This window comes from Micromonospora sp. NPDC005215 (genome assembly GCF_040607915.1).
Lineage (GTDB): Bacteria > Actinomycetota > Actinomycetes > Mycobacteriales > Micromonosporaceae > Micromonospora.
In genome coordinates, this window is sequence record NZ_JBEXHQ010000039.1 from 1 (window position 1) to 57671 (window position 57671).

The following is a 57671-nucleotide window of genomic DNA, read 5'->3' on the forward strand; positions in this document are numbered from 1 at the left end:
CGCCAGGCTGATTCCCACCTGTGTCCGGTTGCCGAGGCACGATTGGCTGATCGTCGATTTCTGGGGCACCCGGAGTCGGTTGGTCGCTGTCGTCGTCATGACGGTGGATGCCTCCTGCCGGGCGGCTCGTCCGCGCCCGGCTTGGAGGGCTGGCTACCGCGCGACCAAGGTCGTCAATAGTCACGGTGGTCGAAGTGTTGACGCTCTCGTATCACGTCAGTAACCTTTGGTCAAAGTGATGCAAGATTTGGACAAAGACGTGCCTGTTTTCTTGCACACGCTCGGAAAACAACGCTAGTCGCTTCCGTGGTGCCCCCGCACCCGGCACCTCCGCGCGCCCTCACCCCGCACTCCCTCACCCCGCACTCCCTCACCCGTACCCCCGCACGCCCTCACCGCGTGGTCACGCCACCTGTGGTGCCGTCCCCCAACGACAGGACAGTGATGAGACGAACGAATCTGTTCAGGATGGTGGCGGCGACAGCCGCAGCCGCCATGATCGCCACGGCAGGCTCGACGGCCCTGGCGAACCCGGCCAGCGCGATCCGCCCCGTCGAGACGACGGCCACCGCGCCGAGCGCCGGCTTCGCCGCGGCGGCCACCAACCTCGCCCAGGGCCGTCCCACCCAGGAGAGCGGCCACGCCGACGTCTACGACTCGTCGAGGGTCGTCGACGGCAACGCGGGCAGCTACTGGGAGAGCGTCAACAACGCCTTCCCGCAGTGGGTACAGGTCGATCTCGGCTCGTCGCAGAGCGTCAACCAGGTCGTGCTGAAGCTCCCGGCCTCCGGTTGGGGGACCCGGACGCAGACGCTGAGCGTGCAGGGCAGCACCAACGGTTCGTCGATCACCACCCTGGTCGGGTCGCAGACGTACACGTTCAACCCGGCGAGCGGCAACACCGTCACGATCAACTTCAGCTCGGCCTCCACCCGCTACGTCCGGATCACCGTCACCGCCAACAGCGGCTGGCCGGCCGGGCAGCTCTCCGAGCTGGAGGTGTACGGCAGCGGCGGCACCACCGGTGACACCACCGCGCCGAGCACCCCGGGGACGCTGTCGCAGAGCACGTCGGGCAGCACGATCACGCTCACCTGGGGCGCGTCGACCGACTCCGGTGGCAGCGGCCTGGCCGGTTACAACGTCTACCGGGGCGGCAACCTGATCGCGACGCTCGGCACCGTCCTCAACTACCAGGACAGCCAACCGGCGACGGCGACAGTGTCCTACTACGTCCGCGCCCGTGACGGCGCGGGCAACCTGTCCGGCAACAGCAACACCGTCACCCGGACCGGCAGCAACCCGCCCGCCTGCACCAACGTGGCATCGGGCAAGGCCATGACGGCGAGCGGCTCCACCTTCAGCTTCACGCCGGACAAGGCGAACGACGGTCAGCTCGGCACCTACTGGGAGGGCGCGGCGAGCTACCCGCAGAACCTGACGGTGGCGCTCGGCGCGAACCACTCGATCTCCGGCGTCACAGTGAAGCTCAACCCGGATTCGGCCTGGGGCACCCGTACCCAGACCATCCAGGTCCTCGGCCGCGACCAGGCGTCGTCGGCGTACACCAGTCTGGTCTCGGCGGCGAGTTACCAGTTCGTCCAGGGCGCCAACGTGGTGACCATCCCGGTCAGCGCGACCACGGCGGACGTGCAGTTGCGGTTCACCGGCAACACCGGTGCCCCGTCCGGCCAGGTGGCCGAGCTTGAGGTGTGCGGCACGCCGGCGCCCAACCCGGACCTGGTGGTCAGCTCGGTGACCTGGTCGCCCACCTCGCCCAGCGAGGTCAGCGCTGTCATCCTCTCGGCCGTGGTGCAGAACATCGGCTCGGCGTCCGCCGGCGCGACCACTGTCAACTTCAGCCTGGCCGGCGCGGTCGTCGGCAGCGCCACGGTGGGCGCGCTCGCCGCCGGTGCCTCGACCACCGTGTCGTTCAACGCGGGCAGCCGCCCGATGGGCAGCTACGCGGTCACGGCGGTGGTGGACCCGACGAACACGATCGTCGAGCAGAACAACGGCAACAACAGCTTCACGGCGGCGTCGCCGCTGGTGGTGGCGCAGGCCCCGGGGCCGGATCTCCAGGTGCTCAGCATCGCCTCGAACCCGCCGAACCCGGCGGTCGGGGCGTCCGTCACCTTCACCGTGGCGGTGCGCAACCGGGGTACCACCGCGACCGGCGCGACCACCGTGACCCGGTTGGTGGTGGGCGGCACCACGCTCAACACCAACACCGCCTCGATCGCCGCCGGCGCGACGGCCACCGTGGCCGTCACCGGCAGCTGGACCGCCACCAGCGGTGGCGCCTCCATCACCGCCACCGCCGACGCCACAAATGTGGTCACCGAGACCAACGAGACAAACAACGCGTTCAGCCAGTCGATAGTGGTCGGGCGCGGCGCTGCCGTTCCGTACGTCTCCTACGAGGCCGAGGCCGGCCGTTACCAGGGCACGCTGCTGGAGGCCGACCCGTTGCGCACCTTCGGGCACACCAACTTCGCCAGCGAGTCCTCCGGTCGCAAGTCGGTACGGCTCACCAGCACCGGCCAGTTCGTCGAGTTCACCTCGGCCAACCAGGCCAACTCCATAGTGGTGCGCAACTCCATCCCGGACGCGCCGGGTGGCGGTGGCATCGAGGCGACCATCAGCCTCTACGTCAACGACGTCTTCTCCCGCAAGCTGACACTGTCGTCGAAGCACAGCTGGCTCTACGGCAACACCGACGGGCCGGAGGCGCTCACCAACACCCCGCAGGCCGACGCCCGACGGCTCTTCGACGAGTCGAACGCGCTGCTGGCGCAGTCGTACCCGGCCGGCACCCGGTTCAAATTGCAGCGCGACTCGGGTGACAGCGCCTCGTTCTACGTCATCGACATGATCGACCTGGAGCAGGTGGCGCCGGCGGCGAGCCAGCCGGCCGGCTGCACCTCGATCACGTCGTACGGCGCGGTCCCCAACGACGGGCTCGACGACACCGCCGCCATCCAGCGGGCGGTGACCGACGACCAGAACGGTGTCATCGGCTGCGTCTGGATCCCCGCCGGGCAGTGGCGGCAGGAGCAGAAGATCCTGACCGACGACCCGCAAAATCGGGGTACGCACAACCAGGTAGGCATCAGCAACGTCACCATCCGGGGTGCCGGCATGTGGCACTCGCAGCTCTACACGCTGACCGAGCCGCAGAACGTGGTGGGCGGCATCAACCACCCGCACGAGGGCAACTTCGGCTTCGACATCGACAAGAACACCCAGATCTCCGACATCGCCATCTTCGGCTCGGGCCGGATCCGGGGCGGTGACGGCAACGGCGAGGGCGGCGTGGGTCTGAACGGTCGCTTCGGCACCGGCACGAAGATCAGCAACGTGTGGATCGAGCACGCCAACGTGGGTGTCTGGGTGGGTCGCGACTACGACAACATCCCCGACCTGTGGGGACCGGCGGACGGGCTGGAGTTCAGCGGCATGCGGATCCGCGACACGTACGCCGACGGCATCAACTTCAGCAACGGCACGCGTAACTCGCGGGTGTTCAACTCGTCGTTCCGTACCACCGGTGACGACGCGCTGGCCGTCTGGGCCAACCCGTACGTGAAGGACCGCACCGTCGACATCGCCCACGACAACCACTTCGTCAACAACACCATCCAACTGCCGTGGCGGGCGAACGGCATCGCCATCTACGGCGGCTACGACAACTCGATCGAGAACAACCTGATCTACGACACGGCGAACTACCCGGGCATCATGCTGGCGACCGACCACGACCCGTTGCCGTTCTCCGGCACGACGTTGATCGCCAACAACGGGCTCTACCGCACCGGCGGCGCGTTCTGGAACGAGGACCAGGAATTCGGTGCCATCACCCTCTTCCCGGCCACCCGGGACATCGTCGGGGTCACCATCCGGGACACCGACATCATCGACTCCACGTTCGACGGCATCCAGTTCAAGAACGGCGGCGGCAACATCCCGAACGTCGCCATCACCAATGTGCGGATCGACAAGTCCAACAACGGCGCGGGCATCCTCGCGATGAGCGGCGCGCGCGGTAACGCCAACCTGACGAACGTGACAATCACCAACTCGGCCGACGGCAACATCGTCATCCAGCCTGGCTCACAGTTCGTCATCACTCCCTGATCCACACGGTTTCCAGGAAATCGGGGTGTCCGCGTGCTGCGGACACCCCGATTTCCGTGCTGGGCACTGCCGCGCAGGGTCCGTCGTGGGCATCGCGCCGCCGGCAACGGCCCGCGCCGCCCAACGCGGCGTCACAGAACACTCGGGTACGCAGGAACTGCGCGTCCTCCTCGCTGAGCGTGGTCTCGCCGAAGTCGACGACGGCGAGGTGGCCGAGCGAGTCGCGTAGCGCCACGGCCAGGGCGGTCACCTCGTCGAGGCTGGTCAGCGTGGTCGGCAGGTGAATGATCCACCGTGGCGCGGCCCGGGCCTCTGGCCCTGGGCGGTCTCCGGTCTCGGGGGTCATCGCAGCGCCACCGTTCCGCCGGTGATCAGCGTCTGCACCTGCTCGTCGGTCAGGCCGCGCTGCTCCAGGACACGACGGCCCCAGCGGTGCAGCCGGCACGGGTGTGCTGCCCCGTCCTTGCGACAACGCTCACCGTTGGGCCGCTCGGGGGCGTGCACGGTGACCGCTCTCAGCGCGAACACGACGTCCTCAGTAGTCACGTAGGGCGGCAGCGGTAGATCATCGATAGGGTTCATGGTCCTCCCGTCCGGGCGGCGACCTCTCGATGAGCGATATACCTCACAGGTATAAATATGACTCTGAGGTATAGCGCTCACGAAGGTGACCGCCCCAAGCTGTTGTCTGGATGTCCACGATGGTCGTTTTACTGCTGGCCCAACGCAATGTTTCGCGGCAGAATGCGGACCAAGGGACGAGGTGTCTTACGCGACGACAACCAAGGAGATGACGTGGACGACTCCGGCAGCACGGTCCCACGGAGGCAACTCGGCAGATACCTGAGGGAGCTTCGCGAAAATGCGTATGTGACAGTCACCGCGGCGGCCAAGGAATTGGAATGGTCGGCACCCCGGATCTGGCGCTACGAAACCGGTCAGGTTCCCATGCACCCGAACGACGTGGCGGCCATGTGCCGGGTCTACGGCGCGTCTCCGGAGACGATCGAAACCATGAGGGCGCTGGCCCGCGAGACCAAGGCGCACGGCTGGTGGCACAGCTACGGCGAAGCGATCAAGGACTGGTTCAAGCTCTACGTCGGGCTGGAAGCCGCCGCCACCCGCATCCGCCACTACGAGGCGAACCTCGTTCCCGGGCTGTTGCAGACGGTCGAGTACATGACCGAGGTGATCGCCACCGACCATCCGCAGATGGGCGAGCAGCAACGTCAGGCGAAGGTCGACGTGCGGCTGCGCCGCCAACGCCTGCTGGCCAGGGCAGTGCCACGCGCTCCGCGCCTCGAGGTCATCCTGAGCGAGGCGGTGCTGCGTCGCCCGCTGCGCGATCGGTCGGCGATGGCCCGGCAGATGGAGTCGCTTGTGGTGTCGTCACGGCAGCACAACATCGGCATCCGGGTGTTGCCGTTCGACGCGGGGCTGGTGCGCTGGGCGCAGGCCGGCACCTTCACCATGCTCGACTTCCCGTCCGAGGTGCGCGAGCCCGAGCCGACGACCATCTACATGGACGGTCCGTGCGGTGCGGTCTACCTTGACAAGACCCACGAGATCGAGATTTACGAGGACGCGTGGCGCTCCCTCGGGGAGCGGGCGCTGAGCCTCGACGAGTCCCGCGAGCTGATGGCGACCATAGCGAAGGAGATGACTGATGGTGCGTGACGGAGTCTGGCGCACGTCGTCCCGGTCCGGTGGCGAGGGCAACTGCGTCGAGGTGGCGGGGTTCACCGACGCGATCGGTGTACGAGACAGCAAGGACCGCCCGGGGCCCGTACTGACCTTCACCCCCTCGGCCTGGGCCGCCTTCATCGCCTCAACCCGCGCACAGCAGTCGAACAACCGCCGCTGAGCCGCTCGGCGAACTCGTTCACCGAGATCTTGGAAGAATCCGGCCCCGGGAGGGGCGATTTCCCTCCAAGATCTGTCGCAGGTCCGGGGTAGCCGCCCCCCGCGATTTCTGGGGAGGGTGCCGGGTGGACGCCCCGGATCGCACCGGCCGCCGCTATCTGCACAAACACTCGTGCACTTTGGTGCCGGGGGCAGGCAGTGTCACCCGGGCCCATTGATCAGGAGCAGTGCGGCTGACCGTCAGCCACTTGGGTGTCGGACTGGGTCTGCGATGACGCACAACTGGGGCGGCGGTGGCTAGGCTGAGCCGAGCAGGATGGTCCGCTGAGGGGGTGAGCCCGGATGGCCCAGGCAGCGTTCGCGCCGGAGCCGGCGCCGCAGCACACCGAGCCGTCGTTCGACGTGCTGCGGTGGCACGACGAGCCGTGGACCGCGCAGCTCGCCCTCGACCTGTTGCCGGAGACCAACGGCCCCAAGGTTGAGGTCCTGAGCGGAAGCGTGATCGTGACACCACATGCGGGAATCGATCATCAGTCGGTCGAGCGAGAGTTGCCCTACGTGCTGCACCGTGCTGCGCGAAAGGCTGGGTTTTGGGTTTACCCGGAGATCAACGTCCTGTCCGGCGATGATCTCTTCATCCCGGACATCGCGGTGCTGGCCAAGTCGGGTGGCGGCCGCACAACGGTCCCCATTGCGGAGGCGGTGCTGCTGGGGGAGATCGTCTCGCCGGGTAACCGGCGTAAGGACGTGATCGACCGTCCCCGGGAGTACGCAGCCGCCGGTGTGCCGTTCTTCCTCCGGGTGGACCTGCGCAACCGGGTGCCGACCATGGCCCTGTTCGAGCTGGTCGACGGGGAGTACCGGCCGCTGGCCGCCGCTGCCGCGGGGAGCACCTTCGCAATGCGGGAGCCGTTCGAGTTCTCCATCGACCCGGCCGAGTTGCTGGACGAGGAGGAGCAGGCGGAGGGGGCGGGCTGAGGCTCCCAGCGGGCGTTCAGTGACGGTGGGGAACAATGGCCGCGTGACTTCCCCCCGCGACCTCGTCCTGCTCGGGTCCACCGGTTCGATCGGCACCCAGGCCATCGACATCGTCCGGCGCAACCCGGACCGGTTCCGGGTGGTCGCCGTGGGTGCGGGCGGCGGCAACGTCGAGCTGCTCGCCGCACAGGCCCTCGAATTGGGCGTCGAGGCGGTCGGGGTGGCCAGGGCGTCCGCCGCGCAGGACCTGCAACTCGCGTTCTACACCGAGGCGAGCAGGCGCGGCTGGGCCACCGGCGACTTCAAGCTTCCCAAGATCGTGGCCGGCCCGGACGCGATGACGGAGCTGGCCCAGTGGCCGTGCGACATCGTGCTCAACGGGGTGGTCGGCTCGCTGGGCCTCGCTCCTACGCTGGCCGCGCTGCGTGGTGGTCGTACCCTCGCGTTGGCCAACAAGGAGTCCCTCGTCGCCGGCGGCCCGCTGGTCAAGGCCGCGGTGACGCGGCCGGGGCAGATCGTGCCGGTCGACTCGGAGCACTCGGCGTTGGCCCAGTGCCTGCGGTCCGGGGCGCGCGGCGAGGTGCGGCGGCTGATCGTCACCGCCAGCGGCGGGCCGTTCCGCGGTCGACGCCGCGACGAGTTGACGCAGGTCACACCGGAGCAGGCCCTCGCGCACCCGACGTGGAACATGGGGCCGGTCGTCACGATCAACTCGGCGACCATGGTCAACAAGGCGCTTGAGGTGATCGAGGCGCACGAGCTGTTCGACGTGCCGTATGCCGACATCACAGTGATGGTGCACCCACAGTCGGTGATCCACTCGATGGTCGAGTTCGTCGACGGGTCGACGATCGCCCAGGCCAGCCCACCGGACATGCGGCTGCCGATCGCGCTGGGCATCGGCTGGCCGGACCGGGTGCCGGAGGCGGCCACGGCGGTGGACTGGACGGCGGCGCACACCTGGGAGTTCGCCCCGCTGGACGACGTGGCGTTCCCGGCCGTCGCCCTCGCGAAGGCCGCCGGGGAGGCCGGGCGCAGCCGCCCGGCGATCTACAACGCGGCGAACGAGGAGTGCGTGGCGGCGTTCGTGGCGGGCCGGCTGCCGTTCCTCGGCATCGTCGACACCCTCGAACGCGTGTTGGAGGACGCTCCGGACTTCGCCGAACCAGGTACCGTCGAGGACGTGCTCGCGGCCGAGTCGTGGGCACGCGCGCACGCGCAGGAGATCATCGCGGGTTCGGTGGAAGGAGCTTGATGTCGTACCTGCTCGGGGTGGTCCTCTTCGCCCTGGCCATCCTCATCTCGGTGAGCTTGCACGAGGCGGGTCACCTGCTGACCGCCAAGGCGTTCGGGATGAAGGTCACCAAGTTCTTCGTCGGTTTCGGCCCCACCATCTGGTCGTTCCGGCGGGGCGAGACCGAGTACGGCGTCAAGGGCATCCCCCTCGGCGGCTTCTGCAAGATCGTCGGGATGACCCCGCAGGACGACGACGTCGAGCCGGGCGACGAGTCGCGGGTGATGTGGCGCTACCCGGTGTGGAAGCGCACGATCGTGATGGCCGCCGGCTCGATCACCCACTTCGCGCTCGCCCTGGTCACGATCTGGATCCTCGCCGTCTCCGCCGGCCTGCCCAACCCGGACTTCCCCACCACCGACACGGAGGCCCGCAAGGAGCCCGCCGTGATCCAGCTCAGCCAGTGCGTGGTGCCGGAGAACGCGGTGCGGGCGTGCACGTCCACCGACGCGGCCAGCCCGGCGGCCCAGGCGCAGCTGCGCAACGGCGACCGGATCACCTCGATCAACGGCACCCCGATCGGCAACTACGGCGACCTGCTCACCACCCTGCGCACGCTCAAGCCGGGGGAGACCACGCAGATCCAGTACGTCCGTGACGGGCAGCCGGGCAGCACCAGCACCGTGCTCGCGCAGACCCAGCGCCCGCCGCTGGACGACCCGAGCGGTGCCGCCGCGCCGGTGGCCGCGCTCGGCGTCGGGCTCGTCCCCAGCACCCCCACCCGGGTGACGTACGGGCCAGTCGGAGCCTTCGGCGCGACCGCCGACTTCACCGGCGACCTGGCCGTCGGCACCGCGCAGGCGCTGCAACGCCTCCCGCAGAAGGTCCCCGCCCTGTGGACCGCCCTCACCGGCGGCGAACGGGACGTCGACACCCCGATCAGCGTGGTCGGCGCCAGCCGGCTCGGCGGCGAAGCGGTGGAGAACAACGCCTGGCTGGTCTTCTTCATGCTCTTCGTGTCGCTGAACTTCTTCATCGGCGTGTTCAACCTGCTGCCGCTGCTCCCGGTGGACGGCGGCCACATCGCCATCGCCTGGTTCGAACGGGCCCGCTCCTGGCTCTACGCCCGGATCGGCCGGGCCGACCCCGGCCGGGTGGACTACCTCAAGCTGATGCCCTTCACGTACGTGGTGATCCTGATCGGTGGCGCGTTCACGCTGCTGACCATCGCCGCGGACGTGGTCAACCCCATCACGCTCTTCTCAAGGTGAGTGCCTGAAGTGACAGCTATCAGTCTCGGTATGCCCGCCGTGCCGCCCCCGCCGCTCGCACCCCGTCGGGCCAGCCGCCAGATCATGGTTGGCTCGGTGCCGGTCGGTGGCGGTGCTCCCGTTTCCGTGCAGTCGATGACCACGACCCTCACCTCCGACGTCAACGCCACGCTCCAGCAGATCGCCGAGCTGACCGCGTCCGGCTGCCAGATCGTCCGGGTGGCAGTGCCCTCGCAGGACGACGTCGAGGCGCTTCCCGCGATCGCCAAGAAGTCCCAGATCCCGGTGATCGCCGACATCCACTTCCAGCCCAGGTACGTCTTCGCCGCGATCGACGCCGGCTGTGCGGCCGTCCGGGTCAACCCGGGCAACATCCGCCAGTTCGACGACAAGGTCAAGGAGATCGCGGCAGCGGCCTCCGCCGCCGGTACGCCGATCCGGATCGGCGTCAACGCGGGGTCGCTCGACAAGCGGCTGCTGACCAAGTACGGCAAGGCCACCGCCGAGGCGCTCGTCGAGTCGGCGCTGTGGGAGTGCTCGCTGTTCGAGGAGCACGGCTTCCGCGACATCAAGATCTCGGTCAAGCACAACGACCCGGTCGTGATGATCCGCGCGTACCGGCAGCTCGCCGAGCAGTGCGACTACCCGCTGCACCTGGGCGTCACCGAGGCCGGCCCGGCCTTCCAGGGCACCATCAAGTCGGCTGTCGCCTTCGGCGCCCTGCTCGCCGAGGGGATCGGCGACACCATCCGGGTGTCGCTCTCCGCTCCACCGGTCGAGGAGATCAAGGTCGGCAACCAGATCCTGGAGTCGCTGGGCCTGCGTGAGCGGGGCCTGGAGATCGTCTCCTGCCCGTCCTGCGGACGCGCCCAGGTGGACGTCTACAAGCTCGCCGAGGAGGTCACCGCCGGCCTGGAAGGGCTGCCGGTGCCGCTGCGGGTCGCCGTGATGGGCTGCGTCGTCAACGGTCCGGGTGAGGCCCGCGAAGCTGACCTCGGCGTCGCCTCGGGCAACGGCAAGGGTCAGATCTTCGTCAAGGGCAAGGTCGTCAAGACGGTGCCCGAGGCGCAGATCGTGGAGACGCTGATCGAGGAGGCGCTGCGGATCGCCGACGAGATGGGCGCCGAGCTTCCCGAGGAACTGCGGGGGCTGGTGACCGGCCCGACCGTCACCGTGCACTGATCTTCCGTTTGTCAAAGCGGCCGTTCCCCGTGGGGAACGGCCGCTTTGTGCTGGGTGCGGCCTCGTGTCACTCGGATTCGGCGAGGATCGCGTACAGCTTGCGCCGGGTCTCGTCGAGCACCTGGGCGGCCCGCTCACGCTGGTCGTCGGTGCCGTTCATCATCACCTGACGCAGGGCGTTCATCGCCTGCGCGCCGGAGTCGCGGATGTCGTGCCAACTGCTCACTGTGCCCTGGGCGACGTCCGCCCACGCCGGGGTCTGCGCGGCCTCGGTGGCCTCGGCCTGGCCGGCCTCGGTGACAGTGAACCGCTTCCGCCCGCCGCCGGACTCCTCCGTGCTGGCGACGATCACACCCTCGTCCTCCAGCAGCTGGAGGGTGGGGTAGATCGAGCCCGGACTCGGCCGCCACGCACCGCCGGTGCGGGAGTCGATCTCCTGGATCATCTCGTAACCGTGCATCGGCCGCTCGGTGAGCAGGGCCAGCACGGCTGCCCGGACGTTGGGGCGTCGGCCCCGACCCCGGCCACGGCCTCGACCGCCCCAGGGGCCGCCGTGTCCGTGCTCGTGCGGACCGGGCGGGATCGGCGGGAAGCCGAATCCCCGCATCCGGGCCTCGTGCATCGGGTGGTGCTGTCGGTGGAACCGCATCGGGTTCGTCCTCTCCTCGTACTGTCGCTGATGCATCAACGATATATCGGCAATGCATCGCCGACAAGTCTTTGATTGCAAACCGTACGTCCGTCTTGCTAGCGTCGCGGTCATGCGCCTGCTTCCCCCGCCGGGCCCGGCCCGCGTCCTCACCATCGGAACCCTGGTCAAGACCGTCGGCCGGGGCCTCTGGCTCGTCGCGAGCGCGCTCTTCCTCACCCGCTCGGTCGGCCTGTCGGCGACCCAGGTGGGCGTGGGGCTGACCATCTCGGCGCTCGTCGGCGTGCTGGCCAGCACACCGAGCGGCTACCTGGCCGACCGCGTCGGCCCACGCGGCGTGCAGGTCGGCGCGCTGTTCGCCGCCGGCACCCTGACCACCGGTCTGATCGCCGTGCGGTCGTTCCCCACCTTCGTGCTGGTCGGAGCCGCCACGGCGCTCGCCGACGCGATCGAGCGCGGCGCCCGGGGCGCGCTGATCGCCGGAGCCATCCCCGCCGACCAACGGGTACGCACCCGCGCCTACCTGCGGGCCACCACCAACGTCGGGATCTCCGTCGGCGCGGTCCTCGGCGGCCTCGCCATCGCCGCCGACACCCGAACCGGCTACGTCGCGCTGATCCTGACCGCCGCAGGGGCATCCCTGGCCGCGGCGACGATCTTCCTCGGCCTGCCCAGCGTCGCCCCGGTCGCCGCCCCGACGCACGGCCCCCGACTGGTCGCCCTGCGGGACCGCCCGTTCCTCGCCTTCACCCTGGTCGACGGGCTGATGTCCATGCACTTCAGCCTGCTCACCATCGCCCTGCCGCTGTGGATCGCCGGGCACACCCGGGCACCGATCTGGATGATCTCCGCGTTGACGCTTGTCAACACCGTGCTCGTGGTGCTCCTCCAGGTCCGCGCCGCACAGAGCGCCACCACCCTGCCCGGAGCCGCCCGCGCCGCCCGTCGCGCGGGCGTGGCCATCGCCCTGGCCTGCGTCCTCTTCGCCGCCAGCGGCGCACTGCCCACCGTCGGCGCGGTGGGCCTGCTCGGCGTCGGGGCACTCGCCCACGTGACCGGGGAGCTGTGGCACTCCGCCGCCGGCTGGGGCATCTCCTTCGGGCTGGCGCCGGCGGACGCCCAGGGGCAGTACCAGGGGACGTACGGCATAGGCTACGAACTGGGCAAGATGCTCGCGCCGGCGGTGGTGACCACCCTCGCGCTCGGCTGGGGCGTACCGGGCTGGTTGGTGCTCGGTGCCCTGTTTCTCCTGCTCGGGGCACTTGTGCCCCCGGTCGTTCGGTGGGCCGGGCGGACCCGGCCGATCAGCGGACCGCCGGAGGCGGTGCCGGCCTTGCCACTCGACCGGCGGAGCGGGGGGTCGATCTGGCAGGCTGGTAGTCGTGCTGACGGTGCCGGTACGCCAACTGGGGGAATCGGAGCGCCGCGCGGTCGAGCGTCTACTCGACCATGACCCGTTCGCGGGCGCGCAGGTCGCCGAGCGGATCGCCGCGCGCGGGCTCTCCTGGTGGCGGGCCGAGGGCAGAATCCTGGGGTACGGCGCGCGCCGCAACCTGGAATCGCTGTGCTGGCTCGGCGGCAACCTCACGCCGGTGCTGGCGACCGACGCCGCGGTGGCCGCCTTCGCCGACCTGCTCGCCGGCGAGGAGCGGCTCTGCTCCTCCATCGTCGGCCGAGCCGACGCCGTGCTCGGGCTGTGGGACCGGCTCTCCGACACCTGGGGGCCAGCGCGAGACGTCCGCCCCAACCAGCCACTGCTGGCCACTGACACCCTGCCACCCGTATCGGCCGACCCGGAGGTACGCCAGGTCCGCTCCGGCGAGGTCGATCGGCTCTTCCCGGCCGCGGTCGCCATGTACACCGAGGAGGTCGGCGTCTCCCCGCTGGCCGAAGACGCCGGGCGCAGCTACCGCCGACGGGTCAACGACCTGGTCCGGTCCGGTCGGGCGTACGCCCGCTTCGTCGACGGCAAAGTCGTGTTCAAAGCCGAGTTGGCCGTGGTCACCAAGCGGACGGCGCAGGTCCAGGGCGTCTGGGTGGCACCGGAGTGGCGGGGCCGGGGGATAGCGACAGCCGCCATGGCGGCCGTGGTCCGCGACGCGCTGCTGCGGGTCGCCCCCACTGTCAGCCTGTACGTCAACGACTTCAACCTCCCGGCCCGCCGGGTCTACGAGCGTTGCGGCTTCCAGCCGATCGGCACCCTAGCCACCATCCTCTTCTAATCCTGGCCGTGGGGCTGTGGGGCTGTGGGGCTGTGGGGCTGTGGGGCTGTGGGGCCGTGGGGCCGTGGGGCCGTGGGGCCGTCGGGCCGTCGGGCCGTGGGGCCGTGGGGCCGTGGGGCCGTGGGGCCGAGTGCCATGGCCCGCGTACCGTGGGCCGATCCCTGCCGCTTGCCGCGAGATCTTGGACACTTTTCGTCTTTCGCGAACGGAAATTGTCCAAGATCTCCGAACAACAGCGGACCAAGCCGCGGTAATTGCCGCCCCCGCACAACGGGCGACGACGCGTCGCGCACCCACAACCCATCCGCATACGCGAACGCCGCTGGCCGGCACCCCGGGTGGGGGTGCCGGCCGGCGGTCGGTGTCGTGCGGTGGTGCTGGTGTCAGCTGTTCCAGTGCTGGGCGACGAGGTCGGTGGCCTGCTGCTCCCACTGCGCGTAGGCGTCCGGGTAGGCGGAGACCTGCACGGTCTGCGCGGCCTGGGTCAGCGGCATGTCCTGCCAACCGTCAACCTGGCGCAGGCCCTTGAGGAACGCCGTCGTCGAGTAGGCCGGGTCGGTGATCTGCTCCGGCGAACCCCAACCCGAGCTCGGGCGCTGCTGGAACAGGCCCAGCGAGTCATGATCGTTCATATCACCCAGGTGACCCAGGTTCTCCAACTTCGACTCCTGCAGACTCGTCGCGATCGAGATGACCGCGGCGCGCTCAGGCAGGCCAGCCTTCTTCGTCGCGGCGATGATCGCCTTGGCGTTGGCGGTCTGCTCGTCGTTCAGGGTGATGTGGGGCTGGTCGCCCTGCGGCTTCGGCGCGGTGGTCTGCACCGCGACGGTGGCGGGCTTGCCCTCGACCGGGGTGGCGGCGTGGGCGGCGATCGGACCGGCGAACACACCACCGGCGAACGCGAGACCAGCAACAGACAGCACACTCTTACGCATGATCGTGTTCATGGGGGTAGCTCCTTCGGGGGTAGGAACACCCAACCACTGACCGGGGAGTCGGCGGCACGGGTGAGAGCACCTCGTCCGGCGCTGCACAAACAAACGGGGGAAGTCTTGGGGGTGGGCGCCCGGCGAGCCGGAGGCTCGCGACGCCCGGGATCCGGCGACCTCTCAAGCGGAGGGCTCGCGTCAGGGTCGGCGACCAACGAGCGGGGGCTCGTGCCAGGGTCGGCGACCGACGAGCGGGGGCTCGCGTCAGGGTCGGCGACCGACGAGCGGGGGCTCGTGCCAGGGTCGGCGACCGACGAGCGGGGGCTCGTGCCAGGGTCGGCGACCGACGAGCGGGGGCTTGTGGTGCCAGGTCCAGGTGTAACGACCTGCGGGCCGGGGTCATTTCCGGGGGGCATCCCGTGGCACCCGATGGGGGTGGGGCGCTCAGCGGTCGTCTGCGGAGACTTCAACGATCGGGCGGGGGTCGGCATTCCGACCCGGGTACCAGCGGTCCAGCCCGGCGAGCGGGGTGGCGGGCCGGTGGTGCTGCGATCGTCCAGGGTGTGTAACGACCCCGGCCACGCCACGATTCCGGCCCACCGGTGCACCCGGTCACAGGTCAGACGCCCCCGAAACGGACAACCGCGCACCGGCTCGTCCCTCCTACGCCGGAACCCGACAGTGCGCACCAGACCACCCACACCAGGGATGATCCACTCGACTTCATGGAGATCGCGGTATCCGGGACGGGCTGATACCCCGACTTCACGGAAGTCGAGTCGATCATGGGGTGGGTGAGGCCTGACGCCCTGCTCAGGGCCGGAAATTCGGTTGAATCTGGGCGTCGGCGCCGCCAGGCTGAAGTCTCCGCCACCCCCACGCCCGGAGGACTTCCATGCGTTTGCTCCGTGATCTGTGGGGCACCTCGGCACGTCGGATGACGGTCGTGGCCGTCCTGATCCTGCTCGGCGCCGCCGGTCAGGCGGGCGCTTCGGCGCTGGCCGGTGCGGTGCTGGTGCACCGGTCGGCCGGCTTCTTCGCCGTGCTGGCCGCGGCGCTGGTCGCGGTGGTGCTCAGCGACCTCGCGGTGAGCCTGCTGATGGCCGGCGTGACCGCCGACTGGTCCGCCGACGTACGCCGCAGGCTGTGCCGGGTCGCTCTCGGGCAGGACCTGCCCACCCTGGAGACCACCCCGGTGGGCGAGCTGCTCGACCGGATCGACGGGGACGTCTACCAGGTGGCGTCGGCGATCCGTAACCAGGGCACCCGGCTCGCCCAGGGCCTCTGCGTCGGCCTGTTGTCGATGATCGTGGCGTTGGCCGTGTGGTGGCCGGCCGGGGTCGCGATGCTGCTGCTCACGGTGCTGCTCGCAGCCGGCCTGCGGGGGCCCACCGCGCGGATCGCGCCGGCCCGGATGCGCGAGGAGGAGGCGTGGTCCGACCTGGCCGCCGTGATGGAGGAGGCGGTGCACGGCCAGGACGACGTACGCACCAGCCTGGCCCGGCCGTACGTGCTGCGGCTCTACGCCCGGCGGGCCGCCGCCGTGCTGTCCCGGGGCGGCCTGGTCTGGGTGTTGTCCGCCCGGGTGGCCGCGGCCGCCACCGCGACGATCCGGGCCGGCATCGGCGCGGTGGTGCTCGGCGGGGCCTGGGCGTTGACCACCGACCGGATCGACGCCGCCCGGCTCACCGCCATCTGGCTGCTCGCCCTGGCCTTCGGGGCCACCGCGGAACACGTCAGCCGGATGGTGCCGGAGATCCAGGAGGCTCTGGGCGCGTGGGCCCGGGTGCAGTTGCTGCACAAGGCTCGGCAGGAGCCCGTCGGCGGCGCCAACCCGACCGAGGGTGACCTGCGCATCCGCGACCTGACCTTCGAATACGAGGTGAGCGGCCCCGAGGGTGGCCGGGGGGCCGCGCTGCGCGGGCTCAGCCTCACCTTCGCGCGCGGACGCTCGTACGCGCTCATCGGGCGGACCGGCTCGGGCAAATCGACGTTGGCGAAGGTGCTCACCAGGGCGGTCGACGTGCCGTCGGGCACGGTCTTCCTCGGCGGCACCGACCTGTGCGACCTCGACGTCGAGCAGTTGCGCCGCTGGGTGGCACTGGTGCCGCAGCGCACCGAGATCCTGGCCGGCACTCTCGCGGAGAACGTCGCGCTCTACGACCCGGAGCTGCTCGACGCCGCGGCAAAGGCACTTGACGAGTTGGGCCTGGCCGGCTGGATCGCCGAGTTGCCGGACGGGTTGGCGACCCGTCTGGGGGAGGGCGGGCACGTGCTCTCCGCCGGCCAGGAGCAGCTGGTGGCGTTCGCCCGGATCCTGGTCCGTGACCCGCACGTGGTGATCCTCGACGAGGCCACCGCGCGGCTGGATCCGGTCACCGAGGCGCGGGTGCAGCGGGCCACCGAACGACTGTTGCGCGACCGGATCGGCATCGTCATCGCGCACCGGCTCTCCTCCGTGCGCCGCTGTGACGAGGTGGTGGTGCTGGCCGACGGCGCGGTGGTCGAGGCCGGTCCCCTGGAGACGTCGACGCGTTTCGCCGAGTTGCTGGCGACCAGTCACGCCGCCGCGTACGCCGCGGTGGCACCGGCCGGCCGCGCCGGCGTCGGCACCGACCTGCTGGTCGGGCCCGGCCCGGCCGACGCCTGGCCGAGTGAGCCGACCACCGCGCCGGTCGAGCAGGTCGGGCCGACGCGGGCCGACCCACCACCGCTGCCGCCGGTGCCGCCGGCCCGGACGCTGCGGGAGATCGTCCGACTCTGCCTGAACGATCCCCGGTACGGGCTGGCCGCGATCGGGTTGTTCCTCGGGCTCAGCCTGCTGGGGATGGACGGCCCGTTGCTGCCCTGGCTCTGGGCCGACCTGGTCGACGGGACCGGCAACCCGTACCTGCCGGCGGTCGGGATCGTGGCCGGGCTGCTGGTCACCCTGCCGCTGCCGTATTACACCCACGTCTGGTTCCCGCAGTGGTGGGTGCGGCAGATGCTGCGGATCGGCCTGCGTCTGGTGCACGGCCAGACCGGGCCGCGCCGGGTCAGCTCGCACACCCCGGCGGAGGTCGTGGCGCAGGGCGGCGACACCGAGCGGGTGGTCCAGCTCGCCGACAACGTGCTGGACCAGTGCGTCGCGCTGGTCCTGGTGGTCGCCATGACGGCGGTCACCGGCAGTGTCGTACCGGGGCTGTTCTTCCTCGGCACGATGGTCGTCTCCGGGCTGGCCGCGACGCTGTTCGGGCCGAAACTCGAACGTGCGGCCCGGGCGACGGTGGCGGCGCGGGCCGCCTTCGCCACGGCGCTGGTCTCCGCGCTCTCCGCGGCGCGGACGGTGAAGCTCGCCGGCGCGACCAGTGCGGTGCTGCGCCACCTGGCGAGCCTGGACGTGCTGCGCAGCGACCGGCAGCGGCGGGAGATCTCGGTGCAGGTGTGGGCGCGTTCCACGCCGTCGATGGCCAGCGGACTGTTGCCGATCGGCGCGTGGGCGCTCTACCTGAGCGGCTCGCTCTCCGCCGGGACGGTGCTGGTGGCCGTCTCCACGTTGGGCGCGGCGCGCTGGTTCGCCTGGACCACCGCTTCGTTGATCTCCCAGCTACCGTCGGCGCGGGTCTGGACGCGGCGCACGGTGGCGATGACCGGAGTGAGCGCGTACTCCGCGGGGGTTGCCGCGGTCGACCTGGCCGCCGGGACGGCGCCCGCGCCGACGCCCGCGCCGCGGCATCCGCTGCGACGGCTGGAGCTGCGCGGTTTCGGGGTGGTGCACTCCGACGGCACGGTGGCCGTCCGCAACGTGGATCTGACAGTGCAGCGGGGGCAGTTGGTGCTTGTCGTCGGGCCGGTGGGGTCGGGCAAGTCCTCGCTGCTGCGGGCGCTGGCCGGGATCGTGCACCACACCGGTGAGCTGGCCTGGAACGGCGACCCAGTCACCGAGCCGGAGCTGTTCCTGCGCCCCAACCAGGTCGGCTACGTCGGCCAGTTGCCCCGGGTGCTGTCCGGCACGGTCGCGGACAACATCGCGCTCGGACACCAGGTGGACGCGGCCGACGCGGTCAGCACCGCCCAGCTCGACCACGACCTGGCTGCCGCCGGCGGTGGGCTGGGTCTGCTCATCGGGCACAAGGGCACCCGGCTCTCCGGCGGGCAGTTGCAGCGGTTGGCGTTGGCTCGGGCGCTGGCACCGCGTACCGAACTGCTTGTCGCCGACGACGTGTCGTCGGCGCTGGACGTCACCACCGAGCTGGCGTTGTGGCAGGCGTTGCGCGGACACGGGGTGACAGTGGTCGGCTCGACCGCGAAGCGCGCCGCGCTGGTCCGCGCCGACCACGTGGTGGTGCTGCTCAATGGCACGGTGGCGGCCCAGGGCAGCTGGCAGGACCTGGAGGGCGACTGGTCGCATCTCGCCGGCTGAACGGTGGGGCGGCTGCCGGCGTGGCAGCCGCCCCACCGGCGGGATCAGGCCGCGCGGGCGTACTGCGCCGGCCCGGAGTAGACGACGCCGAGCTTGGCGGCGGCCCGGCGCGGCCAGTACGGGTCGCGCAGCAGCTCCCGGCCGAGCAGCACCAGGTCGGCCTCGCCGCCCGCGATGATCTGCTCGGCGTGCTCGGGCTCGACGATCAGGCCCACCGCGCCGGTGGGTACGCCAGCCTCGCGGCGGATCCGGGCGGCCAGCGGCACCTGGTAGCCGGGGCCGAGCGGGATGCGCTGGTCCGTGCTGACGCCGCCGGAGGAAGAGTCGACCAGGTCGACGCCGACGCCGGCCAGCTCACCGGCGAGCACCACGCTGTCCTCGATCGTCCAACCGCCCTCGACCCAGTCGGTGGCCGAGATCCGGGTCAACACCGGCACGTCCTCGCCGACCGCGGCGCGCACCGCGCGGGCCACCTCCAGGGTGAGCCGCATCCGGGCGGCCCGGTCGCCGCCGTAGGAGTCGGTGCGGTGATTGGTCAGCGGCGAGAGGAACTCGTTGAGCAGGTAACCGTGCGCGGCGTGGATCTCCACGGCGGCGAAGCCGGCGGCCAGCGCGCGCGCGGCGGCGACCGCGAACGCCTCGACCACACCGGCGATGCCGGCCTCGTCGAGGGCGGTCGGCTCCCGGTAGCCGGCGGTGAACGGCTCCGAACCGGGCGCGACGGGCGTCCAGCCGCCCTCGGCGTCCGGCACGCCACCGCGCGCCGGCGCCCACGGCCGGTAGGTGGAGGCCTTGAACCCGGCGTGCGCGAGCTGCACGGCCGGCACCGCGCCGTGGGCGGCGACGAACGCGGTCACCGGTCGCCACGCGTCGACGTGCGCGCCGGACCACAGCCCGGTGTCCTGCGGGCTGATCCGTCCCTCGGGGAGCACGGCGGTCGCCTCGGTCAGCACCAGACCGGCGCCGCCGACCGCGCGACTGCCCAGGTGGATCAGGTGCCAGTCGGTGGGCAGACCGTCCGGGCCGGCGGAGTACTGACACATGGGCGCCATGGCGACCCGGTTGGGCAGTGTGACGGCGCGCAGGGCCAGGGGGGTGAACAGGGAACTCATGGGGTTCATCCTCTCGAAGACGGCGACAGGCCCCCCGGGGGAGGGGCCCGTCGTCGTCGGTGTGCTCTGGTCAGGCGGGAACAGGAGTCAGCTCGGGTCGGGTCTCGGCGACCGGCTCCGGCTCGGTCAGGTCGCGCCGGCCGGCGGACTCGTACGCGACCCGGTCGAGGGTGCCCTCGCGGGCGGCGACCACTGTCGGCACCAGAGCCTGCCCGGCCACGTTGGTGGCGGTGCGGATCATGTCCAGGATCGGGTCGATGGCCAGCAGCAGGCCGGCGCCCGCCAGCGGCAGGCCCAACGTGCTGAGGGTCAGGGTGAGCATCACGATCGCGCCGGTCAGGCCGGCGGTGGCCGCCGAGCCGACCACCGAGACGAACGCGATAAGCAGGTAGTCGGTGACGCCGAGGTGTACGCCGAAGACCTGGGCCACGAAGATCGCGGCGAGTGCCGGGTAGATGGCGGCGCAACCGTCCATCTTCGTGGTGGCGCCGAAGGGCACCGCGAACGAGGCGTACTCGCGGGGAACGCCGAGCCGCTCGACGGAGCGCTGCGTCACCGGCATGGTGCCGACCGAGGAGCGGGACACGAAGGCCAGCTCGATCGCCGGCCAGGCGCCGGCGAAGAAGCGCAGCGGGTTGAGGCGGCCGGCGAGGATCAGCACCAGCGGGTAGACCACGAACAGCACGATGGCGCAGCCGACGTAGACGGCGGTGGTGAACTTCGCGAGGGGGGCCAGCAGGTCCCAGCCGTACGAGGCGACGGCGTTGCCGATCAGGCCGAGGGTGCCGATCGGGGCGAGGCGGATGACCCACCAGAGCGCCTTCTGGACGATCTCCAGCAGGGAGCGGTTCAGCGCGACGAACGGTTCGGCGGCGTCGCCGACCAGCAGGGCTGCCGCACCCACGACGAGGGCGAGGAAGACGATCTGCAGGACGTTGCCCTCGACGAACGCGCCGACCGGGTTGGTGGGCACGATGCCGGTGAGGAAGTCGGTCCACGAGCCGGTGTTCTTCGGCGGCGCGGCGCCACCCAGGTCGAGGGTCACGCCCTTACCGGGGTTGACGAGCAGGCCGAGGCCGATGCCGATGCTCACCGCGATCAGCGCGGTGATGCCGAACCACATCAGGGTCTTGAGCGCGAGCCGGGCGGCGTTGGCCACGCCGCGCAGGCTGACCACGCTGACCACGATGGCGGTGAAGACGAGCGGCGGTACGGCCAGCTTGAGCAGCTGGATGAAGAGGCCACCGACGGTGTGCAGAGTGCTGGTCAGCCAGCTCAGGTCGTTGGCGCGGGCCAGGAAGCCCAGCGCGACGCCGAGCACGAGACCGAGCAGGATCTGCACGGAGAAGGGAATCTTGCGCAGGCTGAAGGGCATGAGGAATCTATCCAATTGTCCGGTCTGATCGGGGCAGGCGTGAAAAACGCAGCTAGCCCGGACAGACGCCGCTGGCCTGTAGTCGGAGATCGACATACAGGCGGACGGTGAGGCCCCAGACATTGGTCATCGCTAGCCGAGAATACGCCGCTGGTCGGGTATCGCAAGGAGCGGTCGAGGTGAGGATCCTTACAAGGAGGGTGCCTGCCGGCGATCCAGGGCCAGGGCGGTGGCGGTGGTGATGCCCCAGGCGACAAGCAGCGCGAGGACCAGCCGCTCCAGCACACCCACCACCGCGCCCCGGCCGACGACGAGCATGACCAGCCCGACCGTCGCGCAGAGCGGCAGGGCCAGCGCGGCGGTCACGGCGGCCAGCCGGCGCACCGCCGGGCCGGCCGGCCCGGACACGGCGAGCGTGAGCATGGCGAAGACCACCGACGCGGTGCCCGCGATGCTCGCGCCGCCGTGCACCAGATCCGCGGCCGTGGCCCGCTCGAACGGCGGCAGCGGACAACCGGCGGAGCAGGTCACCGCCCCGGACACCGCCGCGAACACGGCACCGGCGGCGAGCAGCGCCGGCGCCGCCCACACCCCGGGAGGCAGCGCGACGCCGATCAACAGCAACGCGGCGGCCAGAGCGAGGATTCCGATCCGGTACGTCGCGGCGTGTCCACTGCCGGCGATGCCGGCCTCGCTGACGTACCCGGTGAGCCCGGGACCGGGACCGGCGACCACGGCGACCGCCACCGCCACCGCCCCGGCCAGCGCGCAACCCGCCGCGGCGGAAGCGGCGACCCGGCGGGCGACGTCCGCGCCGGACCTCGGCGCGGTCGTGGTGCCGGAGCGACTCGGCTCAGCCACGCCCGTGTGGTGTGTGCCAGCCGGACTCGTCCGGCCCGAGTGGCACGATGCCGCTGGGGTTGATCTCCCGGTGGGTGCCGTAGTAGTGCCGCTTGATGTGGTCGAAGTCCACAGTCTCGCCGAAGCCCGGGGTCTGGAACAGGTCCCGCGCGTACGCCCACAGGACCGGCATCTCGGTCAGCTTGTCGCGGTTGCACTTGAAGTGGCCGTGGTAGGCGGCGTCGAAGCGGATCAGCGTGGTGAACAGCCGCACGTCGGCCTCGGTGATCGCGTCACCCATCAGGTAACGCTGCCCGGCCAGCCGCTCGGAGAGCACGTCCAGCCGGGCGAAGAGTGCCCGGAACGCCTCCTCGTACGCCTCCTGCGAGGTGGCGAACCCGCACCGGTAGACGCCGTTGTTGACGTCCGCGTGGATCTCGGCCATCAGCGTGTCCAGCTCGGGGCGCAGCGCGACCGGATACAGATCCGGTGCGTCGGGCGCGTGCAGCGACCGCCACTCGGTGGAGAAGTCGAGGGTGAGCTGCGGGTAGTCGTTGGTGACCACCCGACCGGTCACTGTGTCGACAAGCGCCGGCACCGTCACCCGGCCGGTGTAGTCCGGGTCGGTCGCCAGGTACGCCTCGGAGAGGAAGCTCACGCCGAGGACCGGGTCGAAGCCGTCCGGGTCGAGGGCGAACGCCCAGCCCCGCTCGTCACGGATCGGGTCGACGGTGCCCAGCGAGATCGCGTCGTCCAACCCGAGCAGGCCGCGCACGATCCTTGCCCGGTGCGCCCACGGGCAGGCCCGGCACCAGATCAGCCGGTACCGGCCGGCCTCCAGGGGCCACCGGTCCTGCTCGTCCGGGCCGCCGCCGGGCGGGGAGGTCGAGTCGGCGGTGACCCGACCGGTGAACCGGTTGGGCTGGCGGACGAACGAGCCGCCGCCACTGGTCTCTGCGCTGAACTGGGCCCGAGCCATGCCGTCAACCTATCCGTTGCCGGCGCGGATATCCTGGCGGCCGGCAGCCCCCGCGACCCGGTGGGCGTGCCCACCCCCGCCGTCTGCACCCCGAAGGACTCGCGATGACCGTGGCATACCTGGTGGCCGGTGTCCGTACCCCGATCGGCCGGTACGCTGGCGCGCTGGCCGGCGTCCGCCCCGACGACCTGGCCGCGCACGTGATCCGTGAGCTGGTCGCCCGCCACCCGTCGGTGGACTGGGCGCGGGTGGACGACGTCGTGCTCGGCTGCGCCAACCAGGCCGGCGAGGACAACCGCAATGTGGCCCGGATGGCGGCGCTGCTGGCCGGCCTGCCCGAGGAGGTGCCGGGCAGCACCGTCAACCGGCTCTGCGGCTCGGGCCTGGACGCCCTGGCCACCGCCGCCCGAGCCATCGTGGCCGGGGACGCGGAGTTGATGGTCGCCGGCGGGGTGGAGAGCATGAGCCGGGCGCCCTTCGTGATGCCGAAGGCCACGTCGGCGTACTCCCGCTCCGCCGAGGTGTACGACACCACCCTGGGCTGGCGGCTGGTCAACCCGTTGATGCGCGACGGGTGGGGCGTCGACTCGATGCCGGAGACGGCGGAGAACGTGGCCGCCGAGTACGGCGTCAGCCGGGCCGAGCAGGACGCCTTCGCGTACCGCTCCCAGCAGCGTGCGGCCAGGGCGCAGGCCGACGGCCGGTTCGCCGAGGAGATCGTGGCGGTGTCCGTGCCGGCTGGTCGGCGCGAGACCCGGCTGGTCGAGGTCGACGAGCACCCCCGGGAGACCACGCTTGCGAAGTTGGCCGCGCTGCCCACCCCGTTCCGCGACGGCGGCACTGTCACCGCGGGCAACTCCTCGGGCGTCAACGACGGCGCTGTCGCGCTGCTGGTGGCCAGCGAGGCGGCGGTGCACCGCTACGGACTCACCCCGCTGGCCCGGATCGGCGGTGCGGCGGTGGCCGGCGTGCCGCCCCGGATCATGGGGATCGGCCCGGTGCCGGCCACCCGCAAGTTGCTCGACCGGGTGGGCGTCGAGGTCGGCGCGGTGGACGTGGTGGAGCTGAACGAGGCGTTCGCCGCGCAGTCCGTGGCGGTGTTGCGGGAGCTGGGTCTGCCGGTGGACGCCGACCACGTCAACCCGAACGGTGGGGCCATCGCGTTGGGGCACCCGCTCGGTGCCAGTGGCGCGCGGCTGGCGCTGACGGCCGCCCTGGAGTTGCGCCGTCGCGGTGGTCGCAGGGCGCTGGCCACCATGTGCATCGGCGTCGGTCAAGGCATCTCGCTGTTGCTGGAGTCAGCCGCCTAGAGTGGTCCACACCACACGACCCGCGGGTCGGCCGGTGGTCGTGCACGCCCGTCGACGCCGGAGCTGTCCCGCGCCGCGGCGATGAACTGGGGAGCACGCTGATGCCGGACGGACTGCCGACCGAGATCGATCTGACCAGGCCGAGCGCGGCCCGGGTGTACGACTATTTCCTGGGCGGGGCGCACAACTTCGAGATCGATCGGCAGCTGGCCGAGCAGATCGCCAGCATGACCCCGAATCTCGCCGCCACCATGCGCTCCGGCCGGGAGTTCCTGCGTCGGGCCGTCCGGGTGCTCCTCGACGCCGGCATCGACCAGTTCCTCGACATCGGCTCCGGAATTCCCACAGTGGGTAACGTTCACGAGGTGGCCCAGACGGTCAACCCGAAGGCCCGAGTGGTGTATGTCGACATCGACCCGGTGGCGGTCGCGCACAGCCGGGAGTTGCTCGCCGGCAACGAGCTGACCGGTGTCATCCACGCCGACCTGCGCGAGCCGGAGCGGATCCTCGCGGAGACCCGGCGGCTCGGGCTGATCGACTTCAGCCGGCCGATGGGCATCCTGCTGGCCGGGGTGGTGCACTTCATTCCGGACCGCGACCGGCCTGAGGAGATCCTGGCCACGCTGCGGGCCGTCGCCGCGCCGGGCAGCTTCCTTGTCGTCTCGCACTCCACCTTCGAGGACCAGCCGCAGGAGATGCTGGACGCCCAGCGGCTCTCCGCACGGACGGACACCGAGATCACCCTGCGCTCCCGGGCGCAGGTCACCGGCTTCTTCGGCAACTGGACGCTCCTGGAGCCGGGCGTGGTGCACATGCCGCTCTGGCGTCCCGACTCGCCGTCCGACGTGGACGAACACCCGGAGCGGTTCGGCGCCTTCGGTGGTGTCGCCCGGTACGACCAGCCCGCCGGCTGATCGACGTGACCGCCGTCCCGGACCCCGTCCGCCGGGCCGACGCCCAGGGGTACGCCGCCGACTGGGCCCGCGCGATCCGCCGCCTCGGTTTCGTGCCGCTCAGCGTGGCCGAGACCGAGCGGCTGCTGCTGGCGCACACGATCCGGCTGGCGCAGGCGGTGCGTGCGGAACCGTTCAGTGCCGACCCGGCCGAGGCGGTCGGTCGGGCGCTGGTCGAGGCGCACCTCACCGCACCGCAGGCCCTGGACTGGACGCTGCGCGCCCTCGGTACGGACTTCCCGGACCGGGTGCTCTCCGCCGTCGACCGACCGGCGGACCTGCCCGAGCGGATCGCGGCAGTGCAGGGCGGGCTGGCGGCCGGGTTCGCGCGCGCGCTGCGCGACCGCACCTTCAGCCAGCAGGAGCAGATCGCCCGGTCTGCCTGGCAGGCACGGGACCGGGTCGAGCAGGCACTGCGCGACAGCGAGGCCCGCTTCCGGGCGGTCTTCAGCGGCGCAGCGATCGGCATCGGCATCGCCGGTGTGGACGGCCAGATCATCGATGTCAACCAGGCGTTCGCCGACATGCTCGGCTACTCGATCGAGGAGTTGCGCGGCAGCGACGTGGCGGCGCTGTTCCACGCCGACGACGCCGCCGGGATGTGGGAGCTGTACCAGGAGCTGATCGACGGTAAGCACGACGCCGCCCGGGTGGAGAAGCGCTACCACCGCAAGGACGGCAGCGTGGTCTGGACGGATCTGGCCGTCTCGCTGATCCGGCACGGCGACGGGCGACCCCGGTTCACCGTCGCGATGATCGAGGACATCACCCAGCGGTACGAACTCCAGCAGCGGCTGCGCTTCCAGGCGCTGCACGACCCGCTGACCGGGCTGCCCAACCGGACGTTGTTCTTCGAGACGCTGGGCCGGGTCCTCGACGCCGCGGGCGCCGGGCAGCGGGTCGGGGTGTGCTTCCTCGACCTGGACGGCTTCAAGGCGATAAACGACAGCCTCGGCCACGACCTCGGCGACCAGCTGCTGGTGGTGATCGGCCGCAGGCTGGCCGCGTGCGTGGCCGACCACGGCCACCTGGTCGCCCGGATGGGTGGCGACGAGTTCGTGATCCTGGTGGACGGCGGCGACGACATCGACGACGCGGTGGCCGTCGCGGAGTCCGCGTTGGCCGCCGTCGCGGCCCCGGTGCACGTCGGTGACCACCAGTTGGCCGTGTCGGCAAGCGTGGGCATCGTGCAGTGCCCGGCGGCGGAGACCACCCCGTCCGAGCTGATGAAGGCGGCGGACACCACGCTCTACTGGGCGAAGGGGGCGGGCCGGGGCCGCTGGGCGGTCTACGACCCGGAGCGCAGCGCCCGGGACATCGCCCGGTCGGCACTTGTCGCCGGGCTGCCGGCCGCGCTGGACCGGGGCGAGTTCGTGCTGCACTACCAGCCGATCGTGTCGCTGCTGGAGGGCACGATGCTCGCGGTGGAGGCGTTGGTCCGGTGGGAGCACCCGGAGTTGGGCCTGCTCGGGCCGGACGGGTTCATCGGCCTGGCCGAGGAGACCGGCCTGATCGTCCGGCTCGGCGAGTGGGTGCTGCGGCGGGCCTGTCACGACGCCGAGCGGTGGCATCGGCAGTTCCCCGACGCCCGGCTGGTGGTCAGCGTCAACCTGGCCGCGCGGCAGGCCGACGACCCGGCGATAGTGGACACGGTGGCGGACGTGCTGCACACCAGCGGACTGCCTGCCGACCTGCTCCAGTTGGAGCTGACCGAGAGCGCCGTGATGGGCAGCGCCGGTGAGCCCCTGCGCAGCCTGCATCGGCTCGCCGCGCTCGGCGTCCGGCTGGCCGTTGACGACTTCGGCACCGGTTACTCCAACCTCGCGTACCTGCGGCGGCTGCCGATCCACTCGCTGAAGCTCGCCGGCCCGTTCGTCGAGGGGATCCGCGCCGACGGGACCGACGTCGTGGCCGACCACCGCGACGAACGGATCGTCGACGCGTTGGTCCGCCTGGCGCACGCCCTGGAGCTGTGGGTCACCGCCGAGGCGGTCGAGACCGGGGTGCAGGCCGAACGACTGCGGGCGCTGCGGTGCGACACCGGGCAGGGCCGGTACTTCGGCGCCCCGGTCCCGGCCGACGCGATCACCCTGCGCCTGCGTGGCGGGGTGATCGCGTGAGCCTGACGGATTCGCAGACGGTGGTGACTGTGGTGGCCGGGCTGGCCATCCTGGCCGGACTGGCCGGCGTGGTGGTGCCCGGCCTGCCGGCGTTGCCGCTGTGCTGGGGTGGCGTGCTGGTCTGGGCGATCTTCGGTGGTGCCGGGATGGGTGGTTGGGCGGTGTTCGCCGCCGCCACTGTCGTCGCGGCGGGCGGCATCGTGATCAAGTACGCGTGGCCGGGCCGGAACCTGAAGAACACCGGCGTGCCGACGTCCACACTGCTCGCCGGCGGGGTGCTCGGCATCGTCGGGTTCTTCGTGGTGCCGGTCGTCGGGCTGGTGCTCGGCTTCGTCGCCGGGGTGTGGGCGGCGGAGCGGCTGCGGCTGGGCAGCAACCGGCTCGCCTGGCCGTCCACCGTGCAGGCCATCAAGGCGGTCGGCCTGTCGATGCTTGTGGAGTTCCTGGCCGGCCTGACCGTCGCAGCCCTCTGGGTGATCGGTCTCCTGCTGACCTGACGACGGGGGCGCGGGGCACTTTTCGGGTACGGCGGAGCGCCGTACGTGAGAGAGGCGTGCCCCGCGCCGCGGTCCGGGCGGTCCGAGTGCCCGGGAGTGGCCCGTTGATCGGGCCTGGTCACGGGCTTAAGGATGAGGGCCGGGGCGGTCCGGTGGCAACGCAATTAGCCCTCCGGCGGTGAGATTCCCACCGACGACGTATTGACCGCCTTGATCAGCCGGGACGACACTTTGCGCACTCGCACGCGGAACCACCTCAGGGAGGTGTGCAGTGGCCACGACGCCCGTGCCGACCGCCGAGCAACCGATGGACGACGACGCCCGACGGCTCGCCGAACTCGGCTACAAACAGGAGCTGCGCCGCAAGTGGAGTGGCTTCTCCAACTTCGCCATCTCGTTCTCGATCATCTCGATCCTGGCCGGCTGCTTCACCACCTTCGGTCAGGCGTGGAACAACGGCGGGCCGGTCGCCATCTCCTGGGGTTGGCCGCTGATCTCGCTGTTCATTCTGATCATCGGCTTCTGCATGGCGGAGCTGGTGTCGGCGTACCCGACCGCGGGCGGGATCTACTGGTGGGCGGCCACCATGGGTCGGCCGGTGCACGGCTGGTTCACCGGCTGGCTGAACCTGATCGGTCTGGTGGCGGTCACCGCCTCGGTCGACTACGGCTGCGCGACGTTCCTCAACCTCACCCTGTCGGCGCTCTTCGACGGCTGGGCCGGGACGCTGCGGCAGGCGTTCGTGCTCTTCGTGATCATCCTGATCCTGCACGGCCTGATCAACATCTTCGGGCACCGGATCATCGACGTACTCCAGAACGTCTCGGTCTGGTGGCACGTGGCCGGCGCGGCCGTCGTGGTGGCCATCCTGGTCCTCGTGCCCGACAACCACCAGAGTTTCCAGTTCGTGTTCACCGAGCGGTTCAACAACTCCGGCTTCGGTGACGGGGACATCGGTGGACTCACGTTCTGGTTCTACGTGCTGCCGCTGGGCTTCCTGCTGACCCAGTACACGATCACCGGCTTCGACGCCTGCGCGCACATCTCCGAGGAGACCCGGGGCGCGTCGCAGGCCGCCGCGCGGGGGCTCTGGCAGTCGATCTTCTATTCGGCGGTCGGCGGCTGGATCCTGCTGCTGGCGTTCCTCTTCGCGGCCACCGACGTCGAGGCGGTCAACGCGGCGGGCGGGTTCTCCGGCGCGATCTTCGAGTCCGCGCTGACCCCGGTCTTCTTCAAGATCGTCATTATCATCTCCACCATCGGGCAGTTCTTCTGCGGCATGAGCTGCGTGACGTCGATGAGCCGCATGGCATACGCGTTCAGCCGGGACCGGGCGGTGCCGGGATGGCGGCTCTGGTCGCGGGTCGACCGCAACGGCACCCCGGTCAACGCCATCATCGGCGCCACAGTGGCCGGCCTGGTGCTGACCCTGCCGGCGCTCTACGAAAGCTCGGCCGGCATCCCGATCGCCTTCTACGCGGTGGTCTCCGTCGCGGTGCTCGGGCTGTACCTGTCCTTCCTCATCCCGATCGCGCTGCGGCTGCGGATGGGCGACCGGTTCGTGCCCGGCCCGTGGACGCTCGGGCGCAAGTACAAGCTGCTCGGCTGGATAGCGGTGGTCGAGATCGCTGTCATCGCCGTCTACTTCGTGCTGCCGATCGTGCCCGCCGGGGTGCCCGGCAACGACGGCTTCACCTGGTCGGCGGTGAACTACGCGCCGCTCGCCGTCGGCGGGGTGCTGCTGGTGGTCGCCGTGTGGTGGTACGCCTCGGCCCGCAGGTGGTTCACCGGCCCGGTCCGTACCGTCGAGGAGCCTGCGAAGGCGACCGACCCGACGCCGGTCGACGGCCCCGCCTGACCGGCCACCGGCGGGCCGGGCGGTGCGCCGTCCCGCCGGTGACCGTCGGGTTTGCCGCACCCGCCGCCGAGGGCATTGACGGTGATCCGGTTTGCCAGTAGACCTTGGTGATGGAGGCCCGCGCATGACGAAAGCTCCGTTCACGCTGGAACAACTGCGGGTCGCCGTCAACGACGGTGAGATCGACACGGTGGTGCTGGCCCTTGTCGACATGCAGGGTCGGTTGCAGGGCAAACGGTTCCACGCGCCCTTCTTCCTCGACCAGGTGGTCGAGCACGGCAGCGAGGGCTGCAACTATCTGCTCGCCGTCGACGTCGACATGAACACCGTCGACGGGTACGCGATGTCGAGCTGGGAACGCGGCTACGGCGACTTCGCGATGGTGCCGGACTTCGCCACCTTGCGCCGGATGCCCTGGCAGCCGGGCTCCGCGTTGCTGCTGGCCGACCTGACCTGGCTCGACGGCTCCGGCGACGTGGTCGCCTCGCCCCGACAGATCCTGCGCCGGCAACTGGACCGGCTGGCCGAGCACGGGCTGACCGCGTACGCCGGCACCGAGCTGGAGTTCGTGCTGTTCCGCGACTCGTACGAGGATGCCTGGCGGCGCGGCTACCGGGACCTCACCCCGGCCAACCAGTACAACGTGGACTACTCGCTGCTCGGCACCGCCCGGGTGGAGCCGCTGCTGCGTCGGATCCGCACCGAGATGGCCGGCGCCGGGCTCACGCCGGAGAGCGCCAAGGGTGAGTGCAACCTCGGCCAGCACGAGATCGCCTTCCGCTACGACGAGGCGGTCGCCTGCGCCGACCACCACGTCATCTACAAGAACGGCGCCAAGGAGATCGCCGCCCAGGAGGGAATGGCGATCACCTTCATGGCCAAGCCGAACGAGCGGGAGGGCAACTCCTGCCACATCCACTTCTCGCTGCGGGACAGCAGTGGCGCCTCGGCGATGCTCGGCGACGGGCCGGCGCACCTGTCGCAGACCGGGCAGCGGGTGCTCGCCGGGCTGCTCGCCACCATGCGGGAGTTCAGCCTGCTGTTCGCCCCCAACATCAACTCCTACAAGCGCTACCAACCCGGCTCGTTCGCCCCGACGGCGCTGCGCTGGGGCGTGGACAACCGCACCTGTGCGCTGCGGGTCGTCGGGCACGGGCAGGGCATGCGGGTGGAGAACCGGGTGCCCGGCGCCGACGTCAACCCGTACCTGGCGATCGCCGGGCTGGTCGCCGGCGCGCTGCACGGCATCGACGGGGAGCTGGAGCTGGGCGCGGAGTGCACCGGCAACGCGTACGACGACCCGGAGGCCGAGCGTGTCCCGGGGACCCTGCGCGACGCCCTGGCACTCTGGAAGGAGTCCACTGTGGCCCGGGACGCGTTCGGCGCCGAGGTGGTGGCCCACTACGCCAACCAGGCGACTGTGGAACTGGCGGCCTTCGACGCCGCCGTGACGGACTGGGAGCTGACCCGTGGTTTCGAACGCCTCTGAAGCCTCCCGCGATCGCGCGGAGGAAGGGTGGGCGGGGGCGTGACGGTTCTGCTGGACCCCGCCAACGGGGAGATTGTGCGGGAGGTTCCGGGGGCCTCCACCGGCGAGGTCGACGCCGCCATCTCGCGGGCGGCTCGCGCCTTCGAGACCTGGCGGCGCGTGGCGCCGGGAGATCGGGCGCGACTCCTGCGGCGGTTCGCCGCCGTCGTCGACGCGCACGTGGAGGAACTGGCCGCGCTGGAGGTGCGCAACTCCGGTCACACCATCGGCAACGCCCGGTGGGAGGCCGGCAACGTCCGCGACGTGCTGGACTACTACGCCGGGGCCCCCGAGCGACTGACCGGGCGGCAGATCCCGGTGCCGGGCGGGCTGGACGTCACCTTCCACGAGCCACTCGGCGTGGTCGGCGTGATCGTGCCGTGGAACTTCCCGATGCCGATCGCCGCCTGGGGGTTCGTTCCGGCCCTCGCCGCCGGCAACACAGTGGTGCTCAAGCCCGCCGAGTTGACCCCGCTCACCGCGCTGCGGCTGGCCGAGTTGGCCCGCGAGGCGGGCCTGCCCGACGACGTGTTCGTCGTCGTACCGGGTCAGGGCGCGGTGGTGGGGGAGCGGTTCGTCAGCCACCCGGCGGTCCGCAAGATCTGCTTCACCGGCTCCACCGAGGTCGGCACCCGGATCATGGCCGGCTGCGCCGCCCAGGTGAAGCGACTCACCCTGGAACTGGGCGGCAAGAGCGCGAACATCGTGTTCGCCGACGCCGACCTGGAACGCGCCGCCGCGACCGCACCGGGCGCGGTCTTCGACAACGCCGGCCAGGACTGCTGCGCACGGTCGCGGATCCTGGTCCAGCGTCCGGTGTACGACCGCTTCCTGGCCCTGCTCGAACCAGCGGTACGCGCCGTGCGGGTGGAGGACCCGTCCCGGGAGACCGCCGAGATGGGGCCGCTGATCTCCGCGGCCCAGCGGGACCGGGTTGCCGACTACCTGCCCGATGCGCGGGTCGCCTTCACCGGCTCCTGCCCCGAGGGTCCCGGCTTCTGGCATGCGCCCACCGTGCTGCTTGCCGACTCCCCGGCCGACCGGCACTGGCGGGAGGAGATCTTCGGCCCGGTGGTGTCGGTGTTGCCGTTCGACGACGAGGCCGACGCGGTCCGGCTCGCCAACGACACCGAGTACGGGCTCTCCGGCTCGATCTGGACCCGGGACGTGGGTCGGGCCCTCCGACTGGCCCGTGCCGTCGACTCGGGCAACCTCAGCGTCAACTCGCACTCCTCGGTGCGCTACTGGACCCCGTTCGGCGGGATGAAGCGTTCCGGGCTCGGCCGTGAGCTGGGCCCGGACGCGCTGCATTCCTTCACCGACGTCAAAAACGTGTTCATCGCGACAGAGGAGTGACGCCAGTGCAGGGTCGGTTGCAGGACCGGGTGGCAGTGGTCACCGGAGCGGGCAGCGGCATCGGGTTGGCCACCGTGCGGCGGTTCGCCGCCGAGGGGGCCCGGGTGGTCTGCGTGGACATCGACGCGGCGGCCGGCACGAGGGCCGCCGAGGAGTGCGGCGGCGAGTTCGTGGCCACCGACGTGGCCGACGAGTCGGCGGTACGCGACCTGTTCGACGGGGTGGCCGACCGGCACGGCCGGGTGGACATCGCGTTCAACAACGCCGGCATCTCCCCGCCGGACGACGACTCCATCCTGGACACCGGCCTCGACGCGTGGGAGCGGGTGCTCCGGGTCAACACCACGAGCGTCTACCTCTGCTGCAAGTACGCGATCCCACACATGCGCCGCCAGGGCAAGGGTTCGATCATCAACACGGCGTCGTTCGTGGCGCTGATGGGCGCGGCGACGTCGCAGATCGCGTACACCGCGAGCAAGGGCGGGGTGCTGGCGATGACCAGGGAGCTGGGCGTGCAGTTCGCCCGCGAGGGCATCCGGGTCAACGCGCTCTGTCCCGGCCCGGTGGCCACCCCGTTGCTGCTGGAGCTGTTCGCCGCCGACCCGGAGCGGGCCGCCCGCCGGCTCGTGCACGTGCCGATGGGACGCTTCGGGCAACCCGAGGAGATCGCCGCCGCGGTGGCGTTCCTGGCCAGCGACGACGCCTCGTTCATGACCGCCGCGCAGTTCGTTGTCGACGGCGGCATCACTGGCGCGTACGTCACACCGCTGTGAGCGCGGGGAGCACGCCGGTCCGGCGAGCCTCGCGGTCGCGAACGGCGCCGGCCCGGCGGAGGCCGCTGGTCGGGATCAGCGCGTACGTCGAGCCCGCCGACTGGGCGGTCTGGCGGGGCGTACGGGCCGTGCTGGTGCCGGAGGCGTACGCGCGGGCGGTGACGGCCGCGGGTGGCCGTGCGGTGGTCCTGCCGCCGGACGACGTGGACGCGGATGTGGTGGCCGTCCTCGACGGGCTGCTGCTGGCCGGTGGCGCGGACGTGGGTGCGGGGCGGTACGGCCAGCGGCCCGACCCGCGTACCGAGGATCGGCCGGACCGGGATGCCGGTGAGTTGGTGCTGTTGGCCGCCGCGCTCGCCGCCGAGCTGCCGGTGCTGGGCGTGTGCCGGGGGATGCAGTTGCTCGCCGTCGCCTACGGCGGCACCCTGCACCAGCACCTGCCCGACGTGGTCGGTCACGAGGGGCACCGTCCGGCGCCCGCCGTCTACGGGACCCACCCGGCACGGTTCGCGCCGGGGAGCCTGGCCGCGTCGGTGCTGGCCGGGGCGGACCGGGTCAACTCGTACCACCACCAGGCGGTCGCCGATCCCGGTCGACTCGCGGTCACGGGTTGGGCGGAGGACGGTGTGATCGAGGCCGTCGAGGACCCGGCGCTGCCGTTCGTGCTCGGCGTGCAGTGGCATCCGGAGATGGAGGAGGAGCCGCGGCCGATCACGGCGCTGGTCCGGGCCGCCGCCGAGCGGCTGGGCAGCGCTGTGAGGTAGATCGCCCCCGACGGGTGGTGGGGCCGGTGGGAGGATCGCCGCATGGGCAAGGTCTATCCGGAGATCGACGGTCGGCTACGTGACTTCATCGCGGACCAGCCGGTCTTTTTCGTGGCCACCGCGGCGTCCGGCGCCGAGGGGCATGTCAATGTCTCCCCGAAGGGCATGCGGGGCACGTTCGTGATCCTCGGCCCGCACCGGGTGGCCTACCTCGACTATCACGGCAGCGGGGCGGAGACCATCGCCCACCTGCGGGACAACGGCCGGATCACGTTGATGTTCTGCGCCTTCGACGGGCCGCCGAAGATCGTCCGGTTGCAGGGCCGGGGCCGTAGCGTCGCGGTGACCGAGGAGGGCTTCGCCGACCGGCTCGCCGAGTTTCCCGCGCCGCCGGACGTGCACGCCGTCCGGGCCGTGATCACCATCGAGGTGGAACGGGTCAGCGACTCCTGCGGCTACGCGGTGCCATTGATGGACTTCCGCGCCGAACGCGACCTGTTACTCACCTCACACTCCCGTCGTACCGCCGACGACCTGGCGGTCTACCGGGCCACCAAGAACGCGGCGAGCATCGACGGCCTGCCCGTCTTCTGACTCGTCGGGGGTGCTGGAGACCGCCCATTCGACGCCGGTGCGCACCCGTACTGTCCGGTCCCCGGCGGCTCGGGCGGACGTCAACAGCGTCCAATGGTCGTCTTGCGTTACGTTGCTCCTCCGCTGGGGTACAAGTCGAGGCACGGCGGGTGAAGATCAACGGTCGCGGGGTGCTGGCCGGAGCGGGAGGCTGTATGAGCTCGGCCCAGGGGGGCGCGGACGTCGGGCAGTCCGTCGCGCCCGGCCCGGAAGCTTCTCCGATGCTGGCGGCGGCGTTCGCGGCCGGTGGCGAGATGGGTGAGCGGCTGGGCCGCTTCGACTGGTCGACCGGCCCGCTCGGCGGGCCCGGCCACTGGCCGCCGGCGCTCTCCAACGCGGTCGGCATGATGCTCGCCTCCAGCGCGCAGATCGTGATGTTCTGGGGCGACGAGCAGCTCGCCTTCTACAACGACGCCTACCGACCGACCATCGGCGGCAAACATCCGGACGTGCTCTGCCAACCGGCCCGGCACCACTGGGCGGAGACCTGGGCGGTGCTCGGCCCGCTGCTCGACGGCGTGCGGAGCACCGGGCGCTCCTATCGGGGCAACGACCACCCGTTCCTGCTCGACCGGCACGGTTTCGTCGAGCAGACCTACTTCAACGTCTCGTACGACCCGATCCGGGGTGACGACGGCTCGGTCAGTGGCGTCTACTGCATCGTCAACGAGACCACCGGCCGGGTGCTCGGCGAGCGCCGGCTGCGAGCACTGGCCGAACTGGGCGCCGAGTTGACTGACACCGGCAGTGCGGCCGAAGTGGGTCGGACCGCCGTCGGGGTGCTCGGCCGGCACCGGGCGGACGTGCCCTTCGCCTTGATCTACCTGGCCGACGAGAGCGGTCGTCTCGCCCTGGCCGGGTCCACCGGCACCGCCCCGGCCACCGTCGGCGACACTGCCGAGCTGCTGGCCCGGGTCACCGCCGACACCGCGCCCGCGACCGTCGACGTGGCCGATCTGCTCGATCCGCCGCCAACCGACGCCGCCGACCAGGCTCTCGTGCTGCCCCTCACGGCGACCAACCAAACGGTCGGCGCGCTTGTCGTCGGCGTGGCCCGCCAGCTCCCGCTCAGTGACGACTACCGCAACTTCCTGGAGCTGGTCGCCGCCCAGATCTCCCGTGCGGCCGGTACGCAGCGGGCCTACGAGCAGGAGCGGGCCCGCGCCGCCGAGCTGGCCGCGCTGGATCTGGCGAAGACCAACTTCTTCGCCAACGTCAGCCACGAGTTCCGCACCCCACTGACCCTGGTGCTCGGCCCGCTGGAGGACATGCTGGCCGACCCGAAACTGCCCGCGGCCGAGACCGACCGACTCACCAAGATGCACCGCAACGCGCTGCGCCTGCTGAAACTGGTCAACACCGTGCTCGATTTCTCCCGACTGGAGTCCGGTCGGCTCGCCGCCCGCTACCAGCCCACCGACCTCGCCAGCTACACCGCCCGGCTGGCCAGCACCTTCCGCTCGGCGACCGACCGGGCCGGGTTGCGGCTGGTGGTGGACTGTCCACCGTTGCCGGCGCCGGTCTTCGTCGACCGGGACATGTGGGAGAAGATCGTCCTCAACCTGGTGTCGAACGCTGTCAAGTTCACCTTCGACGGCGAGATCCGGGTGCGGATCCGGGCCGTGGACGGCGCGGCCCGCCTGGAGGTGACGGACACCGGCATCGGGATCCTGCCGGACGAGCTGCCGCACGTCTTCGAGCGGTTCCACCGGGTTGCCGGGGCGCGCGCACGCACCCACGAGGGCACCGGGATCGGCCTGGCGCTGGTCCGGGAACTGGTCGAGATGCACGGCGGCGAGGTCGGGCTGACCAGCCGGGTCGACGAGGGCAGCACCTTCACGGTGACCGTCCCGTTCGGATCGGCACACCTGCCCGCGGACCGGGTGGCGGCCTTCGACCCGCTGCCTCCGGGTGAGCCCGAGCAGGCCCGGCTCTACGTGGCGGAAACCGCGCTGTGGACCGGCGTCGAGCCGGCGCCCGAGTTCGCCGGTCGGCCGCCGAACGGCGTACCGGCCGGCCGCATCCTGGTCGTCGACGACAACGTGGATCTGCGCGAGCACGTCAGTCGACTGCTCTCCCCGACCTGGGAGGTGGTCACCGCCAGCGACGGGCTGGTCGCCCTGCCGCTGGCCCGCGAGGGCGGGTTCGACCTGGTGCTCAGCGACGTGATGATGCCCCGACTCGACGGATTCGGGCTGGTCAGCGCGCTGCGTGCGGACCCGCGTACCCGTCATGTCCCGATCGTGCTGCTCTCCGCCCGGGCCGGCTCCGCGGAGGCCGTCGCCGGCCTCTCCGCCGGTGCCGACGACTACCTCACCAAGCCGTTCTCCAGCCAGGAGTTGGTCGCCCGGGTCCGGGCCAACGTCGAGCTGGGCCAGCTCCGTGGCCAGATCATCCGTCGGCTCCGGGCGCTGGCCGACGCGGCGGTGGCCGTGAACACCGCCCGGTCCACCGCCGACGTGCTCCAGGTCGCCGCCCGGCACGCGCTGAGCCTCGTCGAGGCCGCGCGGGTGGTGGTCACCGCCGCCGGGGCACGCTCCGAGGCGGACACCGGCGGCGCCACCGCCACCGACCCGTCCTTCGTGGCCGAGCTGACCGGCACCACCGGCGAGCCGCTCGGTGAACTGCGGGTCTGGCGTCCAGCCGGCGACGGCGCGCAGGCCGACGAGGCGGCGTTGACCCAACTGGCCCGGCTGGTCGGGGTGCGCCTGGAGAACGCCCAGCTCTACGAAACCGAACACCGCATCGCGACGACCCTGCAGCACAGCCTGCTACCCCGGTCACTGCCGCAGCTACCCGGAGCGGTGCTGGCCAGCCGGTACCTGCCCGGCACCGCCGACGTCGAGGTCGGCGGCGACTGGTACGACGCGTTCATCGTCGAGGACGGCGACCTGGTGCTGGTCATCGGAGACGTGGTCGGCAAGGGCGTCCAGGCCGCCGCGGCGATGGGGCAACTGCGCAACGCGCTGCGGGCGTACCTGCTGGAGGGCTACGACCCGGGCGAGGCGTTGACCCGGCTCAACCGACTGGTCGGCTCCACCGATGGCCGCTCCTTCGCGACTGTGGTCTGTCTGCTGTCCAACCCGCGCACCGGCCGGCTGCGGTACGCGAGCGCCGGCCACCCGTCCCCGCTGCTGATCAGCGGAGGTGACGTGTCGTTCCTGCACGACCGCGCGCTCGGCCCGCCGGTCGGCGCGATCCCCGGAGCGACGTACGAGGCGGTCGAGGGCGAGTTGGCACCCGGCAACCGGCTGTTGCTCTACACCGACGGGCTGATCGAGGACCGTCAGCTCGACATCGATGCCGCGCTGGCCCAGCTGTGCGTCGACGCGGCGATCCCCAGTGAGCACGTGGTGGACCTGATCGACGCGGTCGTCGAGCGGGTCGACGGGCGTCCGCGCCGCGACGATGTTGCGGTCCTCGCCCTCGAGGCGTCGGAGCTGAACCGTTTCGCGTTGCGGCTGCCGGCGGACCCGACCCGGCTCAGCGTGCTACGCAAGCGCCTGGAGGATTTCCTCGTGGCGCACGCCGTCGACGAGACGGACGTGTTCGACCTGACCGTGGCGGTCTCCGAGGCCGCGGCCAACGCCATCGAGCATCCGGTCCACCCCGCCGAGGCCGTGATCAGCGTCGAGGTGGCCATCGAGGATCGGACGGTGACGGCCACCGTGCGCGACAGCGGGCAGTGGCGTGAGTCGACCGGCTCCGGGTTCCGGGGGCGTGGCCTCACGCTGATCAGGGCGTTGGGTGAGCTGTCGGTGCGGCGTACCGACGAGGGCACCGAGGTGACGCTGCGCCGGCAGCTGCGGAGTTGACCGTCCGCCCGGCGGCGGCCGGGTCGTCTCAGCTGGGCCGGAGCCAGCTCTGCTCGCCCAGGCCGGAGATCTCCAGCACCCGGCGGACCTGCCGCGACGGCAGGACGGTGAGCACGCCCGAAAACTGCTGGGCCAGCCGGACCAGGGCGTGGATGGCCGCCGAGTCGAAGAAGGTGACGGCGCTCAGGTCGAGGGTGATCTGCTTGGCGGGCTCGCGCAGCGCGGTCTGGAGCATGGTGTCGGCGGTGGCCATGTCGACCTCACCGGCCACCACCACCTGGAGGTGGTCACCGTCGATCTCCGCGCTGGCGGAGAAGACTGGTGGTGCTCCCCCTTGATCCACGCTGACACCATGGCACAGCCGACCTGGTGGGGCAACAACCCCCGCGCGGCGCCCGTGGCGTGGGTCACCAGCGGCACCGGCGATAGGCTGGCGGCATGACCGTCCGTCCGCCGCTGACACCAGGCACGCTCTCCCCGATGCGTCCGGTGCCACCCCAGATCGCCCGACCGGAGTACGTGGGCAAGGAGCGCCCCGTCCAGTGGCGCGGCTCGCACGTGCAGACGCCGGAGACCATCGAGAAGATGCGGATCGCCAGCCGGCTCGCCGCCCAGGCGACCCAGTTGGCCGGCGAGCACTGCAAGCCCGGCGTGACCACCGACGAGATCGACCGGGTGGTGCACGAGTTCCTCTGCGACCACGGCGCGTACCCGTCGACGTTGGGCTACAAGGCCTTCCCGAAGTCCTGCTGCACCAGCCTCAACGAGGTCATCTGCCACGGCATCCCCGACTCCACGGTGCTGCAGGACGGCGACATCATCAACGTCGACGTCACCGCGTACATCGGTGGGGTGCACGGCGACACCGACGCCACCTTCTGCGTCGGCGCGGTCAGCGAGGAGGCCCGGCTGCTTGTCGAGCGGACCCACGAGGCGATGATGCGCGGCATCCGCGCGGTCGCCCCGGGCCGGCAGATCAACGTGGTGGGCCGGGTCATCGAGTCGTACGCCAAGCGGTTCGGCTACGGCGTGGTCCGCGACTTCACCGGCCACGGCATCGGCGAAGCCTTCCACAGCGGGCTCTACGTGCCGCACTACGACAGCCCGCGGCCCACGGACATCATGGAGCCGGGCATGACGTTCACCATCGAGCCGATGATCACCCTGGGCACCTACCAGTACGACATGTGGGACGACGGGTGGACCGTGGTCACCAAGGACCGGAAGTGGACGGCCCAGTTCGAGCACACCATCGTGGTGACCGACGACGGCCACGAGATCCTGACCCTGCCGTGACCGACACCCCAGCGGCGCTGCGCGAGGCGCACCACGCGGACGTCTCCGGCGGGTGGCTGCGCCCGGCAGTCTTCGGTGCGATGGACGGTCTGGTCACCAACATCGCCCTGATCGCCGGTGTCGGCGGCGGCGGGGTGTCACCCCGCAGCATCGTGCTCACCGGCTCCGCCGGCCTGGTGGCCGGCGCGATCTCGATGGGGCTCGGCGAATACACAAGCGTCCGCTCCGCCAACGAGCAGGTCGCCGCCGAGGTGGCCAAGGAGCGGCGCGAGCTGGAACGGCACCCCGAGGCGGAGGCCCGGGAGCTGGCCGACGCCTGGGTGGCCCGGGGTCTTCCCCGGGACCTGGCGACCCAGGTCGCCGAAGCGGTGCGGCGCGACCCGGAGGAGGCCCTGCGGGTGCACGTCCGCGAGGAGTTGGGCGTCGACCCCGACGATCAGCCCAGCCCGTGGGCCGCCGCGATCTCGTCGTTCCTGTTCTTCTCGGTGGGCGCGCTGGTGCCGCTACTGAGCTACCTGTTCGGCGCCACCGAGCTGTGGCTGGCGCTCGCCGTCGGCGGGCTGGGGCTGTTCGTCGCCGGAGCGGTGGTAGCCCGCTTCACCCAACGCCCCTGGTGGACCAGCGGGCTGCGTCAACTGCTGCTGGGCGCCGCAGCCGCCGGCGCCACCTACCTGGTCGGCACGCTGATCGGCGTGCCGGGCGGGCTGTGACCCCGGCCAACCCACGGGACCCGCCCTTGTTCGCGACTGAACGTCAGCCTAGCCAGCCGACGGGGGACCGGCCGGCACGCCGCGCCCGGTCGGCACGAGCCGGAAGATGTGGATCTCCCGGCCGCCGGCCCGCCGCACGTACGTGCGGTACGCGGGCCACTCGGTGACCAACAACTGCCACAGCCGGTCCCGTTCGGCGCCGGACGCCCGCTCGGCCCGCACCGGCTCCCGGCGGCCCTTCAGCTGCACCTCCGCGGCGGGATCGGCGAGCAGGTTCATCGCCCAGCCGGGGTGGTGGGTCTGCCCCCAGTTGGAGCCGATCACCACGTAGGCGTCGCCGTCGGGCACGTAGAGCAGCGGGTTGCTGCGTGGCTTGCCCGAGCGGCGGCCGGTCGTCGTGATCACCAGGGACGGGATCAGGCCGAGCGCGACCACCCGCCCCCGGGTGAGTCGACCGACCACCCGGTCGGCGGGGACCAGCAGACGTGCGGCGGCGCCAAACCAGCGATGATGACCGACTCGACGGGTGAGGGTTCCGAGCACTGACACGCGGATCAGTGTGCCGGCTACCGGGCCCCGCCGGCACCCCCCGTACGCGCCCGGCTCGCCAACCGGGCGGTCACGCCACCGGGATCAGTCCAGCTGCCGTTCGATCGGCAGCCGGGCGCGGGTGAACAGGCCCGCCCCGAGCATCGCCACGATCGGGACCAGCACCAGGATCCCGAGCGCGGGCCACGGCACCACATACGGGTACCGGTCGGGTACCGGCCAGTCGTTGGCGTACTGCCGGTTCACCGAGAACAGCACGATCGCGGCGGTGCCCAGCCCGGCCACGATGCCGAGCACCGAGCCCAGGCCGGCGATCACCCCCGCCTGGCAGATCGCCAGCATCCGGCGTAGCGCCGGTGCGGCTCCGACGGCCGCGAGGGTGGTCAGCTCGGCGCGTCCCTCGGCGGCGGCGAGCGCGGTGGCGATCCCGGCCGCACCCATCGTGATGACCCCGGCCGCCGCCGCCAGCAGCAGCAGCAACGGTGAGATGTCGCGCGGAGCACCGCCGTCCTCCACCAACAACGAGAACGCGCCGAAGGGGCGCAGGGCGCTGGCGAACCGCTCCTGCTGGTGCCGGTCCGGCGGGGTGGCAGCGCCGATCACCCAACCGGACGGTGACCAGGTCAGGCCGAGGTGGCGGGCCGCGGACGCGGAGAGCAGCAGCTGGGACTGGCTGACCACGCCGCCCAACGCGTACCCGGGGAAGTCGGCGACCGCGCGCGGCCGGTCCGTCCCGGGATCCACCTCGTTGACGCGTACGGTCACCAGGCCGTCGTGCAGGTAACGCGGGTCGGTCACCACCACGCCGCCGGCGCGCAGCACGGCGGTGGCGGCGGCCGTCGCCGCCGGGTCCGCACCGGTGAGCAGCGGCAGCGCGGTCCCGTCATCCACCCCCGCCTGCACGTAGCCGCCGTTGTAGCTCATCGGCTCGATCCGACAGCGAGGGTCGGCCCGCGCCTGCCGACGGTGCGCCTCGGAGAGGTTGTCCCCGGGCTGCCAGGGGCAGACCTGCGCGGGCGGCAGCTCCGGCGCGACGTCGCAGTAACCCGTCCCGGGTGCGCAACTCAGCGCGTTGATCGGGGCGACCGTGTCGGCGCCCAACTGGTCCCGGGCCATCGCGGCGAGCTGGGCCAGCGGGGGTTGCCGAGCCGACTCGCCCGCGTAGACCAGCACGTGGCCGGTCGGCACCATCGGCCGGTAGGCACGCGAGTCACGGGCGTCGCTGCTGGCCAGGAACCCGCCGAGCGCCACACTGCTGGCCACCGCGGCCATCACGGCGCAGATGGCGGGCGCGGCGGACGCGCGGTTGCGGCTGGCGTCGCGCAACGCGATCCGCGGCGCCAACGGCAACACCCGGCCGAGCCGGGCGAGCGCGCCGATCAGCGTGGGCGTGCAGCACACCAGGCCCAACTCGCCGAGGATCAGGCCGGTGAGGATCACCACCGCGGAGGCACGGGCGGCCCCGAACGCCGCCAACCCCGCCCCACCGACGACCAGCGACAGCCCGAGGGCCAACCACCGGGTCCGGGACACCGGGGGAGTGCGTCGTCCGGCGAGGCCGGCGCTGACGTCCTGCCGCGCGGCGGTCCAGGCCGGTGCCAGCGCGGCGAGCACTCCGGCCAGCACCGCCACCCCACCGAGCAGCACCAGCGCGATCGGCCAGCACCGGTACCCACCGAAGCGGGCGTCGAAGACGTACTGCTCCACCAGCGGACGACCGGCGAACGCCGCGCCGACGCCGACCACCAGGCCGGCGGCGGCGCCCAGCACACCCAGCACCACGCCGTCGGCCAGCACGACCCGACGAAGCTGGGCGGCGTCTCCGCCGGCCACCGCGACGAGCGCCAGATCCCGCCGTCGGCGACGGACGCCGACCGCGAAGGCCGGCCCGACCAGCAGCACGACCTCCAGCAGCCCGAGGCCGGCGATCAGCACGCCGGTGCCCAGGTCGGTGGTTTCGCCGGGGTCGACGGGGCCGAGCCAGATCCGCTCCCGTTCGTCGGCCGAGTCGGCCGGAGGACGGGCGGCGACCAGCACACCCCGGTCGTTGAGCCGGGACACCTGCGCGCCATCGATGGCGCCGGGCACGTCCACCAGCCAGCTGCTCTCCGGTACGGGACTGGTAGGCGGCGCCGCACCCGGATGCAGCGCCACCACCGCGCCGAGATCGTCGGGAAACTCGACCACCCCCACCACGGTGTACGCCCTGCTCCCGTCGGCGAGGGCCACGGCGCGACCGAGGCGCAGGTCCAGGCGGCGTAGCGCCGCCGGGCTCACCGCGACCTCGCCGGGCTGCTCCGGCGCCCGGCCCGCCCGGAATCGCACCAGCCCGCGGGCCAACGGGTCGCCGAGGTCCAGCACCCGCCCCTGCACGTCCTCGTCCCGGTGCGGGCCGCGCAGGGTCAGCGGGATGCCGCTGCGCACCTCGGTGACCCGACTGCCCGGGCCGAGCAGCGCACTCACCTGGGCGGAGGTGGCTCGGGCGTTGGGTGACTCCACGCCGTCCCGGCTGGACCAGGTGCCACCCCACTCGTCCTGTTCGACAGGGGTGTCGGAGATCCAGCGCAGCTCCGCGTCGGCCACGCCGAGCCGGCGGTCCACCCGTTCCTGCGGAGTCAGCGTGGCCATGTCGTAGCTGGCGGCCAGGAAAGCCAGAACGGCCACCGGCAGGGCGATCATCGCGAGCACCAGGGCGGTTCGGCGTCGGGCCCGGCGAGACTCCCGCCGGGCGATCCGCAACGCCGTCCGCCAGGAGCCGGTCAGCTCGGCGAGCCGCCGCCGACCGACCCGCACCGGTGGCGCGACCGGTCGCGCCGCGGCGGTGTCGAACCGGGCAGGTGCCGGCCTGGTACGGCGGACGGTCACCGATCGCTGCCGGACAGCAGCTGCTCGACACTGCCCAGCGGCGCCGTCGTGTCGACAAGGACGCCGTCGCGCAGGAACACCACCCGGTCGGCCCAGCCGGCGTGTCGGGCCTCGTGGGTGACGAGCACTCCGGCGGCCCCCGCGTCGATCCGGCGGCGCAGGAGGTGCAGCACCGCCTCGCCGGTCTGCGAGTCCAGGGCCCCGGTGGGCTCGTCGGCGAGCACCAGCCGGCGTTCGCCCACCAGCGCGCGGGCGATGGCCACCCGCTGCTGCTGCCCGCCGGAGAGCTGGTCGGGGAAGCGGTCACCCAGTGCGGGCAGACCCACCTCGGTGAGCGCGGCCATGGCCAGCGTCCGGGCCCGGCGTCCGCTGGCGCCGTCGAGTTCCAGGGGCAGCGCCACGTTCTCCAGCGCGCTCAGGCTGCCCAGCAGGTTGAGTTGCTGGAAGATGTAGCCGATCCGGCGGCGGCGCAGCTGGGCCAGCCCGCGACGGTCCAGCGCCCCCAGCGGTTGCCCCTCCACCCGGACCTCTCCGCCGGTCGGGCGGTCCAGCCCGCCGGCCAGGGCCAGCAACGTCGACTTGCCGGAGCCGGACGGACCCATCACGGCGACCAGCTCGCCGGGCCGGACGACCAGGCTGACCCCGCGCAACGCGTGCACCGCCGCCGGTCCGGCGCCGTGGGTGCGGTGGACGGCGCGGAGCTCCAGCACCGCGTCGTCCGATCCGCTCACCGTCGCGCCTCCTCGCCCGCCCAGCGCGCCGCGTCCCGCGCGTCGGCATCACCCGGTAGGGGCGGGGGAGGCGCCGGGCCGCTGGGCTGGTGCCGCACCAGACTGGTCTCGCAGTGGTCCAGCCAGCGGACCTCGGCCTCGGCCTGGAACACCATCGAGTCCAGCACGAGGCGCCAGGGGAGGTCCTCCGGCCGGTTGCTGCCGTACTTCAACCGGGTCAACTCCTGCAGAGCCCGCATCGTCGCGCTGCGCTGGGCCTGCACCACCGAGCGGACGTCCACCCCGGGAGTGGTCAGCGCCAGCGCCAGCTTGATCGCCAGCTCGTCGCGGGGCCGGTCGTTGCGGCTGACCGGGGTGGCGAACCAGAGCGCCAGATCCGCCCGGCCGGCGTCGGTGATCTCGTACGGGCGCTGCCCGGCCTCGCTCTCCGGCAGCGGGCGCACCAGACCGTCGCGTTCCAGCCGGGACAGCGTGGTGTAAACCTGCCCGATGTTCAGCGGCCAGGTCGAGCCGGTCGACTCCTCGAACGCGGCGCGCAGCTGGTAGCCGTACATCTGGCCGCGTTCGAGCAGGGCGAGCAACCCGTGTCGGATGGACATGGCAACGGAGTATGCATACCTGGTATGCGTACCGCAACCGGAGCGGAACGGTTCAGGTCGGTCGACCGGGAAACGGGACAGTCAGCGGGGTCGTCCCGGCCGTCTTCCGCCACCGGGTGGCCCGCACCGCGTACTCGACCAGGGCGGCCAGCGCCTGGTCCCGGTCGGCGCCGGTGGTGGACGCCAGAGCCGCCCGCCAGTGCGCGGCCGTGCGCTCCTCCACCTCCGCGGCGAGCCGCAGCGCGCTGGCCCGGTCGGTGACCGGGAACGGCAGCGCGTAGCCGGCGCGGTCCGGCGGCACGACGCCACCGGCCGCGCTCAGTTGCACCACCAGCGTGTCGCGCCGGCTTCGATGCGCGGCCTCGGCCTGGTGTGCGGCCTCCCGCGCCGCCCCGGTGAGGCGGACCCCGATCCGCCCGTAGGCGTAGATGGCCGCGTACTCGGCGGACAGGGCGGCGGCGAGCGCCTCCCCGGCGGACGGCTGCCTCACTTCAGTGCCTCCTGGTGGGTTGCTCGGGCGGCGGCGATCGACCCGAGCAGCGCGGCCCGCTCCGCGCTCGCCGCGGCGCAGGCGGCGGTGGCGGACTGCTGGGCGGTCTTCTCCAGGGCGCGCAGGGTGGTGAGCGTGCCGCCCGGGTCGGTCGCCGGAGTGGCGACCGCGGTTGGCAGGGCGACGCCGATCACCCGGGCCAGCTCGGTGGCGTGCGCGGTGTGCGCCTCGGCGATCGGGCCGAGCCGGTCGGCCAGGTCGGGATGCGCTGCCGCATTGGCCTGGTACGCGGCGGCCAGCGCGAGTGCCTCGTCAACCATCGGCCGCAGCGGGTCCGGTGGTGGCACAGGCTGATCGTCACGGTCGAAAAGATCACAGCCGGTCAGCGGCGCCGCGGCACCGCCGAGCGCCAGCAGAGCCCCGGCCCGCAGGAGCTTTCGCCGCGAATGTCCGGATGCCTGGTCCTGCTGTGTCGTTCTGCCGGTCCCCACCCGACAAGTCAACACCATCCCCGTCGGTCCGGGGGCCACCGACGTCGGTGCGCCGCCCGGTCCACCGACGGGCAGGCGCGTTACGCTCTGCGCAGCCACCGGCGCGTCCGCTCCGGTGGTGCGCCGGCATGTCGGGACGACCGATCACCGTCGACCAGGGAGAGGTGCGGAGATGACGCAGCGTGGCCGTGCCACCAGGTCGACAGGGCGACCCCGCGATGCCGCGGGTCCCCGCGGTGGTGATCTCGCAGCGCGGCGCGCGCGGTTGCGGGCCGTGATCGAGCCCGTGGTCAACGACGCCGGCTACGACCTGGAGGACCTGTCGGTCTCCCGGGCCGGTCGCCGGCACGTGGTGCGGGTGATGGTCGACGCCGACGGCGGGATCGACCTGGACGCCGTCGCGGACGTCTCCCGGGCGGTCTCGGCCGCCCTGGACGCCGCCGAGGAGGCCAGCGGCGACATCGTCGCCGGGGAATACCAGCTGGAGGTCAGCTCGCCGGGCGTCGACCGGCCACTCACCCTGCCCCGCCACTGGCGGCGCAACGTGGGCCGGCTGGTCAAGGTCACCGTCCGGGGCGCTGCCGCGCTGCCCGGCCAGCGTGGCGAGCAGCCCGCCGGTGACCGCCAGCTGACCGGCAGGGTGGTCGCGGCCGACGACGAGGGCGTGCACCTGGAGACCGAGGACGGCCGTACCTCCTGGGCGTACGCCCAGCTCGGCCCCGGCCGCGTGCAGGTCGAGTTCACCCGGCTCGCCGAACTCGGCGAGCCGGACGAGGAGTTCGACGACGCGGACGACTCAGACGAGATCGACGATTCAGACGACATCGACGACGAAGATGATGTGGAGGACGAGGAGAGGTGAACATCGACCTCGCGGCGCTGCGCGCACTCGAGCGCGAGCGGGAGATCCCGTTCGACACGATTCTCGCGGCGATCGAGACCGCGTTGCTGACCGCCTACCGGCACACCGACGGCTCCGAGCCGCACGCCCGGGTGGAGATCGACCGCAGGTCGGGCGCCGCCCTGGTGTACGCGCAGGAGATGGACGCCGACGGCAGCCTGGTGCGGGAGTGGGACGACACCCCGCACGACTTCGGCCGGATCGCCGCCATGACCGCCAAGCAGGTGATCCTCCAGCGTCTGCGGGAGGCCACCGACGAGGTGCACTTCGGTGAGTACGTGGGCCGCGAGGGTGACCTGGTCACCGGCGTGGTGCAGGCGCACGAGACGCGTACCGAGAAGGGCATCGTCAGCGTCGACCTCGGCAAGCTGGAGGGCGTGCTGCCGCAGTCCGAGCAGGTGCCCGGCGAGCGCTACGCCCACGGCGAGCGGGTCCGCTGCGTCGTCGTGCACGTCGCCAAGGGCACGCGCGGGCCGCAGATCACCCTGTCCCGGTCGCACCCGGCGCTTGTCAAGAAGCTGTTCGCGCTGGAGGTGCCGGAGATCGCCGACGGCACTGTGGAGATCGGCGCGATCGCGCGTGAGGCAGGTCACCGCACGAAGATCGCCGTACGCTCCACCACCCCCGGGGTGAACGCCAAGGGCGCCTGCATCGGCCCGATGGGTCAGCGGGTGCGGGCCGTGATGAGTGAACTGCACGGCGAAAAGATCGACATCATCGACTGGTCGGACGACCCGGCCACCTTCGTCGGTAACGCGCTGTCGCCGGCCAAGGCGCTGCGGGTCGAGGTGGTCGACCTGGCCGGTCGAGCCGCCCGGGTGACCGTTCCCGACTTCCAGCTCTCCCTCGCGATCGGTCGGGAGGGGCAGAATGCCCGACTCGCGGCCCGATTGACCGGTTGGCGGATCGACATTCGGTCCGATGCGGAGCAGACCGCCCCGGCCGCGCGTGCGGCAGCTGATCACGTGCGGGAGCCGGGCGGCGCGATCTCGGGCAGCTAGGGGTAGACTTCTTCCAGTGGTACGACGCGCAACGCCGGAACGCACCTGTGTGGGTTGCCGGCAACGTGCGCCGGCCAGCGAATTGCTGCGGATTGTCGCGGTCCGGGACGAGGCTGGTTTCAGTCTCCGGCCTGATCCGCGCCGCAGGCTGCCGGGTCGGGGAGCGAACATGCACCCGGATCCGGCCTGCTTCGCGCTGGCGGTGCGCCGCCGCGCCTTCGGGCGTGCGCTGCGCATCACCGAGGTCCTTGACCACGGTGTGCTGGCGGAGCACGTCGATGCGCCAACCACTACGTCCGGTCAGCCCGACCGGGCGAGGGTCGCTAGCAGGGTAGGACGACCGACATGAGCACACGATGAAGTCCCTGAAATGACCAGGCTTCAAGTGCACGAGTGAGGTCGCTGCGGGTGCTGCCCGCACGACCTCGGAGTGAGGAGTGCAGTGGCAGGCAAGGCCCGCGTACACGAGCTTGCAAAAGAGCTCGGGGTCGAGAGTAAGACCGTTCTCGCCAAGCTGAAGGAAATGGGCGAGTTCGTGAAGTCCGCGTCCAGCACCGTCGAGGCGCCCGTCGCCCGGCGACTGCGGAACGCGTTTGTCGCTTCCGCCGGTGCTCCGGCGCCGGCCGCCCCGTCGGCGCCCGCGTCGACGCCGGCTTCAGCGACCACCCCGCAGCCGTCCCCGACCCCGGGCGCGCCGCGGGTTTCGGCCCGACCGATGCCGCCGCGGCGGCCGACCGCGCCGGCACCTGGTCCGAAGCCGAAGGGTCCGGTGCCCGCTGCGCCGCAGCCGGCGGCTCCGGTCGCCAAGCCGGCGAGTGCCCACGACATCGAGGTGGCGGCCGCCGAGACGCGTGCCGCCGCGCTGAAGGCTGAGCAGGAGGCCGCGGTCAAGGCCGCACAGGCCGCCCGCCAGCAGCAGCGGGACAACCCCGTTCGCCGGGAGCCTCCGGCCGACGGCGCCAACCGTCCCGGTCCTCGGCCGGGTCCCGCGGCGATGCCACCCCGTCCTGGTTCGCCGGCCGCTCGTCCGAGCACGCCGGCTCCGGGTCCGGGTGCCCGACCTGGTGGTCGCCCACCGGCGCGTGGCGCCGGTAACAACCCGTTCGGCATCCAGGGTGGCCAGCAGCAGCGGCCCCCGGCCGCCGGCGCGGGTGGCCCCCGGCCCAACAGCCCGGCGGGCATGCCGCCGCGGCCGAGCCCCAACTCCATGCCGCCGCGGCCCAGCCCGGCGTCCATGCCGAGCCAGCGTCCGGCTGCTGGTCGTCCCGGTCCCGGTGGCGCTGGTCGCCCCGGTGGCGGTGGCGCCGGTCGTCCCGGTGGTGGCGGCGGCGGTGGCTTCCGTGGCGGTCCCGGCGGTGGCGCCGGTGGCGGTGGCGGCGGTTACCGCGGCGGCCCTGGTGGCGGCGCGGGTGCCGGCGGTGGCGGTGGCTACCGTGGCGGTCCCGGCGGCGGTGGCGGTGCTCCCGGTGGCGGTTTCCGTCCGGGTGCTCCCTCCGGTGGCGGCGGTCGTCCGGGTGCCGGCGGTCGTGGCCGTGGCGGCGGCGCCGCGGGTGCCTTCGGGCGTCCGGGTGGCCGGCCGACGCGCGGTCGCAAGTCCAAGAAGCAGCGCAGACAGGAGTTCGACAACCTGTCGGCTCCGACCATGAGCTCGGGTGCTCCCCGGGGTCAGGGTCAGATCGTCCGGCTCTCCCGTGGCGCATCGCTGTCGGACTTCGCTGACAAGATCAACGCCAACCCGGGTTCGCTGGTCCAGGAGATGTTCAACCTGGGCGAGATGGTCACCGCGACCCAGTCCTGTTCTGACGACACCCTGAACCTGCTGGGTGAGCACCTGGGCTTCGACATCCAGATCGTCAGCCCGGAGGACGAGGACCGCGAGCTGCTCGCGCAGTTCAACATCGACCTCGACGCGGAGGTGGCCGAGGAGCGTCTGGTCAGCCGTGCGCCGGTGGTGACCGTCATGGGTCACGTCGACCACGGTAAGACCAAGCTGCTCGACGCGATCCGTAAGGCGAACGTCGTGGCCGGTGAGGCGGGTGGCATCACCCAGCACATCGGTGCCTACCAGGTCCACGTCCCACACGAGGGCGAGGACCGGGCGGTGACCTTCATCGACACCCCGGGTCACGAGGCGTTCACCGCCATGCGTGCTCGTGGTGCCCAGGTCACGGACATCGTGATTCTGGTCGTCGCGGCCGACGACGGTGTGATGCCGCAGACGATCGAGGCGTTGAACCACGCCAAGGCGGCCGATGTGCCGATCGTGGTCGCGGTCAACAAGGTCGACAAGCCGGACGCCAACCCGGACAAGGTCCGCCAGCAGCTGACCGAGTACGGCCTGGTCGCCGAGGAGTACGGCGGCGAGACCATGTTCGTCAACGTGGCAGCCAAGCCGGGCATCGGCATCGAGGAGCTTCTCGAGGCTGTCCTGCTGACCGCCGACGCGTCGCTGGAGCTGACCGCTCCGATCGACGGGCCGGCCCAGGGTGTGGCCATCGAGGCACACCTGGACAAGGGTCGCGGTGCGGTGGCGACGGTGCTCGTGCAGAAGGGCACCCTGCGGGCGGGCGACTCGATCGTCGCCGGCGGGGCGCACGGCCGGGTCCGGGCCATGCTCGACGAGAACGGCAACCAGCTCACCGAGGCTGGTCCGGCGCGTCCGGTCATGGTGCTGGGTCTGACCGCGCCTCCCGGCGCGGGCGACACGTTCCTCGCCGCGGCGGACGACCGTACGGTGCGGCAGATCGCCGAGCAGCGGCAGGCACGGCGGCGGGCGGCGTCCTTCGCCAACTCCCGTGGTCGGGCCACTCTTGAGACGCTCATGGAGCAGCTCAAGGAGGGCGAGAAGACGTCGCTCAACCTCATCCTCAAGGGTGATGTCTCCGGTTCCGTGGAGGCCCTGGAGGACGCGCTGTTCAACCTGGACATCCCCGAGGAGGTCCAGCTCAAGGTCCTCGACCGGGGCGTGGGCGCGATCACCGAGAGCAACGTCATGCTCGCGAGTGCCTCGTCCGAGCCGGTCACGATCATCGGCTTCAACGTGCGGGCCTCCAACAAGGTCCGTGAGATGGCCGACCGCGAGGGCGTGGAGATCCGGTATTACACCGTCATCTACCAGGCCATCGAGGAGATCGAGGCAGCGCTCAAGGGCCTGCTCAAGCCGGAGTACGAGGAGGTCGAGCTGGGCACCGCGGAGATCCGCGACGTCTTCCGCTCTTCCAAGATCGGCAACATCTCCGGTTGCATCGTCCGGTCCGGTGTCCTGCGGCGCAACGCCAAGGCACGCCTGCTGCGGGACGGGGCGGTCGTGGCGGACAACCTCACGATCAGCTCGCTCAAGCGGTTCAAGGACGATGCCACTGAGGTTCGCGAGGGCTTCGAGTGTGGTCTGACCCTGGGTGGTTACAACAACGTCCAGGTCGGCGACGTCATCGAGACCTTCGAGATGCGGGAGAAGGTTCGCGCCTGATCCGGCAGTGACACGCTGATCAAGGGGTTTACGCCGAACGGCGTAAACCCCTTGATCATGCGGGGTGGGTTGGCGGTATCGTCCGGGGCGATGTTCACCGGAACCGCGGTCTTCGACCTGCTGCTGCCGGGCGACTCCCGGTCGCTCAAAGCCAAGAGATCATATGTACGGCCGATCGTGGCGGCGCTGCGCCGCTTCGAGGTGTCGGCCGCCGAGGTGGGTGCGCTCGACCTGCATGGTCGAGCGCAGCTGGCGGTGGCCGTGGTGGCCGCCGAGACGGCGCACGTCCGCGAGGTGCTCGACTCCTGTGAGCGCCTGGTGGCCGGTCGCCCCGAGGTCGAGTTGTTGTCGGTCCGGCGCCGGCTGTACGGCGTGGACGACGACTGACCCCGGAGCCGGCTGTGCCGGGCGACCGGTGCGGCCGCGAAGGTAGTGTTCGAGATGTTGGCCGGTCGGCCGGCGACCCCCGGGTCGCCGGGTCGGCCGGGAGCAGGACGCCGTGGAGGTGGCGAGATGTCTGATCCGGCCAAGGTACGCCGGCACGCGGAACGGGTGCGTGAGCTGGTCGCGTCGGTGGTGCGGAGCCAGATCAAGGACCCGCGGCTCGGGATGATCACCATCACCGACGCCCGGATCACCGCGGACCTGCGCGACGCGACGGTCTTCTACACAGTGCTCGGTGACGCGGTGGCCCAGGCGGACACCGCCGCCGCGCTGGAGAGCGCCAAGGGGCTGCTGCGCAGCACGGTCGGCAAGGCGCTCGGGTTGCGGCACTCGCCGACTCTCACGTTCGTCCTCGACGACGTGCAGGACCAGGTCAAGCACATCGACGACCTGCTCGCCGCCGCCCGGAACGCCGACGCCGAGGTGCAGCGGCTGGCCGCCCAGGCGGAGTACGCGGGTGAGCCGCAGCCGTACCGGGTTGACGACGAGATGGATGAGGGCGACGAGGCGGACGAGGCCGATCCGGCCACCGACGTCAAGGACGCGGCGCGGGGTGGGGAAACGCGGTGACCAGCACCGCCAGCGTCCCGCTCGCCGGGGCTGCCGGGGTCGGCCCGGCCGAGATGGACTGGGCTGCGGCCGAGGCGCTGGTGCGGGCTGTCCCGCCGGGTGGCCGGGTGCTGCTGATCTGCCACATCAACCCGGACGGTGACGCGCTGGGCAGCATGCTCGGCTTCGGCCTGGGGCTGCGGCAGTTCGGCGTCCGCGAGGTGCAGGCGACCTTCCCCGGGCCGCCGGAGGTGCCCGAGCCGTTCCGGGGGCTGCCCGGGCTGGACCTGCTGGTCCCGGCGGACGCCGCCGACCCGGCACCCGACCTGGTGATCTGCTTCGACGCGGCGAGCGAGTCGCGCCTCGGCGAGCTGGCCGGGCGGTTGTCGTCGGCGGGTGCGGCGCTGGTGCTCGATCACCACGCGTCGAACCAGGGCTTCGGCACCGTCAACCTGGTGGACCCGGGCGCCGCGGCCACGTCGGTGGTGGCGGAGCAGTTGCTGGCCCGGCTCGGGGTCGTTGTGGATCCGGCCATCGCGGAGTGCCTCTACGTGGCGCTGACCACGGATACCGGCTCGTTCCGGTTCGCCGCGACCACCCCGGCGGTGCACCAGATGGCTGCCCGGTTGTTGGCAACCGGCATCTCGCCCGGGGACATCTCCCGCCGGGTCTTCGACACCCGGCCCTTCGGGGCGGTGCGTCTCTTCGGTGAGGTGCTCGGCCGGGCACGGCTGGAGCCGGCGGCTGCCGGCGGCCGAGGGTTTGTCTGGACCTTCGCCACGCTGGAGGATCTGGCCCGGCACGACCAGCGGCCGTACGTGCTGGAGGCGCTCATCGACTCGGTGCGGTGCACCGCCGAGGCGGACGTGAGCTGTGTGGTCAAGCAGACCACGCCCGGCGAGTGGGCGGTGTCGATGCGCAGCAAGGGCGCGGTGGATGTCAGCCGGGTCGCGGTCACGCTGGGCGGTGGTGGCCACCGGTTCGCGGCGGGGTTCACCGGTCGGGGCACCGTCGAGCAGGTGGTCGAGTCGATCCGCGGCCAACTGGACGGGGCGTTGATCCGCCCCGGCGCCTGAGGTCGACGTTCGTCGTCATCGATTGTCCGGTCAAAGGATCAGGGTCAACTCCGGGGAGTGTTGGTCTTCCCGCGCTCGGTGAGACCGGGAAGAATTGCGGGATGGAGCAGCCGCACGACCTCACCGTGGAGGCCCCCCGTGCCTGGGACCGGCCCACCGTCTCCGTTCCCGTCCTCGTCTGCCTGTCGCTCGTCGGCGGTCGGTTCGCGTCGTTCTCCACCGAGGCGAATCTGTTCACCATCGGCACCGGCGGGGTGCTGATCTGGCTCGGTCTGAGCAATCGGGTGCCTCGCCGACCGGCACCGCGCCGGCTGGGCTCGGGGGCGGTCTGGTGGGCGGTGCCGGTGGTGGTCTTCGGGGTCTTCGAGGGCGTGACCTTCGTGCTGGCCGTCGGTGACGACTTTCCCACCTTCTCCCGGCTGGCCGACCCTCTCCTGGAGGATCATCTGACTCGGTCGGCGGTGTGGTTCGCCTGGCTGGCCGCCTTCTGGGGGCTGGTGCGGCGATGATGCGGGCGCTCGCCATCGGCGGTTTCCTCACCGCGTTGGTCCTCTTCGCGGTGGTCGAGTGGATGGCCCGGCGGGAGGGTTCCCGGATCCCCACCCTGGGCGAGGTCTGCGCGTACGTGATGCGCTACGAGGTCGGCTCGGTGCCGGTGGGCCGGATCGGTCTGTTCGGGTTCTGGTGGTGGCTGGGCTGGCACTTCCTGGCCCGCTGAGTCGGGTCGCCGCGTGTCCAAATGGCGGGAACCGAGAGCAGCATATGGACCTGAACGATAACTTGGGAGACGGCCGGGTGCCGCGTAGCGGTGCAGGTCATGGGTGGTGGCGCCACACCTCGTGCTGCCTCCCTCCAGGGTCGGATCGACCCGGGCTCACGCTGCCCAGTCGGCTGCTCCGGTAACCCCGGACCGTCGTGGGGCGCGCAGCACGACCGCCCGCGAGGGCCGCCGCGCGCCGGTGGCTCGCTCCCTGGAAGGACCACCACCATGCCGAACAAGCCCAAGCCCGAGACCACCGACGACGCCCGCGAGCAGGCCCGCCGCGCGCTGCAGACGTCGATGGACACCCGTCAGTAAGCCGACCCGCCCGGCGGTGACGCCGCCTGTCGACCGAGGGGCCGGCTCCCGACGACCCGGCGGCGCGGCCCACCGGTGGGAGTAAGTCCCCGGCGGGATTGCGATCCTTACCGGGCTCGTGCCAGGATCGACGGCGATGAGCCAGACCGCCACCGCCGCCCACCGATCCGCCTCGCCCCGGCGGATCGCCAGCCTCGCCCTGCCGGCCCTCGTGGTGCTCGCCGCCGAGCCGCTCTACGTGCTTGTCGACACCGCAGTGGTCGGCCACCTCGGCCGGGTGCCGCTCGCCGCGCTCGCCGTCGGCGGCACGGTGATGACGCTCACCGCATGGGTCGGCACCGTGGTCGCGTACGGCACCACCGGGCGGGCGGCCCGCCGCTTCGGTGCGGGTGACCGGGCAGCCGCGGTAGCCGAGGGAGTCCAGTCGTCCTGGCTGGCGTTCGGTGTCGGTCTGCTGATCGCGATCGGCATGCAGTTCGGCGGTGGCGCGCTCGCGCGTACCCTCGCCGGCGGCGCGGGCGACGTGGCCGACGCCGCCGCGCACTGGCTGCGGATCGCGGCCCTCGGCGCTCCCGGCCTGCTGCTCGCCGCCGCCGGCAACGGTTGGCTGCGCGGTGTGCAGGACACTCGCCGACCACTGGTCTTCGTGCTCGGCCCCAACCTGCTCTCCGCGCTACTCTGCCCGCTGCTGGTCTACCCCGGCGGCCTGGGCCTGATCGGTTCGGCGGTGGCCAATGTTGTCGCGCAGACACTCTGCGGGGGGCTCTTCGCCGCGGCGCTCGTCGCCGAGCGGGTGTCGCTGCGGCCCCGGCCCCGGGTGATCCGTCAGCAACTGGTGCTCAGCCGGGACCTGCTGATCCGTGGGCTGGCGTTCCAGGCCAGCTTCCTCTCCGCGACCGCCGTCGCCGCCCGCTTCGGTGCCGCCGCCGTGGGTGCCCACCAGATCGCCCTGCAGCTCTGGTTCTTCACCGCGTTGGTGCTCGACGCGCTGGCCATCGCCGCCCAGTCCCTGGTCGGCGCCGCGCTCGGCGCCGGCGACGACGCGGGCGCCCGGGCGCTCGCCCGTCGGATCGGGCTGCTCGGCGGCATCTGCGGAGTCGGCTTCGCGCTGCTCGTCGCCGCCGGCGCCGGCGTCGTGCCGTCCTGGTTCAGCTCCGACGAGGGGGTACGCGGGCAGGCCATGGCGGCCTGGCCGTGGTTCGTCGCCATGCTGCCACTGGCCGGAGTGGTGTTCGCTCTCGACGGCGTGCTGGTCGGCGCGGGCGACGTGCGTTACCTGCGCAACCTCACCATCGTGGCGGCGCTCGGCGGTTTCCTGCCGGCGATCTGGCTGACGTACGCCCTCGACCTCGGGTTGGGCGGGATCTGGGCCGGGCTCACAGTGTTCGTGGTGATCCGGCTGGTCGCTCTGCTGCTGCGCCTGCGCAGCGGCGGCTGGGCGGTGACCGGCGCGATCCGCTGACCCCGACATCCGCGCCGGTCAGCAGGTCTCCGCGTCGTCGGGACTCCACTTCGGGTCGTAGATGTCTCCGGTCGATCCCGCTGGCAGGCCCAGTTCGAACCCGACCTCCAGGTCGATCATTCCCCGGAGGATCGCGGCGCAGGTCGCGTTGAGCACGTTGAAGTCGGTGCCTGCCAACCACAGGCCGGCCGAGGTGGCCAGCACGTCGTCCGGGTGCGGCACCTGCCAGACCACTTCGTCTCGGAGGGTGACGAGCCCGGTGCCGGGCGGATGTGCCTGCGGTCGGGGCAGGGCGAAGGAGTACACCCACAGGAACCGGGTGGTGATCTCCAGGTTCCGGACACCGTCGTCGGTGACCAACCGGTACTCCATGGTGCCACTGACGCGGATGCCCGGCGCCGGGTCGAACTGCGGGTCGGCGGCGGGGTCGATGCGGGTGGCGTAGGCCAGGGTGTCCCCGGCCGCGAAGTCCTTGTCCATCTGGTGCCGGCCGTCCGGTGACAGCAGGGCGATGAACTTGGCGGGGTCGCCAGCGAGCATGGACGGCTCGAGCCGACCGTGGATCAACGCCTGCTTGACCTTCGCCAGCGCGTCCGCGACCTGCTGGGCGCTGAACGGCGCGGCGGCCCGGGCGCTCGGAAGGACGATTCCCGCCTCGCCCACGGCGAACGTCTCCGCCGGAGTGCCGGCGAACGGGCCGAGGACGTTGCCGCTCCGGTCGACCGGCCGGGAGTTCGCGGCTCGCGCCAGGTTGAAGCCCTGCCATGCCAGCACCGCGACAAGCGTCAGCCCGACAAGGGCGGCGGTCCCGCCGAGCACCTTCCCGGCGTGCTGCTCCCACCCCAGCCGCAGCCGTTCCGCCCTGGTCAGCGCGCGCTCGGTCGCCGGCTCGCGCAGCCAGTCCGCCACTCGGAGTGGTTCAGGCTCGGCGGCATCCGGGTGGCGGGCCCGGGTGGTGCGCGGGCTGGCGTGCTCTTCGCTGGTCATCTGTCGTCCTGACTCGACGGGAGCGGGCGAGTGATCTTCGCATCCGTCGAGACGTCGTGGTATCCCCTCAATGATCGAGTCAGGGGCGTGTGGCGCCCGGCGGCTGGCCGAGAGCCACCCCGCGACTACGGTCGCCGAGCGGCGGTCTGGCAGGCTTGGCCGACGTGAGCACCGATGGTCTGATCGTGGTCGA

Annotated in this window: 50 protein-coding genes (1 of these 50 running past the window's edge); 34 read left to right on the forward strand and 16 right to left on the reverse strand. The window is 71.7% G+C overall.

The genetic code is table 11. From position 1 onward, the window contains the following. The first annotated feature begins 495 nt into the window (after positions 1–495). Complete coding sequence (locus ABZU25_RS25215) at positions 496–4137, forward strand: CARDB domain-containing protein (protein ID WP_355031836.1); 3642 nt, start codon at positions 496–498, stop codon at positions 4135–4137. Here ABZU25_RS25215 and ABZU25_RS25220 read toward each other — a convergent pair. Both ABZU25_RS25220 and ABZU25_RS25225 read right to left on the reverse strand, forming a co-directional pair. Then, on the reverse strand, positions 4127–4483 hold the full coding sequence (locus tag ABZU25_RS25220; protein ID WP_355031837.1) for a hypothetical protein: 357 nt from the start codon (positions 4481–4483) through the stop codon (positions 4127–4129). The genes ABZU25_RS25215 and ABZU25_RS25220 overlap by 11 nt on opposite strands. After that, positions 4480–4719, reverse strand: a complete 240-nt coding sequence (locus ABZU25_RS25225) for a hypothetical protein (protein ID WP_355031838.1) — start codon at positions 4717–4719, stop codon at positions 4480–4482. Before ABZU25_RS25225 ends, ABZU25_RS25220 begins: the two co-directional genes overlap by 4 nt. Positions 4720–4932: 213 nt before the next feature. On the opposite strand from ABZU25_RS25225, the gene ABZU25_RS25230 reads away from it, so the two are divergent. The 6 genes from ABZU25_RS25230 (at position 4933) to ispG (ending at position 10665) form a co-directional block, all read left to right on the forward strand. Continuing rightward, the gene (locus ABZU25_RS25230) at positions 4933–5814 is read left to right on the forward strand and encodes a helix-turn-helix transcriptional regulator (RefSeq protein ID WP_355031839.1); all 882 of its coding nucleotides are present in this window, start codon (positions 4933–4935) and stop codon (positions 5812–5814) included. Next, positions 5804–6001 carry a DUF397 domain-containing protein gene (locus tag ABZU25_RS25235; RefSeq protein ID WP_355031840.1) on the forward strand — a complete coding sequence of 66 codons (198 nt, stop codon included), beginning with the start codon at positions 5804–5806 and terminating at the stop codon, positions 5999–6001. Before ABZU25_RS25230 ends, ABZU25_RS25235 begins: the two co-directional genes overlap by 11 nt. 341 nt (positions 6002–6342) lie before the next feature. Next, entirely contained in the window at positions 6343–6978 is a 636-nt protein-coding gene (locus ABZU25_RS25240; protein WP_355031841.1) for a Uma2 family endonuclease, read from the forward strand. Between the two features lie 43 nt (positions 6979–7021). Beyond that, positions 7022–8233: a 1-deoxy-D-xylulose-5-phosphate reductoisomerase gene (gene dxr, locus ABZU25_RS25245; RefSeq protein ID WP_355031842.1), complete on the forward strand. Its 1212-nt coding sequence runs from the start codon at positions 7022–7024 to the stop codon at positions 8231–8233. Further along, positions 8233–9483: a site-2 protease family protein gene (locus ABZU25_RS25250; RefSeq protein ID WP_355031843.1), complete on the forward strand. Its 1251-nt coding sequence runs from the start codon at positions 8233–8235 to the stop codon at positions 9481–9483. The genes dxr and ABZU25_RS25250 overlap by 1 nt, the downstream gene beginning before the upstream one ends. Before the next feature lie 9 nt (positions 9484–9492). Next, positions 9493–10665, forward strand: a complete 1173-nt coding sequence (ispG, locus tag ABZU25_RS25255) for a flavodoxin-dependent (E)-4-hydroxy-3-methylbut-2-enyl-diphosphate synthase (RefSeq protein ID WP_355031844.1) — start codon at positions 9493–9495, stop codon at positions 10663–10665. Between the two features lie 67 nt (positions 10666–10732). Here the strand turns inward: ispG and ABZU25_RS25260 are convergent, their stop codons facing one another. After that, positions 10733–11314 (reverse strand): PadR family transcriptional regulator, encoded by a 582-nt coding sequence (locus ABZU25_RS25260; RefSeq protein WP_355031845.1) that lies wholly within the window; start codon positions 11312–11314, stop codon positions 10733–10735. A gap of 112 nt (positions 11315–11426) precedes the next feature. Between ABZU25_RS25260 and ABZU25_RS25265 the strand changes: the two genes are divergently transcribed. Together ABZU25_RS25265 and ABZU25_RS25270 are read left to right on the forward strand one after the other, a co-directional pair. Further along, positions 11427–12767 (forward strand): MFS transporter, encoded by a 1341-nt coding sequence (locus tag ABZU25_RS25265; protein ID WP_355031846.1) that lies wholly within the window; start codon positions 11427–11429, stop codon positions 12765–12767. Beyond that, positions 12697–13536: a GNAT family N-acetyltransferase gene (locus tag ABZU25_RS25270; protein ID WP_355031847.1), complete on the forward strand. Its 840-nt coding sequence runs from the start codon at positions 12697–12699 to the stop codon at positions 13534–13536. The genes ABZU25_RS25265 and ABZU25_RS25270 overlap by 71 nt, the downstream gene beginning before the upstream one ends. A 383-nt stretch (positions 13537–13919) precedes the next feature. Here the strand turns inward: ABZU25_RS25270 and ABZU25_RS25275 are convergent, their stop codons facing one another. Next, complete coding sequence (locus ABZU25_RS25275) at positions 13920–14483, reverse strand: hypothetical protein (protein ID WP_355031848.1); 564 nt, start codon at positions 14481–14483, stop codon at positions 13920–13922. A gap of 877 nt (positions 14484–15360) precedes the next feature. Between ABZU25_RS25275 and ABZU25_RS25280 the strand changes: the two genes are divergently transcribed. Beyond that, positions 15361–18867 carry an ABC transporter ATP-binding protein gene (locus ABZU25_RS25280; RefSeq protein ID WP_355031849.1) on the forward strand — a complete coding sequence of 1169 codons (3507 nt, stop codon included), beginning with the start codon at positions 15361–15363 and terminating at the stop codon, positions 18865–18867. 44 nt (positions 18868–18911) lie between these two features. Here ABZU25_RS25280 and ABZU25_RS25285 read toward each other — a convergent pair whose 3' ends face one another. From ABZU25_RS25285 to ABZU25_RS25300, 4 genes are all read right to left on the reverse strand, one after another. Next, positions 18912–19979 carry an NADH:flavin oxidoreductase/NADH oxidase gene (locus ABZU25_RS25285; RefSeq protein WP_355031850.1) on the reverse strand — a complete coding sequence of 356 codons (1068 nt, stop codon included), beginning with the start codon at positions 19977–19979 and terminating at the stop codon, positions 18912–18914. 70 nt (positions 19980–20049) lie between these two features. Continuing rightward, positions 20050–21342 carry a dicarboxylate/amino acid:cation symporter gene (locus tag ABZU25_RS25290; protein WP_355031890.1) on the reverse strand — a complete coding sequence of 431 codons (1293 nt, stop codon included), beginning with the start codon at positions 21340–21342 and terminating at the stop codon, positions 20050–20052. Positions 21343–21543: 201 nt separating this feature from the next. Further along, on the reverse strand, positions 21544–22215 hold the full coding sequence (locus ABZU25_RS25295; protein WP_355031851.1) for a DUF998 domain-containing protein: 672 nt from the start codon (positions 22213–22215) through the stop codon (positions 21544–21546). Next, positions 22208–23173: a glutathione S-transferase C-terminal domain-containing protein gene (locus ABZU25_RS25300; protein ID WP_355031852.1), complete on the reverse strand. Its 966-nt coding sequence runs from the start codon at positions 23171–23173 to the stop codon at positions 22208–22210. The genes ABZU25_RS25295 and ABZU25_RS25300 overlap by 8 nt, the downstream gene beginning before the upstream one ends. Positions 23174–23277: 104 nt before the next feature. On the opposite strand from ABZU25_RS25300, the gene pcaF reads away from it, so the two are divergent. The 11 genes from pcaF to ABZU25_RS25355 all read left to right on the forward strand — a co-directional run bounded on the left by pcaF (position 23278) and on the right by ABZU25_RS25355 (position 38780). After that, positions 23278–24483, forward strand: coding sequence for a 3-oxoadipyl-CoA thiolase (pcaF, locus tag ABZU25_RS25305; protein ID WP_355031853.1), 1206 nt, complete (start codon positions 23278–23280; stop codon positions 24481–24483). Positions 24484–24584: 101 nt separating this feature from the next. Continuing rightward, positions 24585–25397 (forward strand): SAM-dependent methyltransferase, encoded by an 813-nt coding sequence (locus ABZU25_RS25310; protein WP_355031854.1) that lies wholly within the window; start codon positions 24585–24587, stop codon positions 25395–25397. A 5-nt stretch (positions 25398–25402) separates the two neighbouring features. Next, on the forward strand, positions 25403–27556 hold the full coding sequence (locus tag ABZU25_RS25315) for an EAL domain-containing protein (protein ID WP_355031855.1): 2154 nt from the start codon (positions 25403–25405) through the stop codon (positions 27554–27556). Beyond that, complete coding sequence (locus tag ABZU25_RS25320; protein ID WP_355031856.1) at positions 27553–28053, forward strand: DUF456 domain-containing protein; 501 nt, start codon at positions 27553–27555, stop codon at positions 28051–28053. The genes ABZU25_RS25315 and ABZU25_RS25320 overlap by 4 nt, the downstream gene beginning before the upstream one ends. A 271-nt stretch (positions 28054–28324) precedes the next feature. Then, on the forward strand, positions 28325–29911 hold the full coding sequence (locus ABZU25_RS25325) for an amino acid permease (RefSeq protein ID WP_355031857.1): 1587 nt from the start codon (positions 28325–28327) through the stop codon (positions 29909–29911). A gap of 124 nt (positions 29912–30035) precedes the next feature. Further along, positions 30036–31400 (forward strand): glutamine synthetase family protein, encoded by a 1365-nt coding sequence (locus ABZU25_RS25330; RefSeq protein ID WP_355031858.1) that lies wholly within the window; start codon positions 30036–30038, stop codon positions 31398–31400. Positions 31401–31439: 39 nt separating this feature from the next. Next, positions 31440–32795: an aldehyde dehydrogenase family protein gene (locus ABZU25_RS25335; protein ID WP_355031859.1), complete on the forward strand. Its 1356-nt coding sequence runs from the start codon at positions 31440–31442 to the stop codon at positions 32793–32795. Positions 32796–32800: 5 nt separating this feature from the next. Then, positions 32801–33568, forward strand: a complete 768-nt coding sequence (locus ABZU25_RS25340; RefSeq protein WP_210784710.1) for a 3-oxoacyl-ACP reductase — start codon at positions 32801–32803, stop codon at positions 33566–33568. A 65-nt stretch (positions 33569–33633) separates the two neighbouring features. Beyond that, positions 33634–34332: a gamma-glutamyl-gamma-aminobutyrate hydrolase family protein gene (locus tag ABZU25_RS25345; protein ID WP_355031891.1), complete on the forward strand. Its 699-nt coding sequence runs from the start codon at positions 33634–33636 to the stop codon at positions 34330–34332. Positions 34333–34374: 42 nt separating this feature from the next. Next, on the forward strand, positions 34375–34926 hold the full coding sequence (locus ABZU25_RS25350; RefSeq protein WP_355031860.1) for a pyridoxamine 5'-phosphate oxidase family protein: 552 nt from the start codon (positions 34375–34377) through the stop codon (positions 34924–34926). 194 nt (positions 34927–35120) lie between these two features. Further along, entirely contained in the window at positions 35121–38780 is a 3660-nt protein-coding gene (locus ABZU25_RS25355) for a SpoIIE family protein phosphatase (RefSeq protein WP_355031861.1), read from the forward strand. Positions 38781–38808: 28 nt separating this feature from the next. On the opposite strand, the gene ABZU25_RS25360 is transcribed toward ABZU25_RS25355, so the two are convergent. After that, positions 38809–39123, reverse strand: coding sequence for an STAS domain-containing protein (locus ABZU25_RS25360; RefSeq protein WP_355031862.1), 315 nt, complete (start codon positions 39121–39123; stop codon positions 38809–38811). 95 nt (positions 39124–39218) lie between these two features. Between ABZU25_RS25360 and map the strand changes: the two genes are divergently transcribed. Together map and ABZU25_RS25370 are read left to right on the forward strand one after the other, a co-directional pair. After that, positions 39219–40076 (forward strand): type I methionyl aminopeptidase, encoded by an 858-nt coding sequence (gene map, locus ABZU25_RS25365; RefSeq protein WP_355031863.1) that lies wholly within the window; start codon positions 39219–39221, stop codon positions 40074–40076. Beyond that, positions 40073–40786, forward strand: a complete 714-nt coding sequence (locus ABZU25_RS25370; protein WP_355031864.1) for a VIT1/CCC1 transporter family protein — start codon at positions 40073–40075, stop codon at positions 40784–40786. The genes map and ABZU25_RS25370 overlap by 4 nt, the downstream gene beginning before the upstream one ends. 48 nt (positions 40787–40834) lie before the next feature. Here ABZU25_RS25370 and ABZU25_RS25375 read toward each other — a convergent pair whose 3' ends face one another. The 6 genes from ABZU25_RS25375 to ABZU25_RS25400 form a co-directional block, all read right to left on the reverse strand. Next, a complete protein-coding gene (locus ABZU25_RS25375) occupies positions 40835–41335 on the reverse strand; it encodes a nitroreductase/quinone reductase family protein (protein ID WP_355031865.1) in 501 nt (166 codons plus the stop codon). An 84-nt stretch (positions 41336–41419) separates the two neighbouring features. Next, positions 41420–44200 (reverse strand): ABC transporter permease, encoded by a 2781-nt coding sequence (locus ABZU25_RS25380; RefSeq protein WP_355031866.1) that lies wholly within the window; start codon positions 44198–44200, stop codon positions 41420–41422. Beyond that, entirely contained in the window at positions 44197–44931 is a 735-nt protein-coding gene (locus tag ABZU25_RS25385; RefSeq protein WP_355031867.1) for an ABC transporter ATP-binding protein, read from the reverse strand. The genes ABZU25_RS25380 and ABZU25_RS25385 overlap by 4 nt, the downstream gene beginning before the upstream one ends. After that, positions 44928–45530 (reverse strand): PadR family transcriptional regulator, encoded by a 603-nt coding sequence (locus tag ABZU25_RS25390; RefSeq protein WP_355031868.1) that lies wholly within the window; start codon positions 45528–45530, stop codon positions 44928–44930. Before ABZU25_RS25390 ends, ABZU25_RS25385 begins: the two co-directional genes overlap by 4 nt. Positions 45531–45582: 52 nt before the next feature. After that, complete coding sequence (locus tag ABZU25_RS25395) at positions 45583–46020, reverse strand: ferritin-like domain-containing protein (RefSeq protein ID WP_355031869.1); 438 nt, start codon at positions 46018–46020, stop codon at positions 45583–45585. Continuing rightward, on the reverse strand, positions 46017–46529 hold the full coding sequence (locus tag ABZU25_RS25400) for a hypothetical protein (protein WP_355031870.1): 513 nt from the start codon (positions 46527–46529) through the stop codon (positions 46017–46019). The genes ABZU25_RS25395 and ABZU25_RS25400 overlap by 4 nt, the downstream gene beginning before the upstream one ends. 154 nt (positions 46530–46683) lie before the next feature. Here ABZU25_RS25400 and rimP point away from each other — a divergent pair, with 154 nt between their 5' ends. The 10 genes from rimP to ABZU25_RS25450 all read left to right on the forward strand — a co-directional run bounded on the left by rimP (position 46684) and on the right by ABZU25_RS25450 (position 56491). After that, positions 46684–47373 carry a ribosome maturation factor RimP gene (gene rimP, locus ABZU25_RS25405; protein WP_355031871.1) on the forward strand — a complete coding sequence of 230 codons (690 nt, stop codon included), beginning with the start codon at positions 46684–46686 and terminating at the stop codon, positions 47371–47373. Beyond that, positions 47370–48413 (forward strand): transcription termination factor NusA, encoded by a 1044-nt coding sequence (nusA, locus tag ABZU25_RS25410; protein ID WP_355031872.1) that lies wholly within the window; start codon positions 47370–47372, stop codon positions 48411–48413. The genes rimP and nusA overlap by 4 nt, the downstream gene beginning before the upstream one ends. A 16-nt stretch (positions 48414–48429) precedes the next feature. Next, a complete protein-coding gene (locus ABZU25_RS25415) occupies positions 48430–48762 on the forward strand; it encodes a YlxR family protein (RefSeq protein WP_355031873.1) in 333 nt (110 codons plus the stop codon). Positions 48763–48855: 93 nt separating this feature from the next. Next, positions 48856–51882 (forward strand): translation initiation factor IF-2, encoded by a 3027-nt coding sequence (gene infB, locus ABZU25_RS25420; RefSeq protein ID WP_355031874.1) that lies wholly within the window; start codon positions 48856–48858, stop codon positions 51880–51882. 90 nt (positions 51883–51972) lie between these two features. Then, the gene (locus ABZU25_RS25425; protein WP_030489481.1) at positions 51973–52269 is read left to right on the forward strand and encodes a DUF503 domain-containing protein; all 297 of its coding nucleotides are present in this window, start codon (positions 51973–51975) and stop codon (positions 52267–52269) included. Between the two features lie 126 nt (positions 52270–52395). After that, a complete protein-coding gene (gene rbfA, locus ABZU25_RS25430) occupies positions 52396–52896 on the forward strand; it encodes a 30S ribosome-binding factor RbfA (protein WP_355031875.1) in 501 nt (166 codons plus the stop codon). 53 nt (positions 52897–52949) lie between these two features. Beyond that, the gene (locus tag ABZU25_RS25435; RefSeq protein ID WP_355031892.1) at positions 52950–53951 is read left to right on the forward strand and encodes a bifunctional oligoribonuclease/PAP phosphatase NrnA; all 1002 of its coding nucleotides are present in this window, start codon (positions 52950–52952) and stop codon (positions 53949–53951) included. A 101-nt stretch (positions 53952–54052) separates the two neighbouring features. Further along, positions 54053–54460 carry a hypothetical protein gene (locus ABZU25_RS25440; RefSeq protein WP_355031876.1) on the forward strand — a complete coding sequence of 136 codons (408 nt, stop codon included), beginning with the start codon at positions 54053–54055 and terminating at the stop codon, positions 54458–54460. Beyond that, positions 54460–54669, forward strand: coding sequence for a DUF6186 family protein (locus tag ABZU25_RS25445; RefSeq protein ID WP_030489477.1), 210 nt, complete (start codon positions 54460–54462; stop codon positions 54667–54669). The genes ABZU25_RS25440 and ABZU25_RS25445 overlap by 1 nt, the downstream gene beginning before the upstream one ends. A gap of 496 nt (positions 54670–55165) precedes the next feature. After that, positions 55166–56491 carry an MATE family efflux transporter gene (locus tag ABZU25_RS25450; protein WP_355031877.1) on the forward strand — a complete coding sequence of 442 codons (1326 nt, stop codon included), beginning with the start codon at positions 55166–55168 and terminating at the stop codon, positions 56489–56491. Positions 56492–56509: 18 nt separating this feature from the next. Here the strand turns inward: ABZU25_RS25450 and ABZU25_RS25455 are convergent, their stop codons facing one another. Further along, entirely contained in the window at positions 56510–57478 is a 969-nt protein-coding gene (locus ABZU25_RS25455) for a hypothetical protein (protein WP_355031878.1), read from the reverse strand. 164 nt (positions 57479–57642) lie between these two features. On the opposite strand from ABZU25_RS25455, the gene truB reads away from it, so the two are divergent. Beyond that, positions 57643–57671: the start of a tRNA pseudouridine(55) synthase TruB gene (truB, locus tag ABZU25_RS25460; RefSeq protein ID WP_355031879.1), read on the forward strand. 856 nt of this gene lie beyond the right edge of the window; the window shows 29 of its 885 coding nt (coding positions 1–29); its start codon is at positions 57643–57645; the stop codon falls past the right edge of the window.

What these genes read in the sequence shown, in the direction of transcription:
- ABZU25_RS25330 (WP_355031858.1), top strand. Translation starts at nt 30,036, where the DNA reads ATGACGAAAGCTCCGTTCACGCTGGAACAACTGCGGGTCGCCGTCAAC.
- pcaF (WP_355031853.1), top strand. Translation starts at nt 23,278, where the DNA reads ATGACCGTGGCATACCTGGTGGCCGGTGTCCGTACCCCGATCGGCCGG.
- map (WP_355031863.1), top strand. Translation starts at nt 39,219, where the DNA reads ATGACCGTCCGTCCGCCGCTGACACCAGGCACGCTCTCCCCGATGCGT.
- ABZU25_RS25455 (WP_355031878.1), bottom strand. Translation starts at nt 57,478, where the DNA reads ATGACCAGCGAAGAGCACGCCAGCCCGCGCACCACCCGGGCCCGCCAC.
- ABZU25_RS25310 (WP_355031854.1), top strand. Translation starts at nt 24,585, where the DNA reads ATGCCGGACGGACTGCCGACCGAGATCGATCTGACCAGGCCGAGCGCG.
- ABZU25_RS25260 (WP_355031845.1), bottom strand. Translation starts at nt 11,314, where the DNA reads ATGCGGTTCCACCGACAGCACCACCCGATGCACGAGGCCCGGATGCGG.
- ABZU25_RS25425 (WP_030489481.1), top strand. Translation starts at nt 51,973, where the DNA reads ATGTTCACCGGAACCGCGGTCTTCGACCTGCTGCTGCCGGGCGACTCC.
- ABZU25_RS25300 (WP_355031852.1), bottom strand. Translation starts at nt 23,173, where the DNA reads ATGGCTCGGGCCCAGTTCAGCGCAGAGACCAGTGGCGGCGGCTCGTTC.
- ABZU25_RS25225 (WP_355031838.1), bottom strand. Translation starts at nt 4,719, where the DNA reads ATGAACCCTATCGATGATCTACCGCTGCCGCCCTACGTGACTACTGAG.
- ABZU25_RS25235 (WP_355031840.1), top strand. Translation starts at nt 5,804, where the DNA reads ATGGTGCGTGACGGAGTCTGGCGCACGTCGTCCCGGTCCGGTGGCGAG.
- ABZU25_RS25280 (WP_355031849.1), top strand. Translation starts at nt 15,361, where the DNA reads ATGCGTTTGCTCCGTGATCTGTGGGGCACCTCGGCACGTCGGATGACG.
- ABZU25_RS25390 (WP_355031868.1), bottom strand. Translation starts at nt 45,530, where the DNA reads ATGTCCATCCGACACGGGTTGCTCGCCCTGCTCGAACGCGGCCAGATG.
- ABZU25_RS25275 (WP_355031848.1), bottom strand. Translation starts at nt 14,483, where the DNA reads ATGAACACGATCATGCGTAAGAGTGTGCTGTCTGTTGCTGGTCTCGCG.
- ABZU25_RS25240 (WP_355031841.1), top strand. Translation starts at nt 6,343, where the DNA reads ATGGCCCAGGCAGCGTTCGCGCCGGAGCCGGCGCCGCAGCACACCGAG.
- ABZU25_RS25215 (WP_355031836.1), top strand. Translation starts at nt 496, where the DNA reads ATGATCGCCACGGCAGGCTCGACGGCCCTGGCGAACCCGGCCAGCGCG.
- ABZU25_RS25220 (WP_355031837.1), bottom strand. Translation starts at nt 4,483, where the DNA reads ATGACCCCCGAGACCGGAGACCGCCCAGGGCCAGAGGCCCGGGCCGCG.
- ABZU25_RS25285 (WP_355031850.1), bottom strand. Translation starts at nt 19,979, where the DNA reads ATGAGTTCCCTGTTCACCCCCCTGGCCCTGCGCGCCGTCACACTGCCC.
- ABZU25_RS25450 (WP_355031877.1), top strand. Translation starts at nt 55,166, where the DNA reads ATGAGCCAGACCGCCACCGCCGCCCACCGATCCGCCTCGCCCCGGCGG.
- ABZU25_RS25445 (WP_030489477.1), top strand. Translation starts at nt 54,460, where the DNA reads ATGCGGGCGCTCGCCATCGGCGGTTTCCTCACCGCGTTGGTCCTCTTC.
- ABZU25_RS25350 (WP_355031860.1), top strand. Translation starts at nt 34,375, where the DNA reads ATGGGCAAGGTCTATCCGGAGATCGACGGTCGGCTACGTGACTTCATC.
- ABZU25_RS25400 (WP_355031870.1), bottom strand. Translation starts at nt 46,529, where the DNA reads ATGGTGTTGACTTGTCGGGTGGGGACCGGCAGAACGACACAGCAGGAC.
- rimP (WP_355031871.1), top strand. Translation starts at nt 46,684, where the DNA reads ATGACGCAGCGTGGCCGTGCCACCAGGTCGACAGGGCGACCCCGCGAT.
- ABZU25_RS25435 (WP_355031892.1), top strand. Translation starts at nt 52,950, where the DNA reads ATGGACTGGGCTGCGGCCGAGGCGCTGGTGCGGGCTGTCCCGCCGGGT.
- ABZU25_RS25265 (WP_355031846.1), top strand. Translation starts at nt 11,427, where the DNA reads ATGCGCCTGCTTCCCCCGCCGGGCCCGGCCCGCGTCCTCACCATCGGA.
- ABZU25_RS25250 (WP_355031843.1), top strand. Translation starts at nt 8,233, where the DNA reads ATGTCGTACCTGCTCGGGGTGGTCCTCTTCGCCCTGGCCATCCTCATC.
- ABZU25_RS25440 (WP_355031876.1), top strand. Translation starts at nt 54,053, where the DNA reads ATGGAGCAGCCGCACGACCTCACCGTGGAGGCCCCCCGTGCCTGGGAC.
- rbfA (WP_355031875.1), top strand. Translation starts at nt 52,396, where the DNA reads ATGTCTGATCCGGCCAAGGTACGCCGGCACGCGGAACGGGTGCGTGAG.
- ABZU25_RS25355 (WP_355031861.1), top strand. Translation starts at nt 35,121, where the DNA reads ATGAGCTCGGCCCAGGGGGGCGCGGACGTCGGGCAGTCCGTCGCGCCC.